Source organism: uncultured Kushneria sp. (assembly GCF_947497025.1).
In the GTDB taxonomy this organism is placed as follows: domain Bacteria; phylum Pseudomonadota; class Gammaproteobacteria; order Pseudomonadales; family Halomonadaceae; genus Kushneria.
Genome location: NZ_CANMFC010000007.1, coordinates 112,781 through 168,047, shown reverse-complemented (window position 1 = coordinate 168,047; position 55,267 = coordinate 112,781). Strand labels below are relative to the sequence as shown.

At 59.8% G+C, this 55,267-nt stretch carries 58 protein-coding genes, 4 tRNA genes and 1 pseudogene (1 of these 63 only partly in view); 40 read left to right on the top strand and 23 right to left on the bottom strand.

What is annotated here, in order from left to right:
• The first annotated feature begins 24 nt into the window (after positions 1-24).
• From Q0931_RS14050 to nth, 3 genes are all read left to right on the top strand, one after another.
• On the top strand, positions 25-1,614 hold the full coding sequence (locus Q0931_RS14050) for a diguanylate cyclase (protein WP_299261338.1): 1,590 nt from the start codon (positions 25-27) through the stop codon (positions 1,612-1,614).
• 109 nt (positions 1,615-1,723) lie between these two features.
• Entirely contained in the window at positions 1,724-2,737 is a 1,014-nt protein-coding gene (gene rsxB, locus Q0931_RS14045) for an electron transport complex subunit RsxB (protein WP_299261336.1), read from the top strand.
• A 41-nt stretch (positions 2,738-2,778) separates the two neighbouring features.
• Positions 2,779-3,417 carry an endonuclease III gene (nth, locus tag Q0931_RS14040; RefSeq protein WP_299261334.1) on the top strand — a complete coding sequence of 213 codons (639 nt, stop codon included), beginning with the start codon at positions 2,779-2,781 and terminating at the stop codon, positions 3,415-3,417.
• A 4-nt stretch (positions 3,418-3,421) separates the two neighbouring features.
• Here nth and Q0931_RS14035 read toward each other — a convergent pair whose 3' ends face one another.
• The 4 genes from Q0931_RS14035 to Q0931_RS14020 form a co-directional block, all read right to left on the bottom strand.
• The gene (locus Q0931_RS14035) at positions 3,422-4,486 is read right to left on the bottom strand and encodes a DUF3524 domain-containing protein (protein ID WP_299261332.1); all 1,065 of its coding nucleotides are present in this window, start codon (positions 4,484-4,486) and stop codon (positions 3,422-3,424) included.
• 138 nt (positions 4,487-4,624) lie between these two features.
• The gene (locus tag Q0931_RS14030; protein WP_299261330.1) at positions 4,625-6,346 is read right to left on the bottom strand and encodes a SulP family inorganic anion transporter; all 1,722 of its coding nucleotides are present in this window, start codon (positions 6,344-6,346) and stop codon (positions 4,625-4,627) included.
• Between the two features lie 47 nt (positions 6,347-6,393).
• The gene (locus Q0931_RS14025) at positions 6,394-6,714 is read right to left on the bottom strand and encodes an HlyU family transcriptional regulator (RefSeq protein ID WP_299261328.1); all 321 of its coding nucleotides are present in this window, start codon (positions 6,712-6,714) and stop codon (positions 6,394-6,396) included.
• Between the two features lie 113 nt (positions 6,715-6,827).
• Positions 6,828-8,048, bottom strand: a complete 1,221-nt coding sequence (locus Q0931_RS14020) for an argininosuccinate synthase (protein WP_299261326.1) — start codon at positions 8,046-8,048, stop codon at positions 6,828-6,830.
• Positions 8,049-8,303: 255 nt separating this feature from the next.
• Between Q0931_RS14020 and rnt the strand changes: the two genes are divergently transcribed.
• Positions 8,304-8,966, top strand: a complete 663-nt coding sequence (gene rnt, locus Q0931_RS14015) for a ribonuclease T (protein ID WP_299261324.1) — start codon at positions 8,304-8,306, stop codon at positions 8,964-8,966.
• A 120-nt stretch (positions 8,967-9,086) separates the two neighbouring features.
• Here the strand turns inward: rnt and grxD are convergent, their stop codons facing one another.
• Positions 9,087-9,431, bottom strand: coding sequence for a Grx4 family monothiol glutaredoxin (gene grxD / locus Q0931_RS14010; RefSeq protein ID WP_299261322.1), 345 nt, complete (start codon positions 9,429-9,431; stop codon positions 9,087-9,089).
• A gap of 348 nt (positions 9,432-9,779) precedes the next feature.
• On the opposite strand from grxD, the gene argF reads away from it, so the two are divergent.
• Positions 9,780-10,697 carry an ornithine carbamoyltransferase gene (argF, locus tag Q0931_RS14005; RefSeq protein WP_299261320.1) on the top strand — a complete coding sequence of 306 codons (918 nt, stop codon included), beginning with the start codon at positions 9,780-9,782 and terminating at the stop codon, positions 10,695-10,697.
• A gap of 143 nt (positions 10,698-10,840) precedes the next feature.
• On the opposite strand, the gene Q0931_RS14000 is transcribed toward argF, so the two are convergent.
• Positions 10,841-11,389: a hypothetical protein gene (locus tag Q0931_RS14000; RefSeq protein ID WP_299261318.1), complete on the bottom strand. Its 549-nt coding sequence runs from the start codon at positions 11,387-11,389 to the stop codon at positions 10,841-10,843.
• Positions 11,390-11,552: 163 nt separating this feature from the next.
• Between Q0931_RS14000 and Q0931_RS13995 the strand changes: the two genes are divergently transcribed.
• The 3 genes from Q0931_RS13995 (at position 11,553) to Q0931_RS13985 (ending at position 12,355) form a co-directional block, all read left to right on the top strand.
• Complete coding sequence (locus Q0931_RS13995) at positions 11,553-11,750, top strand: hypothetical protein (RefSeq protein WP_299261316.1); 198 nt, start codon at positions 11,553-11,555, stop codon at positions 11,748-11,750.
• A gap of 119 nt (positions 11,751-11,869) precedes the next feature.
• A complete protein-coding gene (locus Q0931_RS13990; RefSeq protein ID WP_299261314.1) occupies positions 11,870-12,097 on the top strand; it encodes a hypothetical protein in 228 nt (75 codons plus the stop codon).
• Between the two features lie 54 nt (positions 12,098-12,151).
• The gene (locus Q0931_RS13985; RefSeq protein ID WP_299261312.1) at positions 12,152-12,355 is read left to right on the top strand and encodes a putative motility protein; all 204 of its coding nucleotides are present in this window, start codon (positions 12,152-12,154) and stop codon (positions 12,353-12,355) included.
• Positions 12,356-12,455: 100 nt separating this feature from the next.
• On the opposite strand, the gene Q0931_RS13980 is transcribed toward Q0931_RS13985, so the two are convergent.
• Complete coding sequence (locus tag Q0931_RS13980) at positions 12,456-12,899, bottom strand: CBS domain-containing protein (protein WP_299261310.1); 444 nt, start codon at positions 12,897-12,899, stop codon at positions 12,456-12,458.
• A 316-nt stretch (positions 12,900-13,215) separates the two neighbouring features.
• On the opposite strand from Q0931_RS13980, the gene Q0931_RS13975 reads away from it, so the two are divergent.
• The gene (locus tag Q0931_RS13975) at positions 13,216-14,577 is read left to right on the top strand and encodes an IS1380 family transposase (protein WP_040244555.1); all 1,362 of its coding nucleotides are present in this window, start codon (positions 13,216-13,218) and stop codon (positions 14,575-14,577) included.
• A gap of 427 nt (positions 14,578-15,004) precedes the next feature.
• Here Q0931_RS13975 and Q0931_RS13970 read toward each other — a convergent pair.
• A tRNA-Ala gene (locus tag Q0931_RS13970) sits at positions 15,005-15,080 on the bottom strand.
• Positions 15,081-15,253: 173 nt separating this feature from the next.
• Here Q0931_RS13970 and uvrC point away from each other — a divergent pair.
• From uvrC to Q0931_RS13945, 5 genes are all read left to right on the top strand, one after another.
• A complete protein-coding gene (gene uvrC, locus Q0931_RS13965) occupies positions 15,254-17,089 on the top strand; it encodes an excinuclease ABC subunit UvrC (RefSeq protein WP_299261305.1) in 1,836 nt (611 codons plus the stop codon).
• A gap of 72 nt (positions 17,090-17,161) precedes the next feature.
• Positions 17,162-17,710, top strand: coding sequence for a CDP-diacylglycerol--glycerol-3-phosphate 3-phosphatidyltransferase (gene pgsA / locus Q0931_RS13960; RefSeq protein WP_108842711.1), 549 nt, complete (start codon positions 17,162-17,164; stop codon positions 17,708-17,710).
• A gap of 83 nt (positions 17,711-17,793) precedes the next feature.
• Positions 17,794-17,868 (top strand) — tRNA-Gly (locus tag Q0931_RS13955).
• A gap of 63 nt (positions 17,869-17,931) precedes the next feature.
• Positions 17,932-18,005 (top strand) — tRNA-Cys (locus Q0931_RS13950).
• 64 nt (positions 18,006-18,069) lie between these two features.
• Positions 18,070-18,156: transfer RNA gene (locus tag Q0931_RS13945), tRNA-Leu, on the top strand.
• A gap of 79 nt (positions 18,157-18,235) precedes the next feature.
• Here Q0931_RS13945 and Q0931_RS13940 read toward each other — a convergent pair.
• The 5 genes and pseudogenes from Q0931_RS13940 to Q0931_RS13920 all read right to left on the bottom strand — a co-directional run.
• Positions 18,236-19,046, bottom strand: a pseudogene (locus tag Q0931_RS13940) (ISL3 family transposase); the annotation flags it as partial.
• A 128-nt stretch (positions 19,047-19,174) separates the two neighbouring features.
• Positions 19,175-19,696, bottom strand: a complete 522-nt coding sequence (lspA, locus tag Q0931_RS13935; RefSeq protein ID WP_299261302.1) for a signal peptidase II — start codon at positions 19,694-19,696, stop codon at positions 19,175-19,177.
• Positions 19,697-19,749: 53 nt separating this feature from the next.
• Positions 19,750-21,189: an apolipoprotein N-acyltransferase gene (lnt, locus tag Q0931_RS13930; RefSeq protein WP_009686176.1), complete on the bottom strand. Its 1,440-nt coding sequence runs from the start codon at positions 21,187-21,189 to the stop codon at positions 19,750-19,752.
• A 294-nt stretch (positions 21,190-21,483) separates the two neighbouring features.
• Positions 21,484-22,245: a ZIP family metal transporter gene (locus Q0931_RS13925; RefSeq protein WP_009686175.1), complete on the bottom strand. Its 762-nt coding sequence runs from the start codon at positions 22,243-22,245 to the stop codon at positions 21,484-21,486.
• A 142-nt stretch (positions 22,246-22,387) separates the two neighbouring features.
• Complete coding sequence (locus tag Q0931_RS13920) at positions 22,388-23,284, bottom strand: cation transporter (RefSeq protein ID WP_299261299.1); 897 nt, start codon at positions 23,282-23,284, stop codon at positions 22,388-22,390.
• A gap of 98 nt (positions 23,285-23,382) precedes the next feature.
• On the opposite strand from Q0931_RS13920, the gene cadR reads away from it, so the two are divergent.
• On the top strand, positions 23,383-23,817 hold the full coding sequence (cadR, locus tag Q0931_RS13915; RefSeq protein ID WP_152478302.1) for a Cd(II)/Pb(II)-responsive transcriptional regulator: 435 nt from the start codon (positions 23,383-23,385) through the stop codon (positions 23,815-23,817).
• A gap of 157 nt (positions 23,818-23,974) precedes the next feature.
• Here cadR and Q0931_RS13910 read toward each other — a convergent pair whose 3' ends face one another.
• On the bottom strand, positions 23,975-24,697 hold the full coding sequence (locus Q0931_RS13910) for a cytochrome c biogenesis CcdA family protein (protein WP_224420028.1): 723 nt from the start codon (positions 24,695-24,697) through the stop codon (positions 23,975-23,977).
• Between the two features lie 221 nt (positions 24,698-24,918).
• Between Q0931_RS13910 and Q0931_RS13905 the strand changes: the two genes are divergently transcribed.
• The 3 genes from Q0931_RS13905 (at position 24,919) to Q0931_RS13895 (ending at position 27,304) form a co-directional block, all read left to right on the top strand.
• Positions 24,919-25,551 carry a peroxiredoxin gene (locus tag Q0931_RS13905; protein WP_152478303.1) on the top strand — a complete coding sequence of 211 codons (633 nt, stop codon included), beginning with the start codon at positions 24,919-24,921 and terminating at the stop codon, positions 25,549-25,551.
• A gap of 706 nt (positions 25,552-26,257) precedes the next feature.
• Positions 26,258-26,770 (top strand): TlpA disulfide reductase family protein, encoded by a 513-nt coding sequence (locus Q0931_RS13900; RefSeq protein ID WP_299261294.1) that lies wholly within the window; start codon positions 26,258-26,260, stop codon positions 26,768-26,770.
• A 231-nt stretch (positions 26,771-27,001) separates the two neighbouring features.
• Positions 27,002-27,304 carry a hypothetical protein gene (locus tag Q0931_RS13895; protein WP_299261292.1) on the top strand — a complete coding sequence of 101 codons (303 nt, stop codon included), beginning with the start codon at positions 27,002-27,004 and terminating at the stop codon, positions 27,302-27,304.
• 108 nt (positions 27,305-27,412) lie between these two features.
• Here the strand turns inward: Q0931_RS13895 and Q0931_RS13890 are convergent, their stop codons facing one another.
• A complete protein-coding gene (locus Q0931_RS13890) occupies positions 27,413-28,423 on the bottom strand; it encodes a hypothetical protein (protein ID WP_299261291.1) in 1,011 nt (336 codons plus the stop codon).
• Positions 28,424-28,803: 380 nt separating this feature from the next.
• Here Q0931_RS13890 and Q0931_RS13885 point away from each other — a divergent pair, with 380 nt between their 5' ends.
• From Q0931_RS13885 to Q0931_RS13855, 7 genes are all read left to right on the top strand, one after another.
• Positions 28,804-30,399, top strand: a complete 1,596-nt coding sequence (locus Q0931_RS13885; protein WP_299261290.1) for an ABC transporter substrate-binding protein — start codon at positions 28,804-28,806, stop codon at positions 30,397-30,399.
• A gap of 68 nt (positions 30,400-30,467) precedes the next feature.
• Positions 30,468-31,394 (top strand): LD-carboxypeptidase, encoded by a 927-nt coding sequence (locus tag Q0931_RS13880; protein WP_299261289.1) that lies wholly within the window; start codon positions 30,468-30,470, stop codon positions 31,392-31,394.
• Between the two features lie 396 nt (positions 31,395-31,790).
• Positions 31,791-32,801, top strand: coding sequence for an ABC transporter permease subunit (locus tag Q0931_RS13875; protein ID WP_299261288.1), 1,011 nt, complete (start codon positions 31,791-31,793; stop codon positions 32,799-32,801).
• Positions 32,802-32,816: 15 nt separating this feature from the next.
• Positions 32,817-33,755 carry an ABC transporter permease subunit gene (locus tag Q0931_RS13870; RefSeq protein WP_299261287.1) on the top strand — a complete coding sequence of 313 codons (939 nt, stop codon included), beginning with the start codon at positions 32,817-32,819 and terminating at the stop codon, positions 33,753-33,755.
• 71 nt (positions 33,756-33,826) lie between these two features.
• Positions 33,827-34,828, top strand: a complete 1,002-nt coding sequence (locus tag Q0931_RS13865; RefSeq protein WP_299261286.1) for an ABC transporter ATP-binding protein — start codon at positions 33,827-33,829, stop codon at positions 34,826-34,828.
• Positions 34,825-35,835 carry a dipeptide ABC transporter ATP-binding protein gene (locus Q0931_RS13860; protein WP_299261285.1) on the top strand — a complete coding sequence of 337 codons (1,011 nt, stop codon included), beginning with the start codon at positions 34,825-34,827 and terminating at the stop codon, positions 35,833-35,835. Before Q0931_RS13865 ends, Q0931_RS13860 begins: the two co-directional genes overlap by 4 nt.
• A gap of 116 nt (positions 35,836-35,951) precedes the next feature.
• Positions 35,952-37,091, top strand: a complete 1,140-nt coding sequence (locus tag Q0931_RS13855; RefSeq protein WP_299261284.1) for an FUSC family protein — start codon at positions 35,952-35,954, stop codon at positions 37,089-37,091.
• Here Q0931_RS13855 and Q0931_RS16770 read toward each other — a convergent pair.
• Positions 37,082-37,498 (bottom strand): protein YgfX, encoded by a 417-nt coding sequence (locus Q0931_RS16770; RefSeq protein ID WP_366941621.1) that lies wholly within the window; start codon positions 37,496-37,498, stop codon positions 37,082-37,084. The genes Q0931_RS13855 and Q0931_RS16770 overlap by 10 nt on opposite strands.
• Entirely contained in the window at positions 37,458-37,751 is a 294-nt protein-coding gene (locus Q0931_RS13845; RefSeq protein ID WP_299261282.1) for a succinate dehydrogenase assembly factor 2, read from the bottom strand. The genes Q0931_RS16770 and Q0931_RS13845 overlap by 41 nt, the downstream gene beginning before the upstream one ends.
• A 208-nt stretch (positions 37,752-37,959) precedes the next feature.
• Between Q0931_RS13845 and ihfB the strand changes: the two genes are divergently transcribed.
• From ihfB to lapB, 3 genes are all read left to right on the top strand, one after another.
• Complete coding sequence (gene ihfB / locus Q0931_RS13840) at positions 37,960-38,256, top strand: integration host factor subunit beta (protein WP_299261281.1); 297 nt, start codon at positions 37,960-37,962, stop codon at positions 38,254-38,256.
• A gap of 135 nt (positions 38,257-38,391) precedes the next feature.
• Positions 38,392-38,697, top strand: coding sequence for a lipopolysaccharide assembly protein LapA domain-containing protein (locus Q0931_RS13835; protein ID WP_299261280.1), 306 nt, complete (start codon positions 38,392-38,394; stop codon positions 38,695-38,697).
• Positions 38,698-39,888, top strand: coding sequence for a lipopolysaccharide assembly protein LapB (lapB, locus tag Q0931_RS13830; RefSeq protein ID WP_299261278.1), 1,191 nt, complete (start codon positions 38,698-38,700; stop codon positions 39,886-39,888).
• Between the two features lie 8 nt (positions 39,889-39,896).
• On the opposite strand, the gene pyrF is transcribed toward lapB, so the two are convergent.
• On the bottom strand, positions 39,897-40,598 hold the full coding sequence (pyrF, locus tag Q0931_RS13825) for an orotidine-5'-phosphate decarboxylase (protein WP_299261276.1): 702 nt from the start codon (positions 40,596-40,598) through the stop codon (positions 39,897-39,899).
• A gap of 166 nt (positions 40,599-40,764) precedes the next feature.
• Here pyrF and Q0931_RS13820 point away from each other — a divergent pair, with 166 nt between their 5' ends.
• The 6 genes from Q0931_RS13820 (at position 40,765) to Q0931_RS13795 (ending at position 45,305) form a co-directional block, all read left to right on the top strand.
• Positions 40,765-41,031 (top strand): ComEA family DNA-binding protein, encoded by a 267-nt coding sequence (locus Q0931_RS13820; protein ID WP_366941620.1) that lies wholly within the window; start codon positions 40,765-40,767, stop codon positions 41,029-41,031.
• A gap of 253 nt (positions 41,032-41,284) precedes the next feature.
• Positions 41,285-41,770: an FxsA family protein gene (locus Q0931_RS13815; protein WP_299261272.1), complete on the top strand. Its 486-nt coding sequence runs from the start codon at positions 41,285-41,287 to the stop codon at positions 41,768-41,770.
• Positions 41,771-41,935: 165 nt separating this feature from the next.
• Positions 41,936-42,229 carry a co-chaperone GroES gene (locus Q0931_RS13810; protein WP_086899633.1) on the top strand — a complete coding sequence of 98 codons (294 nt, stop codon included), beginning with the start codon at positions 41,936-41,938 and terminating at the stop codon, positions 42,227-42,229.
• Between the two features lie 58 nt (positions 42,230-42,287).
• Positions 42,288-43,928: a chaperonin GroEL gene (groL, locus tag Q0931_RS13805; protein ID WP_299261267.1), complete on the top strand. Its 1,641-nt coding sequence runs from the start codon at positions 42,288-42,290 to the stop codon at positions 43,926-43,928.
• A gap of 119 nt (positions 43,929-44,047) precedes the next feature.
• The gene (locus tag Q0931_RS13800) at positions 44,048-44,545 is read left to right on the top strand and encodes a GNAT family N-acetyltransferase (protein WP_299261265.1); all 498 of its coding nucleotides are present in this window, start codon (positions 44,048-44,050) and stop codon (positions 44,543-44,545) included.
• Positions 44,538-45,305 carry an RNA methyltransferase gene (locus tag Q0931_RS13795; RefSeq protein ID WP_299261263.1) on the top strand — a complete coding sequence of 256 codons (768 nt, stop codon included), beginning with the start codon at positions 44,538-44,540 and terminating at the stop codon, positions 45,303-45,305. The genes Q0931_RS13800 and Q0931_RS13795 overlap by 8 nt, the downstream gene beginning before the upstream one ends.
• 77 nt (positions 45,306-45,382) lie before the next feature.
• On the opposite strand, the gene Q0931_RS13790 is transcribed toward Q0931_RS13795, so the two are convergent.
• Positions 45,383-46,078, bottom strand: a complete 696-nt coding sequence (locus tag Q0931_RS13790) for a glutathione S-transferase N-terminal domain-containing protein (RefSeq protein ID WP_299261261.1) — start codon at positions 46,076-46,078, stop codon at positions 45,383-45,385.
• A 100-nt stretch (positions 46,079-46,178) separates the two neighbouring features.
• Positions 46,179-47,540, bottom strand: a complete 1,362-nt coding sequence (locus Q0931_RS13785) for a Na+/H+ antiporter NhaC family protein (RefSeq protein WP_299261259.1) — start codon at positions 47,538-47,540, stop codon at positions 46,179-46,181.
• 237 nt (positions 47,541-47,777) lie between these two features.
• Between Q0931_RS13785 and Q0931_RS13780 the strand changes: the two genes are divergently transcribed.
• The 3 genes from Q0931_RS13780 (at position 47,778) to Q0931_RS13770 (ending at position 50,634) form a co-directional block, all read left to right on the top strand.
• Positions 47,778-49,340 carry a bifunctional GNAT family N-acetyltransferase/carbon-nitrogen hydrolase family protein gene (locus Q0931_RS13780; RefSeq protein WP_299261257.1) on the top strand — a complete coding sequence of 521 codons (1,563 nt, stop codon included), beginning with the start codon at positions 47,778-47,780 and terminating at the stop codon, positions 49,338-49,340.
• Between the two features lie 105 nt (positions 49,341-49,445).
• Positions 49,446-49,655 (top strand): hypothetical protein, encoded by a 210-nt coding sequence (locus tag Q0931_RS13775; protein WP_108842732.1) that lies wholly within the window; start codon positions 49,446-49,448, stop codon positions 49,653-49,655.
• Between the two features lie 160 nt (positions 49,656-49,815).
• Positions 49,816-50,634, top strand: coding sequence for a zinc-dependent peptidase (locus Q0931_RS13770; protein WP_299261253.1), 819 nt, complete (start codon positions 49,816-49,818; stop codon positions 50,632-50,634).
• Between the two features lie 28 nt (positions 50,635-50,662).
• Here Q0931_RS13770 and Q0931_RS13765 read toward each other — a convergent pair whose 3' ends face one another.
• On the bottom strand, positions 50,663-51,559 hold the full coding sequence (locus tag Q0931_RS13765) for a LysR family transcriptional regulator (protein ID WP_299261251.1): 897 nt from the start codon (positions 51,557-51,559) through the stop codon (positions 50,663-50,665).
• 103 nt (positions 51,560-51,662) lie between these two features.
• Here Q0931_RS13765 and Q0931_RS13760 point away from each other — a divergent pair, with 103 nt between their 5' ends.
• Positions 51,663-52,100, top strand: a complete 438-nt coding sequence (locus tag Q0931_RS13760; RefSeq protein WP_299261249.1) for a DoxX family protein — start codon at positions 51,663-51,665, stop codon at positions 52,098-52,100.
• Between the two features lie 25 nt (positions 52,101-52,125).
• Positions 52,126-52,959 carry a class III extradiol ring-cleavage dioxygenase gene (locus tag Q0931_RS13755; RefSeq protein ID WP_299261247.1) on the top strand — a complete coding sequence of 278 codons (834 nt, stop codon included), beginning with the start codon at positions 52,126-52,128 and terminating at the stop codon, positions 52,957-52,959.
• On the opposite strand, the gene Q0931_RS13750 is transcribed toward Q0931_RS13755, so the two are convergent.
• Positions 52,943-53,854 carry a LysR substrate-binding domain-containing protein gene (locus tag Q0931_RS13750; protein WP_299261245.1) on the bottom strand — a complete coding sequence of 304 codons (912 nt, stop codon included), beginning with the start codon at positions 53,852-53,854 and terminating at the stop codon, positions 52,943-52,945. The two genes, Q0931_RS13755 and Q0931_RS13750, sit on opposite strands and share 17 nt — an antisense overlap.
• A gap of 207 nt (positions 53,855-54,061) precedes the next feature.
• On the opposite strand from Q0931_RS13750, the gene Q0931_RS13745 reads away from it, so the two are divergent.
• Positions 54,062-54,739 carry a VTT domain-containing protein gene (locus Q0931_RS13745; protein WP_299261243.1) on the top strand — a complete coding sequence of 226 codons (678 nt, stop codon included), beginning with the start codon at positions 54,062-54,064 and terminating at the stop codon, positions 54,737-54,739.
• Positions 54,740-54,758: 19 nt separating this feature from the next.
• Here Q0931_RS13745 and Q0931_RS13740 read toward each other — a convergent pair whose 3' ends face one another.
• Positions 54,759-55,267, bottom strand: partial view of a glycosyltransferase gene (locus tag Q0931_RS13740; protein ID WP_299261241.1) — the end only. The gene runs 961 nt beyond the window's last position; the window shows 509 of its 1,470 coding nt (coding positions 962-1,470); its start codon lies beyond the right edge, outside the window; its stop codon occupies positions 54,759-54,761.

Below are 55,267 nucleotides of genomic sequence, written 5' to 3'. Positions count from 1 at the left end.
AGGTAGCCATGGATACCCGACGGCATGCATTCATTAAGATTTCGTTTTTTATTGTCTCTTGTGCTGGTAGCGTGTATCGCCCTGCTGGCGCTGTGGGGCATTGCGCACTTTCTGGTGTATCCCAGGCTGCTCTCGCGTGAAGACGACTATGCGGCCATGGAGATGGGACGGGTCGAAAGTGCCTGGCAAAGTGATCTGAACAAGCTTGGCGCGGAAACTCGCGACTGGGCCAGCTGGGATGATGCCTATGCCTTCATGCAGGGCGACATACCGGGATTTGCCGACAAGAACTTCAGTCAGGAAATGTTTGAAGACATGGACCACCTGATGATGGTCTTTATGCGCATGGACGGCACACCGGTCTGGATGGCCGGCTACAATCCCGCCACGGATGAATACAGCACCTGCCTCTCGGCGACCAGCAGCTGTCACTGGATGTCTCCCATCTTCTCCGTGATACAGGATCACGTGCGTCATCAGGCGCCTGAGCTGGGCAAATGGCTTTTGAGCGTGCCGGCCCCGGCCATGATTGCCACCAGCCCCATTGTTCCGACCAAGCGTGGCAAGGCGCCACCGCTGGGCTGGCTGGCGATCGTGCGTAGCATGGATCGCGCCTGGTTTGAATCCATCCGCCATCAGACCGGTGTCGATGTCTCCATTGAACCGATCCTGCATCCGGATTTGATGGCCAGACCGACCCCCATTATTCGTCTCAGTGACGATCAGCTGTTGGCGACTCGATGGCTGGATGCCGAGCCCAATAATGACGTCCTTTCCCTGCAGGCCATACTGGCGCGGCGAGACTTCATGGCCAATGCCGCCTCATTCAATTTCGCCATGCTCTGGACCATCGGCGTGCTGTTCGCCGTGGTCATCGTCATTCTGGGACTTCTTGAGTTTATCGTTTTGGCCCCCACCCGGCGCCTTGCCCGGTTTACCCGGGAGCAGCGCCGGGAAGATGATTTCTCGGAGATTTTGCCGGTCAGCCTTGTGGCGCGCCGCGACGAACTCGGCAGCCTGGCACGCGAATTTCAGCACCTTTTGATGCATCAAAAACAGCGTACCAACTCACTGGAACAGCTCAGCCAGCGCGATCATCTCACCGGCCTGCTCAATCGGCGCTATCTCGATGAATATCTGGTTCAGGCTCTGATGCAAGCCCACCACGAACGCCGCGGCGTTGGATTGATCATTATCGATATCGATTATTTCAAGGCTTATAACGACCATTATGGCCATCCGGAGGGGGACCACTGTCTGACACGAGTGGCCCGCACCCTGGATCGTCTCGTGGATGACCAGGGCATCGTGGCCCGCGCCGGCGGCGAGGAGTTTATCGCTGTGCTCCCTGACACCAATCGCAAGCGCACCTGGCGGCTGGCCGAACAGCTACGCCTGGCCGTGGCGGCGATGTCGCTGCCGCATGAGCATTCAAGGGTTGCCCCACATGTCACCATCAGTGTTGGCCTGGCCATCAGCCTGCCGGAAGCGCCCTGCCAGCCCGCCGAGCTGATGCGACTGGCCGATGAAAGCCTTTATCGAGCCAAACAGGCCGGCCGCAATCGGGTCGATGCGCAAATTCGAGACCCAAACCCTAAAGTCGGCGCGCTTTAAGCAATTCATACAGGATGGGCCCCGCGGTCAGGTTCGAAGCGCTGCCTGATTACGCGTATAATCGCCTCAATTTCCTTGATCATAACGCCCGGGCCCGCCGACAACCTGCATGAGTGCATCTGCCAGTATTACCGTCACCGATATCGACCGCCTGCTGCCCCAGACCCAGTGTGGCAAGTGCGGACATCCCGGCTGTCGTCCCTATGCCGAGGCCATTGCCGAGGGCGAAGCCATCAATCGCTGTCCGCCCGGCGGTGACGAGACGGTCGCAGAGCTCGCCACCCTGCTGGAACGTCCGGCGCTGCCACTGGAAATGGACGCCGAATCTCCGAAAGCTGCCGTGATTCGTGAAGACGAATGTATCGGCTGCACCAAGTGCATCCAGGCCTGCCCGGTGGATGCGATTCTGGGCGCGGCCAAACAGATGCACACCGTCATCGAGGCAGAATGTACCGGCTGTGAACTCTGCGTGGCGCCCTGCCCGGTCGACTGCATCGATATTGTGCCGCATCCCGGCTGGCAGGCCACCCGCGATGCGCGCGAGCAAAAGGACTGGCTTGCCCGACGTGCCGAACTGGGTCGTCGGCGCTTTGAAAATCGTAACGCTCGCCTGGAGCGCCAGCGTCAGGAGAAGGACGCTCGTCGACGCGCGCGCATGCAGGCTCGCCAGCAGCCTGCCGAGCAGATGGATCAGGCCGCACCTGTGGCAAGCACCAGCACGCCATCGACGCCGGCCCCCACCGGCAACACGCGAGCACGCAAGGCGGCCCTCAGCGCCACCGTTCGACGGCTGGAAAAGCGGCTGACCGCGGCGCCTGATGACGCTGATACTCAGGCCTCTCTCAAGCACGCGCGTCAGCAGCTGGCCGATCTTCAAACACAGGGTGAAGCCTCCGCGGCATCGACCGATGCCCGCGACATTGCCCCGTCGAGCTCTCTCAACTCCCTGCGCATCGCCCGCTCGGCAGCCAAACAGCGCCTGGCGCTTGCCAACCGTCAGCTGGCACACGCCAGACGTCAGGGGGGGCCGGAGGATATCGAGGCCGCACAGGCCCAGATCCAGCGCGCCGAAAAAACCTGGCAGGACGCCTGTCAGGCACTGGACAACGCCGAGCGCCACTGACGGCGCCATCGCACCCTTCTTTCACCTGTCGACCAGCCCCCATGAACAACGAAAAACGTCGCGAGATCTTTCGCCGCCTGCAACAGGCCAATCCCGAGCCCACTACCGAGCTTGCCTGGTCCTCGCCCTTTGAGCTTCTGGTGGCAGTGGCGCTATCCGCCCAGTCCACCGATGTGGGCGTCAACAAGGCCACCGCGCGGCTCTTCCCCGTGGCCAACACCCCTCAGGCCATTGTGAATCTGGGCCTGGAAGGCGTGAAGGAACACATCAGGACGCTGGGGCTTTATAACAACAAGGCCAAAAATCTGGTGGCCATGTGTGAGCAGCTGTTGCGCGATCACGACGGCGAGGTGCCCCGCACCCGCGAAGGGCTCGAGGCCCTGCCCGGCGTGGGGCGCAAGACAGCCAACGTGATTCTCAACACTGCCTTTGGTGAGCCCACCATTGCGGTGGACACCCATATCTTTCGCGTCTCCAATCGAACCAATCTGGCCCCGGGCAAGAACGTCGATCAGGTCGAGCAGAAGCTTTTGAAGGTGGTGCCGCGCGACTACAAGCGTGACGCCCATCACTGGCTGATCCTGCACGGGCGCTATACCTGTGTGGCACGCAAACCGCGCTGCGGCAGCTGCGTAATCGAGGATCTTTGCGAGTACAAGGAGAAGGTCGATCTGACCTAGCCCTTCATCCTCCCGATGGCTGCAGTCGTGACCGGTATTGGTCGGCCATCTGCGGCCACGTCCAGGCACTGATCTCCGGCGGCGTCGGACGCGTCTCCGGTGAGGTCAGCCACTGCTCCAGGCGCTTGATCAGCGCGTCACGGCTGCCATCATAGCGATAGTGACTTGCGTAGTACTCGGGAAAGCACAGCCGCTCCGGTACCAGTGGCACGCAGCCGTGCTGTACCGCTTCCATCACGGCCAGGCCCTGAAACTCGTGCCAGGCGGTGGACACCACAATCCCGCCGCGCCCCAGCTCTTCGAGATAGCGTGCCCGCGTCTGGTGTCCCCAGCAGGTAATGTGTCGGGCCAGACGCAACCGGGCCTGATCGAACACCTCGGGACGGTGTCGAAAGACCTGCCCCATCACCACCAGCTCGAATTCGACGCCTGAATCGGAGAACGTCTCAAGCGCGGCGAAGAAGTCTTCCGGATTCTTGTCGTACTCCCAGCGGTGATTCCAGAGAATACGAGGCGGTGTCTTCCGACCAAACAATGGCGACTTTTCAAGCGGCCATAGCGGCACGGGCAGGATCTCCGAGTGCGTCTTCAAGGCTTCAAGGCGTGCCGGCGCAACCCGCTCGGGCATCCTTTTCAAAAAGCTCGCCACGCCGTCAAAAAAGCTGTCCCGGTTCCACTGACTGTTGAACAGCACCCGATCAGCGGCCAGCGCGCTGTAAAGATTGACCATCAGGGGCTCGAGCCGGCGTGTTTGCTGCTCTCCCAGCGGGTAGGCGAACTGATTTTCGTGAAAGTAGACCACGCGAAAGGCACGCCCCAGATGCGGATAGAGCCCGATCAGCGTGGCCAGATCCACCAGTGAGGTGGCCACGATCAGATCAAAGGACTGCGAGAGCGTCGCGTCATGTTCGCTCATGAAGCTCAGGGGATTGCCGCGCACACGCCACTGAAAGTGACGCGGCGCCAGCTCGATCAGGGTCCAGTCAATGGCTTCGAGATGCGCCATCAGACCGCGCGCCCAGTAGCGATGGCTGTCGGCGGCATAGGCCGAGAGTAACAGGGCTTTCATGACAGAGGCACCGGCAGTAAAACAGACATGACGAAGGGCTCTAAAGTCAAAGGGGCCTTGAGGTCAAAGGGGCCTTGAAACCAAAAGCCCCACTGTAGAGAGTCGCTCGCTCTGCGGGGAGTGCTGACCCCAAATGGTCTAGATGTTGAATTCGATACCGTCATCCGACAGCGCCTGCCAGGCCGCGGCGCAGGTGAAAAAGACCCGCGGGTGATGGTCACTCATAAAGGCCGTGTGACGCAGCTGATCGCGCACCGGACCGCGCAGCTCGGCCAGATGCAGGGCGATGCCCTGTGCCGCCAGGCGCTCGTCGAGCGTTTCCAGCGCGTGCAGCGCCGCGCCATCGATATGGGTCACGCTGCTGAGCACCAGCACCATGTCAGTGACCTGCGCCCGCTCGAAAAGATGCTCGTTGATCCAGCGCTCCAGCGCACCCATGTTGGCAAAGTGCAGGTTGGCATCCGGTCGCACCATCATCAGATGGGGCAAGCGCTCAACGTCAAAACGTTCACAGTTGCGAAAACCGCCGTCGGGCAGCTGGCCGATCTCGGCAATGTGCGGCCGGCTCGAACGCGCCAGCAGCAGCGCCAGTGCGATGCCCACGCCCGCCAGCAGCCCCTGCATGACACCCAGCAGCAGCACGCCGGCAAAGGCGGCCAGCCAAGCCAGACCATCGGCGCGTGAATAGCGCCAGGCACGCCACAGCGGGCTCGGATCAACCAGCGGAATGGCGGCCTGGATGACGATGGCGGCCAGTACGGCCTGCGGCAGCGGCGCAAACAGGGATGTGGCAAACAGCAGCACCACCATGAGTGCCAGCGCGGCAAACAACGACGACAGCGGCGTTTTTGAACCGGCCTGGTCATTGACCACCGCTCGCCCCAGCCCGCTGGTGACCGGAAAGCCACGGGTCAGGGCCGCCAGCAGATTGGCCGCCCCCAGCACCCAGAGTTCACGCTGCGGATAGAGTCGCTCGCGGTGTTTGGCGGCCAGCGTCTGAGCCACCGAAATGGCGCTGACATAGTTGATCAGCGCAATCCCGAGCGCCGGTAGCCACAGCGCATCCATCGCACCAAAGGACAGCGTGGGCAGTGCCGGCATCGGCAAACCGGCCGGGATCTGCCCGACCTGCGCCAGCACCCCGGGCCACAGCGGCACCAGCAAAAGCGCCAGAATCAATACGATCAGCGGGCCGGTCTTGCCCAGCACCGTGGCCGCAGCGTCTGGCAGGCCCAGACGCTTCAAAAGGGGCGAAAGCCCTCGACGCATGGCGAGCAGCAGCACCATGGCACTGCCGCCAAAAAGCGCCGCACCCGGCGTGATCTCATCCAGCGAGCGGGCAAGCGCCAGCAGACGCCCGATGGCATTGCCGGCGGCGCCGCTGACCCCGAGCAAATCACTGGCCTGGGAGAGCACAATCATCAGCGCTGAAGCCGTGGTAAAGCCCTGCATGACGCTGGGACTGACAAAATCAATCAGGCGCCCCAGGCGACAGGCATGAATCAGCAGCAGCCAGCCACCGACCAGTGCCGCCAGCAGCGCTGCATGTCCGGCATAAGAAGATAACGGTATACCTGCATTATGCAGCGTCTCCCCGACCAGCAGGGAGGTCAGCGCCATGGGGCCCATCGCGATCACACGGCTGGTGCCAAAAAGCGCATACAGCACCAGTGGCGCCAGCGCCGTATAGAGCCCTGCCTGCGCCGGCAGCCCGGCAAGCGTGGCATAGGCCATGCCCTGTGGCACCAGCAGCGCTGCGGTGATCAACCCGGCGATCAGGTCGCTGAAGCGATCTCCGGTCGAGAGCTGGCGCCAGCGCGTGATGGCCGGTAGCAGCATGGGACTTCCGGTATCGGACATGCTCATCATGACTCCCCTGAAACCACGATACTGGCGCAGCCCCGCTCTCAGACCGGGCGATGCGTGTCCTCAAAGAGCCGGTCGCCCTGCTCGTCAATATAGCGCTCGGCCTTGGTGCGGGTCATGTCGATACAGCTGTCGCGATCGGGCAGGATATCAGAGCGCTCAAAGCGCAGCTCCAGGGGCTCGCCGTTACCCTGAGCCCTGCGAATCAGGCCGCTGACGCGATACTGGCCGCCGGTCGGTGCCGGGGTAATCACGATCTCACAGCCCTTGTATTCAACGGTATCGGCCACCTCACGGCGTGGCTCGTCAGTGGTCGTGGTACTGCTGGAGCCTTTCAGCGCATCGAACAGTCTTTTCAGCATGACCCACTCCTGATGATGGTGGTTCGGCGCGCCACCCGCGCACGGTGTGTCTTTCAGTCTGACACAAAAGAGGCCGCTGAAAAGCGGCCCCTTCGTGACGCGACATCTGTCATTTAGTCGTCAAGACGACCCTTTTTCGCCGCGATACGCAGACGCAATGCGTTGAGCTTGATAAAGCCCTCGGCATCCTTCTGGTCGTAGGCGCCGGCATCGTCTTCAAAGGTGGCGATCGAGGCGTCGAACAGCGAGTCTTCCGATTCCCGGCCGACCACGATGACGTTGCCCTTGTAGAGCTTGAGGCGCACCACGCCGTTGACGCTGCCCTGGGATTGATCGATCGCGGCCTGCAGCATCTTGCGCTCCGGGCTCCACCAGTAGCCGTTGTAGATCAGCTCGGCGTACCTGGGCATCAGCTCGTCTTTCAGGTGGGCGGATTCGCGATCCAGTGTGATCGATTCGATCGCGCGGTGGGCGCGCAGCATGATGGTGCCGCCGGGGGTTTCATAACAGCCACGGGACTTCATGCCCACGTAGCGGTTTTCGACGATATCCAGACGCCCGATGCCGTTTTCACCGCCGACCCTGTTCAGATACGACAGCACGTCATGCGGCTTCATGGTCTGGCCATCGATCGCCACGATGTCGCCACGCTCGAAGGTCAGATCGATATAGGTAGCCTGATCCGGTGCAGCTTCGGGGCTGACGCTCCAGCGCCACATCTCTTCTTCGGCTTCGGTCCAGGGGTCTTCCAGCACGCCGCCTTCATAGGAGATGTGCAGCAGGTTGGCGTCCATCGAATAGGGTGATTTTTTCTTGTTTTTGGCGTAGTCGACCGGAATGTCGTGCTCTTCGCAGTAGTTCATCAACTTTTCGCGCGAATTAAGATCCCACTCACGCCACGGCGCGATGACCCTGACATTGGGCTTGAGCGCGTAGGCGCCCAGCTCGAAGCGCACCTGATCGTTGCCCTTGCCGGTAGCGCCATGGGAGATGGCATCGGCACCGGTCTCGTTGGCAATCTCGATCAGACGGCGAGCGATCAGCGGGCGCGCAATCGAGGTGCCCAGCAGGTATTCGCCTTCATAGACGGTATTGGCACGAAACATCGGGAAGACGTAGTCACGCACAAAGGTTTCGCGCAGGTCTTCAATGTAAATTTCCTTCACACCCAGCGCCTGTGCCTTGGCACGTGCAGGCTCAACCTCTTCCCCCTGACCCAGGTCAGCCGTGAAGGTCACGACCTCACAGTCGTAGGTTTCCTTGAGCCACTTGACGATCACGGAGGTATCAAGCCCCCCGGAATAGGCCAGGACAACCTTTTTTACATCGGACATACCGGCTCCTTAAGGCGTAGTCATGCTTTGTGTGTATCGTGAGTATATCGTCACCGGCTTGCGGCGAACACCGCGTCGCGTGCGATGGATGGGATTGGCAGTGAGCACAATGCTACACTGCGACCCTGCAAACCGAATCCATCTTCCGACCAGAAGGCTTCCTGTGCCGGTCACCATATCTGCGGGCCCTGCCCGGTTATTCACGCTTCCCATTCCCATGGCGTCTTCTGCTGTCTGCAACAGGAGAACATGCGGATGAACGATATTGTCCCGAAACTCATGTCCGGTCGCTTTCGCGGCTATCTGCCCGTAGTGGTCGATCTGGAAACCGGCGGTTTCAACGCACGCACCGATGCGCTGCTTGAAATTGCAGCCGTCACGCTGACCATGGACGAGCAGGGCAATTTATTGCCCGATGAGACCTTTTCGTTTCATATCGAACCGTTTGAGGGTGCCAACGTCGAGCAGTCCGCGCTTGATTTCACCGGCATCCGGCTGGACAGCCCGCTGCGCCAGAATGCAGCGCTCAAGGAGAAGGAGGCACTGGAGGAGATCTTTCGCCCGATTCGCAAGGCGCTCAAGTCTCATCAGTGCAACCGTGCCATTCTGGTGGGCCACAATGCCGCCTTTGATCACGGTTTTCTCAACGCCGCCGTCGAGCGCGCCGGCATCAAGCGTAACCCCTTCCACCCCTTCTCGAGCTTTGATACCGCAACGCTTTCGGGACTGGTCTATGGGCAGACCGTGCTGGCCCGCGCCTGCCGCGCTGCGGGCATACCGTTTGACAGCCAGGAGGCGCATTCAGCGCGCTATGACACCGAACGCACGGCCGATCTTTTCTGCGCCATCGTCAATCGCTTCAAGGATCTGGGCGGCTGGGATCTGGCGCTGCGTGAACAAGGCATGGACGAAGACTGACCAGCGCCGCCTGCTGGATCAGCATCAAAAAACCCGCCTCCGTAGAGGCGGGTTTTTCACGTTCAGGGCGCATCGTTCAGGCAACAGAGCCTGTCTTACGGACCTGTCATACGGGACGGATCAGGCGTTGTCGCCTTCCTGCGGTGCAGTGCTGGCCGCTTCCTTGATCATCGGGGCCAGCTCGCCGTTTTGGTACATCTCGACGATGATGTCACAGCCACCGACCAGCTCGCCATTGATCCAAAGCTGCGGGAACGTGGGCCAGTTGGCATACTTGGGCAGCTCGGCGCGAATGTCCGGGTTATCCAGAATATTGACGAAGGCAAAGCGCTCGCCACAGCCCATCAGCGCCTGTACGGCCTGAGCGGAAAATCCACACTGCGGCATCTGCGGTGAACCCTTCATGTAAAGCAGGATGGTGTTTTCACTGATCTGCTGCTTGATGGTATCGAGTGTTTCGCTCATGTTCAGTCTCCAGGAGAGGGCATCAAGGGCCCATGAATGTCTGGCCTCAGTGTACGCCGACATGGGGGCTAAATCAGCCCGGATCAAGGCATCGCGGTGACAGGAAGTTGCGCACCCCAAAGGCTCTGGTTAGGATGAACGGGGTCGACGGCGAGCAGCAAGGCCCGTCTCACGCCATCGACCATGGCAATATTTCAAAGCGCCGCAAGCTCTCGTGCGGCGCTTTTTCGTTGGTTTTTCCAACAGGGCGCTGCAGCAGGGCATTCCCGTTTTCGAGGATCATGCCGGGTGTGGCGCTCTGCGACGTTTAATTACCGTAACGTTATGCCCACACAGGAGCATCGAGACATGGCCCTTCGCCACTTTCTTACCCTGATGGATCTGTCCCCTCAGGAACTGGCCTATCTCATCGATCGTTCGATCACCATCAAGCGTGAGCTGGCCGACAACGGCCCGGTCTATACGCCGTTGAAAAATCGAACGCTAGCCATGATTTTCGAAAAGTCCTCCACCCGTACCCGCGTCTCCTTTGAAACCGGCATGACACAGTTTGGTGGTCATGCGCTGTTTCTATCGCCGCGCGACAGTCAGCTGGGTCGCGGCGAGCCGGTGGGCGATACCGCTCGCGTGCTCTCGGAGATGGTCGATGCGGTGATGATCCGGACCTTCTCGCACGAAAGCATCGAGTCCTTTGCCGATGCCAGCTCGATTCCGGTCATCAATGCCCTCTCCGATGACTATCACCCCTGCCAGTTGCTGGCCGACATACAGACCTGGACCGAGTGTCGTGGCCCGGTCAAGGGCAAGACCGCCGTCTGGGTGGGCGATGGCAACAACATGTGCCACTCCTGGATCAATGCCGCCCGTCAGTTCGATTTCCATCTGCGCATTGCCTGCCCTAAAGGGTTCGAGCCCGATCAGGACATTCTTGAAGCCGCCGGTTCGCGCGTCGAGATCTACCGTGACCCGCGCACCGCAGTAGAGGGTGCCCACCTGATCACCACCGATGTCTGGGCTTCCATGGGCCAGGAAGAGGAACAGGCAGCGCGCATGACGTCGTTCAAGGGGTTTCAGGTCAATGAGGCCATGCTGGACGCCGCCGATGATGACGTCATGTTCCTGCATTGTCTGCCAGCCCATCGCGGCGAAGAGGTCAGCGAGACTCTGCTGGACGACCCGCGCGCCTTTGTCTGGCAGGAAGCCGGTAATCGCCTCCACGCCCAGAAGGCGCTACTGGAGTTTCTGATGGTCGGTCGCGTCAACTGATGTACTCATTCGACGTCATCGCCAGGGCGATGACGTCGATGCCGTTCTACTCATTTTGCTCCTCGATAGCCTTGCCTTTGGTGGCCATCTCGCTGGTCATCGACAGCTGCATGCCCTCCCACAGTTTCTGAACACTCTCCCGATCAGTGTTCATGCGCCGTCGAAGCTGTTCGTAGTCCGTCAGCAGTGAAATCAGGTCCTGATTGGTACGGATGTTGTCGATCCCCTCCGGTGCCGGCAGAGGCTGTGTCATATAGCGGGGCATGGGCGGCGGCGGCACCATCACCGGCGTCGTCGGCACCGGCGAGCTGGCGCAGCCATTGATGCACCCCGTCAGGCACAGCGTGATCAGCCCATTTCTTTGATGTCTGGTCATCATTGATTATCCTCTCCAGCTGTTGTCGTTTTCCGGCCAGCGCCTTCTGATTCGCCTCGAGTTGCTGCTCGCGATGGGCTCCCACCTCTGCCAGATGCTCGGCATGGGTTTGCCAGGCACGCGCCACCAGCTGCTGGCGCTGCGCGAGCTCATGGGCACTGCGGGCATCTTCCTGAGCGCTGGAAAGCGCCTGTCGCCACTGGTCCAGCCGTTGGGTAAACCCCCACAGGCCGCCGATCAAAAGCACAATGGCGACCAGTGCAATCAGTACGCGGGCAGGGATTCTGCCGCAGAACCCCCAGAGCACGTTCCACATGAACACCTCCTTTTGAGCCTGTTGGTGCAAGACAACCACGCAGGATAACAATTATCCTATATGGATAATTATTGCGCCAAAAAAAGGGGCAGGCAAGTTAAAAACTGTATACGTATACAGACAAACTGCTCTGCTAAATTCCCATCGACAACGGAATGACGAAATGAACACAGGCGATGAGCTGGTCGTGGCGCTTGAAGAGCTGCCTGACAATGCCGACGTTGGCACGCTGTTTCATCTGCGCCTTGCGCGCGACACCGGAGAACGCGTGACCTGTGCGCTGCTGGTCAGAGAGGTCGGGGCCGTGGAAGCGCTGTGCGAAGTGCTTGCCGTTCAGTCATCCGAGCCGCCAGCGCCATGAGCTGATCTCCCCCTGATGACGTGAATCGAACAGGATTAAAGCGGTGGCGCCCGGTGCCGATAAGAGATCCATACGGGCAGCCTGTGCTGCCTGACCAGGGTGCCGACCAGGAGCGACCTATGCTTGCAACCGGAACAAAGGCATGGATTCCCATCGAATTGCTGCCGCCGGATCTTAAGCCGGGCGATGAATGCCACATGATGTCGAGTGTCGTGGCAGGAAAAACGGACAGCGGTGATGTCCACTATTACTACCGGGTCAAAATCACCGGTCTTGTGCCCGAGGCGGCAGAGTGTGTAGTACTTGAGACGCTGTCACCCGAGGCCGCCGAAGCCATCATTGGCTGAGGCGCCACCCGCTGCCGATACAGCGGTGATCCACTCGATGCAGGAGAAACGCCCATGGACATGAGCGTGAATGGCATGGTCAATGCCTCAATGGCACTGCAGCAGCACCAGCTCACCAGCGACATACAGACCAGCGTTTTGAAAAAGTCGCTGGACGGCCAGGCCGATCAGATGGCACAGCTGATGTCGTCGGTCGACACGATGCCAAAGCTTGCCACCGAAGGCATGGTGGGAACACGCATCAACACCACCGCCTGATGGCAGCGGCGACCGTATCCGGGCCGACACGTAAAGGCGCCTCCTGCAAGGGAGGCGCCTTTCCTTTAATGTTTTGCGTGTCCCGACTGCCTGACCACCCTCAGCTCGACGATGTGTCAAGCAGTGCGACGGCCAGACGAACGAAATCCACTGACGAAAGAATGCCGACAAGGTGGCCTTCGGCGTCCAGAACCGGCAGAGCTCCCTGGCGATGCGCCAGAAACTTTTGTCCGGCTTCAACGAGCGGCGTATCGATGGACAGCGTCAGCACTTCCCTCGAGATCACATCATTCAGGGCAATTCGCCCCAGATGATGGCTAAGGCGCCTTGAGCCGAAGTGATCGGCAATCCGCAGCGCCTCCTTCAGAACCACCTTCTGATCAAGTAATCCCACCAGATGGCCCTGCTCATTCAGCACCGGGAGATGGCGTATACGGTGTTCCCGCATCAGTTCGTTGCCATCGTGGAGCGTCTGCTCAAGACGCAGTGTCACGACATCCCGGCTCATGATGTTGGCAACCGTGGCCTGTTCAGTACTGGTCATGTTCATTTGTCCTGCATCAGGTGTGTGCCCGGGTACAAAAGAGCAAAGGCAACTGCCTCATTGCACCGCCGACAGACGTCAGCACCCCATGCCGGGGCGCTATCGCAGAAGGCGCCGCAGCGCGACAGATGTCATGGCGAGCACCTCCTATCCGGTTGTTATCGGCAGCACGCGGCCAACACAGAAGGGGCATGACAGAATTTCATGCGTGAACATGATTTTTGCCTGAATCCGTGAGACCAGCCCCCAGAAATGCTTCTAACCTACTGAACTGCATGGCAATATAGCGAATATCGCCATTCACCCAGACAGTGCCATGCCCAACGTCAAGTTCCGCGCCAGTCGCCGCACCCTCACCAGCCACGCCGGGCTGTCCATCATCGGGCAATGCTTCGAGATCGCTGGCGTCGACAGCATCGACAGCCGCTTCCCCACCACGCTGGGCATGCGCACCAGTGACGTGATCAAGAGCTACCTGGGCCTGCTGTGTCTGGGCATGAGCGACTATGACGCTGTCGAGAACTTCCGCCGCGACAAGCCCTTCCAACAACTGCTGACCCTGCAGAAGGTGCCGAGCGCGGCGACGCTGCGACAGCGGCTGGAGAAACTTGCCGCCAACGACCTGCAGGCGCGCACCGCCACCTGGTCCACGACCCTGCTGTCACTGATCGAAGCACCGATCACCGCCGAGACGACGCACGTCTGCCTGGACATCGACACCTTCGTCATGGACAACAGCAACTCGAAGAAGGAAGGCGTCTCGCGGACCTACCAGAAGGTCGATGGCTACACCCCGATCGCCGCCTATCTGGGCAACGAAGGGTGGTGCCTGGGTCTGGAACTGCGGCCTGGCAAGCAGCACACCATGAAGGAGAGCAACGCCTTCCTGGAGCGGGTACTGCCTCGCGCCCAAGGCCTGACCAAGCAACCGATCCTGTTACGCGAGGACAGCGGCTTCGACAGCCAGGCGCACCTGGCGCTTCTCGAACAGCAGCGCCAGGTCTTTGCCGACGAGGGGCGCCGGCTCGACTATGTCGTCAAATGGAACCCGCGCGGCTCGGCCACGGCGGATCAGGATACCTGGTTGGCTGTGGCGGCGGACTACTGGGAAGAGCTGCGTCCTGGCAAGCGCCAGGCGCTGTGGACGCAGACCGTCTCGATCCACGACGACAACAAGACCGAATACGTCGTCCAACGCGTGATGCGCCTGGTAGAGCGCACCGCCGATCGCGATGGCCAGTTGCTGCTCGAACCGGACTATGAGTTGGAAGGCTGGTGGACCAGCCTGGACGAGGCGCCGGAGGCGGTGATCAAACGCTACCAGGCGCATGCCACCCACGAGCAATTCCACAGTGAGATCAAGACCGATCTCGACCTGGAGCGGCTGCCGTCGGGCAAGTTCGCCACCAACGATCTGATCCTGCACCTCGCCCAGCTGGCCTACAACATCCTGCGGCTGATGGGGCAGCTGGGCATGACCGGCGAGCTGAGCCCGGTGCGCCATCCCGCCAAGCGGCGCCGGATCCGCACCGTGCTACAAGAGCTGGTGCATCGTGCGGCGCTCGTGATTCACAAGGCGCGGCAGATCATCCTCGACTTCGGGCAGGACATCGGACGCATGACGGTGTTGAACACCTTGCGAAGCCGCCTGCGCTATCCCCGAGGCACGCCATGCTGATCGTCTGTCGGACAAAGGCACCACGCAGAGAGCTGACGGTCATCGGCAGCCAGTATCAGCGTGCCCGGCGGGTAGAAATGCCTGTCAAAATGGGCTGCTCTCGTCGGTCAGCGTCGCCATGGTTGGTCCTCCCCGGTATGCGTTCAGCGGTTGAGACGGAATCGGCGGTCAGAAAATGCTCGCTGGCGGTGATAGGGGAAGTGTCGGCGCTGGCTTCACGGAATCAGGTTTTGGTCAAGGGACGTCGGGAGGACCGACGGATACCGGATAGATAAAGGCGGAAAGGAGAGCCGGGCAAAAGCTCAATCAAGAAATGAACGTACGCGCCTTCCTGTTCCTGCCGGACACTGGCAGAAGAAGGAGGCAAAAAACAGACACAAAAAAGCCGCTTCAGCGAGGCTGTAAGCGGCTTTTTTGATGATGTCGTTGGTGGAGCCTAGCGGGATCGAACCGCTGACCTCAACACTGCCAGTGTTGCGCTCTCCCAGCTGAGCTAAGGCCCCGAACCGGTGCGTAATTTACGACACCTGAACGTTTGCGTCAACTCTCTTTTTATCGTCCCGCGAATATCAACGGGTCATGGGCTGTCATGAGCTTACAGACATGCCGCTGGATAGCCACGGTCTTTTCAGGGATATCTGTTAAAATGAAGGCACTATCACTTGCGGAGGCCATCATGAACGATGAGGTGATCACGGCGTTCGATCCACGCCAGTTTCTCAAAACGGTCACCGAATCACCGGGCGTCTATCGCATGCTCGATGAACACGAGAATGTCCTCTATGTCGGCAAGGCCAAGCGTCTCAAGGCGCGACTATCAAGCTATTTCCGCAACACGGGGCTCAATGCCAAGACTCAGGCCCTGGTCAGCCGCATCCGGGACATTCAGGTGACCGTGACCCGCAGCGAAACCGAGGCGCTGCTGCTGGAGCAGACGCTGATCAAGCAGCAGCGTCCGCCCTATAACATTCTGCTGCGCGATGACAAATCCTATCCATACATCTTTGCCAGCGACCGTCACCCCTACCCTGCACTGGAGCTTCGCCGCGTACGTCAAAAGCGCGGCGACGGCCGCTACTTTGGCCCCTTCACAAGCTCCGGCGCCGTGCGTGAAAGCCTGTCGCTGATGCAGAAGATATTTCGCATCCGAAACTGTGAGGATTCGGTCTTTGCCCATCGCAGTCGTCCCTGCCTGCAGTATCAGATCGACCGCTGCACGGCGCCGTGTGTGGGCTACATCACTCAGGAAGACTATCAGCGCGATCTCAACCATGCGCTGATGTGTATGGAAGGCAAGAGTGATCAGGTCACCCAAAAGCTCTACGCCGACATGGAAGCGGCGGCGAAGGCGCTTCAGTTCGAGCAGGCCGCTTTCCTGCGCGACCAGGTACAGCAACTGCGTCGCCTGCAGAGTCAGCAGTCGGTGGACACTGCCGGCGGTGACGCCGATGTCTTTGCGCTCGCCGAACGCCCGGGCGGGCTCTGCGTTAGCGTGCTGATCATTCGCCAGGGACGAGTGCTCGGCTCGCGCCACCACATGCCCGATAATGGCCTGGACCTGAGCCCCGAGGCGCTGTTGAGCAGCTTTGTCAGCCAATACTACCTGGGTCAGAGCAATGAAATGCCGCCAGAGGTGCTGACCTCCCATGCCGTGGAGGATCATGAGATTTTGCAGGATGCGCTCTCCGAGCATGCCGAGCGCCGAGTGCGCATTGCCCACCAGGTGCGCGGCCACCGTGCCCAGTGGCTGGAGCTTGCCAGCACCAATGCCGACCAGCACCTGGCCACGAAACTGGCCAGCCGTCAGCAGCTCAACGGTCGCTTCAAGGCGCTGGCCCAGGCACTGGATCTGGAAGAGGTCCCGCAACGGCTGGAGTGTTTTGACATCAGCCACAGCAGCGGCGAAGCCACGGTCGCCTCCTGCGTGGTGTTTGACCACAGTGGCCCGATCAAGTCGGACTACCGGCGCTTCAACATCGAGGGTGTGGCGGCCGGCGATGACTACGCCGCCATGCGCCAGGCCCTGACAAGACGCTACAAGCGCATTCAAAGCGGTGAGGTGCCAAGGCCTGACATCCTGATCGTGGATGGTGGCAAGGGCCAGCTCAACATGGCCCGAGAGGTGTTCGAGGAACAGGGCGTTTTTGACATCGTATTGCTGGGCGTGGCCAAGGGCACCACGCGCAAACCGGGCCTTGAAACGCTGTTTATCGACACCGTCGAACGCAGCCTGACGCTGGAAAGTGCTTCTGGTGCCCTGCACCTGATCCAGCACATTCGCGACGAAGCCCACCGCTTTGCCATCACCGGACACCGACAACAGCGTGACAAGGCGCGACGCTCGTCTACCCTTCAGGAGATTCCCGGCATCGGCCCCAAAAGACGCCGGGAACTACTGCGCCATTTCGGTGGCCTGCAGGGCATTCGTAACGCCTCCCGGGATGATCTCGCCCGTGTTCCCGGCATCAATGCACAACTTGCTACACAGATTCATCAGGCACTGCATGGCTGACAGCGCGCTCAGGCGTTAGAATCGACCATTCTTGCAGGTATGTTTCACCCCCCGGTCAGGACCGATAGTGCCATGAGCATCCCCAATATCTTGACGCTGACGAGAATTTTTCTCATACCGCTTTTGGTCATCGTATTCTACCTGACGACCGGCTGGAGCAATCCACTGGCCGCCCTGCTGTTCACCATTGCCTCCGTCACTGACTGGTTCGATGGCTACCTGGCGCGCCGCTGGAACCAGAGCACTCCCTTTGGCGCCTTTCTGGACCCGGTCGCCGACAAGCTGATGGTGGCCGTGGCGCTGGGTGTGCTCATCGAGTTCTACAGTGATGTGATCCTGACGCTGCCGGCGCTGGTGATTATCGGTCGCGAGATCGTGATTTCGGCACTGCGGGAGTGGATGGCGGAACTTGGCAAGCGTGCCAGTGTGTCGGTGTCCAGCATCGGCAAGTACAAGACCGCCTTTCAAATGATCTCGATCATCCTGCTGCTTGGCTTTGCTCCTGGAACGCTTTTGGCGCAGGCAGGCTTTTTGCTGCTGTATCTGGCTGCAATCCTGACGCTTTGGTCGATGTACAAGTATCTGCGCGCTGCCTGGCCGGAACTGACGCGCTCGATGTGAGCGTAACGTGTGACTCAGGTGCGATTTTTACCGGGTTTTGTTTGACAGGTTTCTGTCGCATCGGTATATTTCGCACCCGTTGAGCGGGAATAGCTCAGTGGTAGAGCATCGCCTTGCCAAGGCGAGGGTCGGGAGTTCGAATCTCCTTTCCCGCTCCATCCCTTACGGTATCAACGGACAGGTCAATGAGTAACGCCATCTCGTTTTCCGTACCGTTTTGAGGCTGGATGGCAGAGTGGTTATGCAGCGGACTGCAACTCCGTGTACGCCGGTTCGATTCCGACTCCAGCCTCCATCTCCCTTCTGCCTGACTCCCGGCTACATTAGATGGCCTCAAGCAGATTAGCCGTCGACTCCTCGCCCGGATGGCGGAACAGGTAGACGCAAGGGACTTAAAATCCCTCGACCGCAAGGTCGTGCCGGTTCGATTCCGGCTCCGGGCACCAATCATTTCAGTACGACTTCCCTGCCTTTTTTGGGTATCCGGATTAAGTGGTTGATGGGCCTTCCAGCCCCATCCAACCCTTAGTCCTTCCAGAAGGTTGATAGATCGACACCGAAGTTCTTCTCAGGCTCGGGGAGTCCCATGTTGTAGGTCATGGTGGCTCTGCCCAGAAACGGGGATTCCTTGACTTGTGGCGCCTTCTTCTTGTGCTTGGTGGTATAGAGCATCCGGGCTCGCATTACCTCGAACGAATAGCCCCGGCCATCACGGTTTTTGTCCTTGGCTAGGCGGTTTATCGACTACGTGAAAGCGTTGGTGATCGGGATGTCGGTCTCAAAGTAGGTCAGCATCTCTTCACGCCAGCCACTGACGGCGCTGACGAGATCCTTCCAAACCTCCTTCTGCCCCTGAGGGATGTTGTCAATCCAGGTGGCGAGAGCCTGTTCGGCACCACGCCGATTGGTACAGTCCCAGATATGGTAGAAGCGCTCCTTGTGCTCGTAAGCCGCCAAGAGCTGGGGGGAATGCTCCTGTCCAGGTCTCCATGATGAGCCGTTCGCGGTCTGAAACGTCGTGAGCGCGCTTCAGCAGGATTTTCCGGTCACCTTTGAGGGTCCGGCGCTGATTGGGCTTCAACTCCTTCCTTAGGCCTTTGCGGATCTTCTCTAAGGCCTCGTTGGCCATGCGCACGACGTGGAACTTATCGACCACGATACGGGCCTGTGGCAGCACCGTCTGGAAGGCGCGGCGGTAGGGCTTCCACATGTCCATGCTGACGATCTCGACCTGGTGGCGGTTGGCCATGCTCATGAGGCGTCTTGTCACCCTCTCTTGCTGACGACCGGGTAGCAGGTCCAGCAGGGTGCGCTCTTCCAGATTGGTTAGGATGCAGCAGAGCCCTTGGCAGCAGTCGTGCATCAGGAACGTACAGCTGGCTCATGAAGGCGTGCCGCCTTATCAAGGCCCAGGACGCGCCTATTCCGGAAGTCAAGCATGCGATAGCGAAGACGCTAGGCGATTCAGCGGCGGCGGCTGCCTGGTTGATGTCGTATTTCCGCCCAAATAAAGAGGGCGATACCGAGGAAGATCCATACGTCCGCTAGGTTGAACGATGGCCAGTGCCACTGGGCATAGTGAAAATCGAGAAAATCCTCTACGTAGCCTAACCGCAAGCGATCTGCGACATTGCCCAACGCGCCGCCGAGGATCGCACTGAGGGCGAGCCGATAACTCAGTACGCGTGGTGAACGCCAAAGCCAGTACACCAGTAATATCGAGATAACCAGGGCCAGTCCGATGAAAAGCGGCTGCTGCCAACCGCCGACATCCGCGAGAAAGCTGAAGGCCGCCCCCGTATTGTGGCGGTGGACCCAATTGAAGAAGGGTGCGGCAGGCACGCTTTCACCATGCGCTAGCATGGTGCTGGCAAGGTACTTGCTCGCCTGATCGACAAACAGTAACAGGAGCGAGAGCCACAGCCAGCGCATCGCCTTTCCCGGCTCGTGGGCTTTCTCTGCGAGCCGACTGCCATAAGTAGACATATCCCCTTCCTCCTGACCCAATCTAGAATTTGCTCGCTGCTAAATAACAAGCGTCATGTACCCAACCGATGATGCCGACGAATTCGACGGAGCAGGAGCAGGCCGAGTCCGAGTGCGGTCAGGCCAAGGACAGGCCAATCCCGCCAGCGCACATAAGGGGGCGCGCCAGTTCGCGGTGTCACTTCGGCGCTGAGGGTGGCCACTTCGAACTGCGGAGCACGCTTGAGCACTTTGCCCTCATGATTGATGGCTGCTGTGATACCGGTGTTCGTGGCTCGAAGAAGGTCACGTCCGGTTTCGATGGCACGCATGCGTGCCATCTGGAAATGCTGGAGGGGGCCGAGCGAGCTGCCGAACCAGGCATCGTTGCTGACATTCACCAGTAACTGCGCTTCGGGCAGAAGCTCAGTGACTTCGGCACCAAAGACCGCCTCGTAGCAGATGAGTGCCCCTACGGGCACCCCTGCTGCATTCAGGACGTGCGCTTCCCGTCCCGGTGTGAAGTCGGACATGGGCGCCCCGAGCACGTCGAGGGCCGACCCCAAAAGATCCCGAAACGGAACATATTCACCGAAGGGCACCAGGTGGCGTTTGTAGTAGAAGCCTGAGGGATCGGAGAGGCTTACCACGGCGTTGTAGGTACGGCCCTCCGCCTCGCGTACCGGGACGCCAATCATTAACGATGTGCCTGCCTGATCGGCTAACGCCTCAAGCTCAGCAAGATATGCTTTGGCCTGGTCATGCCACATCGGGATTGCCGCTTCTGGCCAGATCACGATATCGGCTCCGAGATGCTGCGCGGTAAGCGCCTGATAGCGCTCAAGTGTGATGTCCCGGTATCTCGGGTCCCATTTCTTGTCTTGCGCGATGTTTCCTTGCAAGAGGACGACATCGATCGGGTCAGCGGCTGGCTGCGTCCATTCACGATCCAGCAGTTGCAAGCCGGCGAGGGTAGCGACTAACACGGCACCGACTACCGCAGCACGGCGCAGGCTTGGCCCCTGGACAACCCAGGCAAGCCCGCCAGCGAGAAGTGCCACCAGTAAACTCACGCCAAGCACGCCAAAGACGGGAGCGATAGTGGCAAGTGTGGTGTCGGTCTGGCTGTAGCCAATGAAGAGCCAGGGAAAGCCGGTCAAGAACCAGGTGCGCATCCATTCACTCAGCACCCATGCCGCAGGTAGCCCTAGCCAGAGTGCCATTGCATCCATCTCAGGGCGCAGGCAGCGCACGAGGTACGCGACGCCCCATGGAAAGAGGGCGAGCAGCGAGACAAAGGCCGCCGTGACTAACACCGCCACCACGGGGCCATTGCCGTACTGGCTAATGCTGATAAAGACCCAGGAGACACCCACGCCGAAGTAGCCAAGGCCAAAGAGGTAGGCCGACCACAGCGCCTGACGCCTTGAAGACTGCGCGGTCAGGACAAAAAATGTTGCCAGAGCGATCACCGCAAGCCATGCCCAGCCCACAGGGGCAAAGGCAAGCGGCATGGCGCCTCCAGCAAGTAGAGCCATCCCCCCTGTCAGAAGCGGCTTATAGCGCACGCCCGTGTATAGGCTAGAGGGTAGCGCGCACTTATCACCCAATGCTCTCTCGCCTCCGAATCCAGGATCAACCCTGTGGCTCATGCTTTCTTGCTCCGCTTAATCAAGCTGCGTCAATTCATTCGGCCGGCTGGCCAGGGTGGCAAAGTGAATGTTTCTGGACTCGACTAGGTGCGCCGTAAGCTGGGAGCTGCTTCGTATTCGGCCAGCACGACAGTGGCTGTGTTGGGGAGCAGTACGTTAGCTTTGCGATACCACCCCTTCCAAGCCCGCTGATACCAGAACGAACAGGACGAAGCCGCCTATGAAAGCCAGCGGTGAGATGTGCGTATCGTCACCGCTCTCGTGAGCCTCGGAGACCATATCTTCGATGGCAGCGACCGTGAGAAGGCCTGCCGTGAACGTCAGTGCCGCTAGCTTAAATGCCTCCGGCTGGTTCCTGAGTACGAAGTAAGCAAAGACGGCTGCCGAGAGCACAGGAATCGCGAAGGAAGCAGAGAGCAGTATCCGCTTGCTACGAGGGATTCCTTTATCTTTCATGGTGGCGATCGTCGCAAAGCCCTCAGGAACATCGGCGAGAACCTGACCCGCCGCCAGGATTATCGCGACCGACGGTGAGACCGCCGACCCCGCCCCGATCAGGAGGCCATCGCTGAACAGGTCGATGGATACGGCGATATAGATCATCCAGACACTCGTCTGACCGCCTTCTCCCTGCTGGCCTTGTCGCTTCTGGAGACTCTCAACGAGCTTCTCGATACCTACGTAAGCAATGCCGCCCAGCGCGAAAGCGAGGGCGATTACCCAGGCTGAGAGGTTCTCTAGCACGCGCGGCATGATTTCAACCGCCACCACCGCAATGACGAGGCCGGCAGCGCCGTGAAGGGCGTAATTGAGACGGCGCCCGGTAGTTCGGGAGGCCTCCGCAGCGAGCCCACCACTAAAATTGCCTAAGGCGGGCAACAGCGCCAGGCCGAGTACCAGCCAGATACTATCCATCATCTTCCTTCCTTGGTTGATTCCTAGATACGCTACCTTGCTGGCTCCGAGCCTTCGCGCTATATGCTGTCGTTCAGGCCTAGCGCGCTTGTACAGCCACTTCGATCAAGTGTCCCAGGCATCGATAGCTGCGTACCGTGCAGCCTCACCCCTTGAGCGCCAGGATGCGCCGAGCGCCGTTGAGGACGATCAGGCCCACGATGGTACCGATAATCAGGTCAGGGTAGCTGGACCCCGTCCAGGCGACCAAGGCACCGGCGGCGATGACGCCCATGTTGATCACCACATCATTGGCCGAGAATATCCAGCTTGCCTTCATATGCGCGCCGCCTTCGCGGTGCTTGGATATCAACAGCAGGCAACCGGTATTGGCGATCAACGCGACGAAGGCGATCGCCATCATCATCAGCGATTCAGGCTCACTACCGAAAACAAAGCGTCGCACCACCTCGACGAGTACGCCGATAGCCAAAATCAGTTGCAGTACCCCTGCCAGATGCGCGGCACGTACCTGCATTTTCGCACTGTGCCCTACGGCATAGAGAGCCAGGCCATAGACGGCTGCATCGGCAAACATATCCAGGGAATCAGCGATCAGGCCGGTAGACTGGGCGATCAGGCCAGCAGTCATTTCCACCACGAACATGATCGCATTGATACCGAGCAACACGCGCAGAGTGCCTGACTCCTGCGTAGCAGAGACTGCCGAGCTCTCAGCGGCCTTGATCGTCTCTGGGTCGGCAATGACGGTTTCCTGAAGAGAGGCGCCTAGCCCCAAGGTCGCCAGTTTCGCGGTAATGGGCTCAGCCTCGCCGTCATGCACGACCTCCAATCGGCGGTTCGACAAGTCGAAGGACAGCGTTCGAATCTCATCAAAGCCGTTCAGCGCCAAGCGGATCATCCGCTCTTCTGAGGGGCAATCCATCTTCGGCACGGCATACACGCTGACCCACTCCCCTGACGCTTCGGAGGGGACCGGCATATCAGTGTCCGATGCAGGCGTTGCATCGCAGCCACATGGGCCACCACAGGCTTTACTCACGATACGGCTCCAATTGACCGAAAGAGATTGCTAGTATTGAAAACCATATAGCCACCATAAGGTCAATGGGACAGATGATTCGTTGAGGAGAAAGCCTGATGCGCATTGGTCAGTTAGCACAGATAGCGGGTGTCGACCCCCAGACGATCCGCTTCTACGAGCAGCGGGGCCTGTTGCCATTGCCAGACCGGCAGGAGAATGGTTACCGTATCTACACGAAGCGGCATATCGAGCAGCTTGCCTTTATCCGTCGCTGCCGAATCCTGGACCTGTCACTGGCAGAGATTCGCGAGCTACAGAGCTATCAGGACGGCCCTCACCAGCCTTGTACCGCCGTCAACGCCATGCTCGATGACCACATCTCTCATGTGCGGTCGCAGATAACCGCACTGCAGACGCTTGAGAAACAGCTCGTTGCCCTGAGGGCGAGTTGCAATGATGGACGAGAAATCAGTGCCTGCGGCATCCTGGCGGGTATCAGCGAGGAGAGCAAACAACAACTATGTAGGGCTGGCTCAGGCAATAAGCGCTGAGCAGAGACACGCCGGACCTTGCAGCGACATTGTGAATGCATGGTGTGTTGGTCGCGGCGACTCATTGCGCTTCTCGGCATGCGAGCTTGGGTTACTGCTGCAACCGCAGTATCGCCCTGTCAGACGTTTCGCTTCCGCCATGCTTCGCTATTCCCGCTTATCCCAGCGTCGCCAGGGAGGGAAACAGGCCGATCATGAAGCTGGAGAGCCGTGTCATGGTGCCCGAGACGATGGCGATGCCCATGAGAATCAGGATTATACCGGCGACCGGCCGGGTGTAGGCGCTCCACCTGCCAAGCTTTTTGCTATGGCGGCTGAGGCTGTTGACGCAGAGCGTACTCGCCAGAAAGGGCAACGCCAACCCGGCGGAGTACACGCTCAGATAGATCATTCCATGCTGTGCACTGGCGGCATTGGAGGTAGCCATCAGAATCGCACCGAGGATGGGGCCGATACAGGGCGTCCAGCCAATGGCGAACGATACGCCGAAGGCCGTGGCCGACAGCGGCGATCCGCCCTGAAAACGAGGATTGAATTGTAAGGTACGCTGAAAGATCGGGACGTTGAACAGGCCGGTCATGAAGACCCCTAGCAGGATGACCACCGAGCCTGTGATCCAGTTGAGCTCCTGACGGTAGCCTCGCAGGAGCTGACTGAGTGAGCTGGCACCTAGCCCCAGGATGATGAATACCAGTGTGAAGCCAGTCACAAAGAAAACGCTCAGTATCAGCGCCTCGATTTTCTTGTCCCGTTTGTTGACGCTGCCGCCCGTGACGACGGAAAGGTAGCCCGGCAAGAGCGGCAACGTGCAGGGCGAGAAGAAGGAGATCAAGCCACCTGCAAACGCGCCAATCAGACCGATAGAAGAGAGAGATTCCAAGGGCTATCGCTTCCTGAGGTAGTGAGGGCCATGAGTCGGCCGGCTGAGTCCAGCCCTTGATTCTAAAACCCTAATCTGGCCCTAAGGCAAGCACATCGTTTGATTAGCTACACGCCAGACTGCTGGGCTGTAGCCTTTTCAAAAGAGGCTTGACCTTATGGTGGGTATAAGGATTAGCGTTTAAGCTGCATCTTCCAAATATCTAACCTGAGGATAGCGTGATGGCATTGCAACTTGGAGAGACAGCCCCCGATTTCACGGTCGAATCAACGGAAGGCACCGTCAGCTTCCACGAATGGCTTGGTGATAGCTGGGCCGTGCTATTTTCTCACCCGGCCGACTATACGCCTGTCTGCACGACAGAGCTTGGCGCGTTTGCCAAGCGCAAAAGTGAGTTCGACAAGCGTGGCGCCAAGCTGATCGGTGTGTCCGTCGATCCGCTGGATTCGCATACCGGCTGGGCCAAGGATATCGAGACCACCCAGGGTGCGGCGCTGAACTACCCGTTGCTGGCCGACGACGATCAGGTGGTCGCTGAGCTGTACGGGATGATTCATCCCAAAGCCGATCCCAAGGTGACGGTACGCACCGTTTTCATCATCGACCCCAGCAAGAAGATACGCCTGATGCTGACCTATCCGCCGAGTACCGGGCGCAACGTCGACGAGATCCTACGGGTTATCGACTCGCTTCAGCTGACCGACACGCACAAGGTGGCGACCCCCGTGGATTGGCAGAGCGGTGAGGACGTCATTATCTCCCCTTCACTATCGAGTGATGAAGCCAAAGAGCGCTTTCCCGAAGGCTGGGACGAGAAGACACCGTATCTGCGTGTTGTGCGACAGCCTAAATAACTAGCGGAATCCTTTGGCAGCCCGGGTAAGCCGGGCTGCCCGTTGTCTCGCTGAGGTAAGGTTTTGAGGAAGCGCATGGATGGCTAAGTTCCTGACTAGTTAAGGCTAGCCGCTTGCACGACGACAGGATTGAGTATTTTCAGGTGTGAAAACTTACTGGTCGCCTGTCGGGAGGCGGGAGCCTAGCCTGCGCTCATACCAAAATGACGGGACACTTCTACCATATTACGCGGAGTAGTGCCGTCATGAGGTGAAGAGCGCCCGGGTGCGACTGCTGCTCGGCGAGCTGCCGGCGGCCGGGTACTCCAGCCTGACGAATACCAGCAGCGAACCTGTTGTCTTGGTGGGGCGGAGAGAGTCGCTTTCGAGCGAGTAATTATGATGTCTCGCATGCAAGTGCCGTGTTCGCGTTCAACCGCAAGGGGTGAGGTGCGGCTCCTGATTCGCGATAGCGATCCGATAAAAGCGGTGGCCGCGGACCTGCGTCAGCTCTCCGAAACTGGCTAGAGCTCAAACACGCAGGATACGTGGAAAGCACTACGCGATCCGGTTCAGTTTCAACAATTACTACAGCACGTTGGACACCATGATGAACCCAACACCAATGAGGCGTCGTCTATGCCTGCTGGCTGCCCTGCTAGGCATCAGCGTAGCGCTAGCGAGCTGCACAGGAGACGAAAGCTCGCCGACCAGCTCGGCGAGTGTCATGGATAAAGCGGCCGCAGAGCAGCTCGGATTCGCGGTTAAGCCCGAGCCTGTACGCCCCGCCGAGATCAGCTTTACCGATGGTTCAGGCGAACCGATCAGCCTCGACGCCTTCAAGGGCAAGATCGTACTGCTCAATCTTTGGGCGACGTGGTGCCCGCCCTGTCGCGAGGAGATGCCAACGCTCGACGCGCTCCAGGCTGAGCTCGGCGGGGCGGACTTCAAGGTGCTCGCGCTCTCGATCGACCAGGGCGGACCCGACCCTGTCCGGTCCTTCTACGAGGAAATCGGAATTGAGCACCTGAGTATTTACAACGATAAGAGCGCCCAGGCGGGCATGAAGCTCGGCGCACTCGGTGTGCCTATGACGCTGCTGCTCGATCGCAGCGGATATGAGCTGGCACGCCTGACCGGCGCCAAGGACTGGCACAGCCCGGAGATGGTCGAGTTCCTCCGCGATACCATCGCGGTTACCAAGAGACATGAGCAAGATGCAGGAGAAGAACGTGATTGAGGGCTTCCGTATGAGGGCAATGCTCGCGAGCGATTCCACGCTTTTCTTCCTTGCTCGCCGGAGGTCTAGCATGTGATCAGACGCACTACCATTCTCACGATTGGCATTCTTACCGTGTGTCTTGCCGCGGCCGGATGGTTTTATGATCGATTTGCCACGAGGACAAAGGAATGAATAGCCAAGTTCTTTTCTACTATCGTAGTGAGAGCCAAGGTGCAAAAAAGGATGCATATGCAGACTCTACGCCATTCTCCAGGCCTGCCGCACGTTGCCGGATTCTTCGACCCCAGGACCTTCAGCGTACAGTACGTGGTGAGCGATCCGTCCACGAAGCGCTGCGCCATCATCGATCCGGTGCTCGATTTCGATGAGAAGTCTGGGGCCATTGCGACTCATCATGCCGATGAGCTGCTTGGGTACGTTACGGAGCAGGGCTTCAGTCTCGAGTGGATTCTTTATTGCTTCAACATCCTGATGTTTATCAGCGCACTCACTTGGCGCCAAACCTTCTTGTTTGCACCTGATGCATGTTGAAACTTCATTGCCATGCCTGATTTTATTCGATCATATTACAACGATGCTTTCGCTAATTAGTGAGGGCGTGTTTTATACATACCGACCTGACTCGGGTGAAGCAGCCACTTATTCGCCCGGCTTCGACGTTCGCTCCATGCGGCTACGAATCATCTGCTCGAACGCTTGCCTTACTTCGGCTTCTGTTCCGGGAGCAAGGGGCACAAAAGGGTGATCGACCGCGTTAAAGCCAGCACCCTGGTTGAACCCGGCCTGATGGCGCAACACCGAAGCAGGCACGCAAGTCCCGGATTCATTGGAATAAGCCCGCACCTGCCCATCCGAGAACGTTACCGTTCCTGCATAACGTACGTCTCTTGCATGGCCGGCGAGCGACGCATGAGCATTTTGTCCGTTGACAACGTTACCCAGACGAATCTCGCCACTGAGCAGCGTTACAAAGATAAAATGCCCATCGAGCCTATCAAGCGATGATGAGCCATCGGAAGATGTAACTCGCCATACGCCATCTTCGCCATGTTTGGCTAACTGTGGTGGTTGTTTAGGAGGGACCCCAGCGTCGCCGTATCTACTGCGAGTTTTATCAGCCACTTTTAAATTAATCGAGCCAACGCCTCCCGGGAATTGTCCGTTTTCACGACCCGCCAACTTCATGCGAACTCGAGCAGGTTCATCTGCGGGCGCATCGAACTTTTGGGCATCATGAGTCCGCTTGCTGCCTGTGTCCGGAAGAATGGACAGGCCCGGGCGGATGGCGGACGGCACGTTCAAATTTGAAATCTCGAGGCGATCTATTTCACCCCTTTCGTTAACGCCGAACACCACCCGCTCATATCCCTGAAAAGACCGTTCAAGGCCGAATTGCCCGCCTTTTTCATCTTCTTTAACGGGGAGTTTCACTGGAACGCGTCCCTCCAGCGCAGCCATGGCGTGGTCAATCAGCGCTGCAGCCTCCGGGGCAAGCGACTGTTTCTGATGTTCAAGCCATTGCGTTGAGACCGTTCGGTTTGATCCAAAGCGCGGATCTACAGTGCGCAGGTCATTAGCCGATTCTCCACTCTCGACAGGCTTGGGCGTGGTATCAAATGGCGTTCGGAAAGGGCCGGTTCGCGTGATCATCGTGTATCTCTCTCTGCCAGCATATGATGCTCTGTGGCAATAGATGTGTTCCGGTTCCCCGGCACAGTATGTTGATGCGCTCGCAAGGGCGTTCTGGTTTCAAATGATTCGTCTTTTCATATTCCAGCGATTCTTTTACCCAGACGACCGCCCCATCCCGAAACCTTCCTCCCACTGCCACCTGACGCACCAGCGCTATTAGACACAGGTCCAGGACCTGAGCGTGATAGCGGTCATTGACAGCCTGCCCGGCCCCAGCATAGTTTCACTGCGTGACGTTGTGTCATGACGTTACCCCACGGACCCGACTTATCGTCGGTCGCGTGGCGACAGCCGGCCTACCCGGCCGGTCACACCAACAATATACAAAAGACATGCTCATGACCCAGAAAACCTCACGCCGGCTGATGCTGGCAGGTGGCCTGCTGATGGCGGCTACCGGTACTGCCCATGCCAAGACCCTCGTCTACTGCTCGGAAGCGAGTCCCGAAGGCTTCAACCCGCAACACTACACGGCCGGGACCACCTTCGATGCGTCCTCGCGCACCATTTATAATCGACTGGTGGAATTCAAGTCGGGCACAACCGAAATCAAACCGGCGCTGGCCGAGTCGTGGGAGGTCTCCGATGACGGCAAGACCTATACCTTTCACCTGCGCGAAGGCGTGAAGTTCCAGACCACGGACTACTTCACGCCGTCACGCGAATTCAACGCCGATGACGTGCTCTACTCGTTTAACCGCCAGCTGGAAGACGATCACCCCTGGCACGGGGTCGGCAGCGGCTATGAGTACTTCGAAGGCATGGGCATGCCGGATCTGATCGAGCGCGTCGAGAAGGTCGATGACCACACTGTACGCTTTCATCTCAGCCGCGCCTCAGCGCCCTTCCTGTCTGATCTGGCAATGGACTTTGCCTCGATCCTGTCAGGGGAATACGCCGACAAGCTGATGAAGGAAGGCCACCCCGAGCGCATGAACCAGCAACCGCTGGGCACCGGTCCGTTTCAGTTTGCCGGCTTTCAGCGCGATGCCTATATCCGCTATCAGGCCCACCCCGACTACTGGGATGGCAAATCACCGCTGGACCGGCTGGTGTTTTCGATCACGCCCGACGCCTCGGTGCGCTTCCAGAAGCTTCAGGCCAACGAATGTCAGGTCATGGTATTCCCCAACCCGGCCGACCTGGAGGCGATGCGCAATGACCCCAACATCAACCTGGAATCGGCCGAAGGGCTGAACGTGGGCTATCTCTCCTTCCAGACCGAGAAGGCGCCCTTTGATAATCCGAAGGTACGCCGCGCACTCTCGATGGCCGTGGATCGCGATGCGATCATCAAATCGGTGTATCAGGGCGCGGGCGAGAAAGCCAAAAACCCAATTCCGCCGACGCTGTGGGGCTATGACGAGGATGTCGAGGAGATCCCGTACGATCCCGAGCAGGCCAAAAAGCTGCTTGCCGAGGCCGGCGTCGAAAACCTGAAGACCCAGCTATGGGCCATGCCGGTGCAGCGCCCCTATAACCCCAACGCGCGTCGCATGGCGGAAATCATTCAGTCCGACTGGCGCAAGGTGGGCGTCGATGCCGAAATTGTCTCCTACGAGTGGGGCGAATATCTGCGCCGCGCCTCCGAAGGCGAGGCCATGACCGGTCTCTTTGGCTGGACCGGGGACAACGGCGACCCGGACAACTTCCTCAATACGCTGCTGTCGTGCAACGCCGCACGCGATGGCTCCAACTACGCCAAGTGGTGCAATCCGGAGTACGACGACATCATCCGACAGGCAGCCACTGCCACCGACCAGGATGAACGCACAAAACTCTACGTGCAGGCGCAGGAGATTTTCCGCGACCAGATGCCGTGGCTGCCGATCGCCCACTCGATCGTCTACGACCCGGTCCGCAGCAGCGTCACCGGCTATCAGGTACAGCCGACCGGCTCCCACATCTTCTATGGGGTAGATATCAAGGAGTAGCACTCCTGACGTAGGATGGAGCCCCGCTCTGACGAGCGGGGTTTTTCATGTTTTTCGGACAGCCGCCCATGACGCCACCCATCACTGAACCCTCCGCGCTGCGCCCGCTGGGCGATGGCTCACGCACCGTGGCCCTCATTGCCCCGGCCGGCGCCGTATTGCCCGAGCGCATCAAGGCCACCTGCGCCCTGCTGACACGGATGGGCTACCGCCCGCAACTCATGAACAACGCCCGGGCACGGCATCGCTATCTGGCCGGCACCGTCGAGCAGCGCCTTGAGGATTTTCACGCCGCCTTCAATCTGGCAGACGTGACAGCCGTATGGTGTTTGCGCGGCGGCTACGGCTGCGCTCAGCTGGTCGATCACATCGACTGGCAAAACCTGCCCGATGTGCCGCTTTTGGGCTATTCCGATATCAGCGTACTGCTGAGCGCCTTTCATGCACGAGGCCGACGGGCGCTTCATGCGCCAGTGGCCACCGAGCTGGCCCTGCTTGAGCAGGCCGATGGGGCGATACGCGAGGCGCGAGGCGCTTCCATGGCCAGCATCGCGTCGGTGCTTCAGAACGGCGGCGGCCACATGGAAACAACGTATGTGGCCGGCCCCCAAGCGCCTGTCGAGGGCCCGCTCATCGGCGGCAACCTCACCACACTTGCCAGTGTCGCCGGTACCTCTGGCGCACTGCACGTTCCGAACGGCGCCATTTTGATGCTGGAGGATGTGGGCGAGCGGCTCTATCGTCTGGAGCGCAGCTTCTTCCAGCTGCTGGCGAGCCTGGCGCCGAGTCGTTTGAGCGCGGTCTGTCTGGGCAGCTTCATCGACTGTGATACCGGTGACAGCAGTGTCGAGGCGATGGTACAGGCGTGGCTGTCACCTCATGATGTTGCGCTTTATCACCAGTTGCCCTTCGGCCACGGTGCGCATAACCAGGCCTGGCCGGTCGGGCGGATGGCGCGGCTTGCGGCCTCGGGGCTGGACTGGGCGCCCGGCTGACAGGCACCGATCCCTGTCCATGCGCTCTTGTGAGCATGGACAGGGTCAACACAATCCCCTAGGGTCTATCCCTTACTGAAGCCCTGCTTACGAGACAGGTTCGCTACAGCAGCAACAATAACAAGTATGGATACATGACCATGACCAATACCCTCTCGACCCGCCGTCTCTACAAGGCTCGTCTGACCCTTCGCGCCACCTCCGTGGCCGGTCCGTGCCGGTCGGATCCCGGCTAGACCGGATCTCGACTTTCAAGCATGAACCCGGCGCAAAAATCGCACAGCCCGTGTTCATTGCCTGCCCATCCCTGCTGATCATCACGCGCTCTGACCTACAGGTCATGTCGGCGTGCTGTTGGCAGGTACGGATTACACGTTCGCGGTGGCGGAAACCCCTATGTTGAGCTTTGTCTTTCGCAAACTTTTAATGCTGATCCCAACGCTTCTGGGCATCACGCTGGTGACCTTTACGCTGGTGCACCTGATCCCCGGTGACCCCGTCGCCATCATGGCCGGCGAGCGCGGCATCTCTGCCGAACGACACGCCGAGGTGATGGCCGAGCTGGGACTGGACCGCCCGATGTGGGAGCAGTACCTGAGCTTTCTGGGCAATCTGGCCCATGGTGATCTGGGTCATTCGCTGATCAGCAGCAACCCGGTACTCGATGAATTCATGTCACTTTTCCCGGCAACGCTCGAGCTTGGCTTTTGCGCCATGCTACTGGCCGTGTGTCTGGGCATCCCACTGGGCGTCATTGCCGGCATCAAGCGCGGCTCGATCATCGATCACACCGTCATGGGCACCTCGCTGACCGGCTATTCGATGCCGATTTTCTGGTGGGGCCTGCTCCTGATCATTTTCTTTTCGGGAATTCTGGGCTGGACGCCGGTCTCGGGGCGGCTTTCCTCGAGTTACTGGATCGACACCCCTACTGGTTTCATGCTGATTGATACCCTGCTTTCCGGAGAGCCCGGGGCCTTCGCTGATGCCCTGCGCCATCTGATTCTGCCCACGATCGTGCTGGCGACCATTCCGCTGGCCGTGATTGCGCGCATGACCCGATCGTCGATTCTCGAGGTGCTGGGCGAGGACTATATCCGCACCGCGCGGGCCAAGGGGCTTTCTCCCTGGCGCATCATTGCCATTCACGCCCTGCGCAACGCCATGATTCCGGTCACCACGGTTATCGGGCTGCAGATCGGGCTGCTCTTTTCCGGTGCCATTCTCACCGAGACCATCTTCTCCTGGCCCGGTATCGGCAAGTGGCTGATCGATGCCGTCGGACGGCGCGACTACCCCTCGCTTCAGGGCGGCATTCTGCTGATTGCCCTGATCGTGATGATGGTCAATCTGATCGTTGATCTGCTCTATGGGCTGATCAATCCCCGCATTCGCAACAGTCGCTGAGCCCGGAGGCCGCACATGACACAGGTTACCCCTCAGCCACCGGCCGCCGTGCCGGAGATCGACGACGGCGCCACAATCGAACGGACGCCACAGCGCCCGTCACCGCTGCGCGACGCATGGCGCAGCTTTCGCCGCAACCGCGCCGCCCTGATCGGCATGGTCATTATCGCGCTGATCATCGTGATCGCCTGCCTGGCCAACGTGGTGGCGCCCTACTCCCCGGTCGCACAGTTTCGTGACAGCGTGCTCACGCCGCCCTTCTGGCAGGACGGCGGCTCCCTGCGCTTTGTACTGGGCACCGACGATCTGGGCCGCGATATCCTGAGCCGCCTGATTCACGGCGCGCGACTATCGATGACCATTGGCGTCATCGTGGTGTCACTGTCACTGGGTATCGGCGTGCTGCTGGGCCTGCTGGCCGGCTTTCTGCGCGGATGGATCGATACCGTCATCATGCGATTGATGGACATCATGCTGTCGATCCCGAGTCTGCTGCTGGCCGTCGTCGTGGTCGCCGTACTCGGGCCGGGTCTTTTCAACGCCATGCTGGCGATTGCAGTGGTCTATCTGCCCCACTACGTGCGCCTGACGCGCAGCTCGGTGATCACCGAGCGTGAGCGTGAATACGTCATGGCATCAAGGCTGGCCGGCGCCGGTGTGTTCCGGCTGATGTTCATTACCATCCTGCCCAACTGCCTGGCGCCCCTGATCGTTCAGGCCACGCTCAGCTTCTCCAACGCCGTGCTGGATGCCGCCGCGCTGGGCTTTCTGGGACTGGGTGCCCAGCCGCCGACGCCGGAATGGGGCAGCATGCTGGCCGATGCGCGCCAGTATGTGCTGCAGGCCTGGTGGGTGGTGACCTTCCCCGGGCTTGCAGTACTGATCACGGTGCTGGCCTTCAACATCATGGGTGACGGCCTGCGCGATGCGCTCGACCCGCGCCTCAAGCGCTGATGACGACCACCACGGCCGTCAGGACACGACAACAACGACAAACGTCGACCATTTCAAAACAGGAGAGCGCCATGGCGCTTCTGGACATTGAACAACTCAGCGTGTCCTTCGACACGGATGAAGGGACCTTTCCTGCGGTATCGGATCTGAGTCTGACGCTGGAAGAAGGCGAAGTGCTCGGCATCGTCGGGGAATCCGGGTCCGGCAAGAGTGTGACCATGCTGGCGATGATGGGGCTTTTGCCCTTCAACGCCCGGGTCGAGGCCAGCCGGTTTCACTTCGCCGGACAGGACATGCAGACCCTGAGTGACCGCGCCCGGCGTCGCCTGACCGGCAACGACATTGCGATGATCTTTCAGGAACCCAGCACCAGCCTCAACCCGAGCTTTACCATCGGCTTTCAGCTGCTGGAGGCCATCAAGGCCCACGAAGGCGGCAGTCGCCGTCAGCGGCGCGAGCGCGCTATCGAACTGCTGGACCAGGTCGGCATACCGGCCCCTGCCAGGCGCCTGAGCGACTACCCCCATCAACTCTCGGGGGGCATGAATCAGCGGGTGATGATTGCCATGGCGATCGCCTGCAATCCACGGCTTTTGATTGCCGATGAGCCGACCACGGCACTGGATGTGACCATCCAGGCGCAGATTCTGGATCTTTTGCTCAGGCTTCAGGAAGAGCGTGGCATGGGCATGATCCTGATCACCCATGACATGGGCGTGGTGGCCGGTGCCGCAAAGCGCGTGGCTGTCATGTACGCCGGACAGCTGATGGAAACCGGCACCAGTCACGATGTTTTCCGTGCGCCCGCCCATCCCTATACAGGGGCACTGCTCAATGCCCTGCCGGAGCGCCATCCGGGCACGACGCGCCTGCCCACCATTCCCGGCGTGGTGCCGGGCATTAACGACCGCCCGCAGGGCTGTCTTTTTCATCCGCGCTGCGCCCATGCCCAAAAGGACTGCCGCGCCAGCCGACCGGCGCTTGAGACCATCCATGCCGAAACCGGTCTCGGCACGCGTCATGTGCGCTGTTACCACCCGCTGAATGAAGAGGTTCTGGAGATCGCCCCATGAGCAGACCCGATATCCTTGATGCGCCCCTGATGGAAGCGCGCGACCTCGTCCAGACCTATCAGGTGCGCCAGGGGTTTCTGCGCCGCGCCGAACTCCATGCCGTGCGCGGTGTCAGCTTCCCCCTCCACGGCGGAGAAACCCTGGCCGTGGTGGGAGAATCCGGCTGTGGCAAGTCAACGCTTGCCCGCATGCTGACGCTGGTGGAACCGCCGTCATCGGGGGAGCTGTCGGTTGGCGGGCGTGACGCGGCCAATCCGGATCGGCAAACCCTGGCCGCCCTGCGCCGTGACGTGCAGATGGTGTTTCAAAACCCTTATGGCTCGCTCAACCCGCGCAAGCGCATTGGCACCATTCTGGAAGAGCCGCTGGTCATCAACACCTCGACACCCGCCGATGAGCGCCGGCGTTTGGCGCGCGACATGCTTGCCCGCGTCGGGCTGCGCCCGGAGCACTACGATCGCTACCCGCACATGTTTTCCGGCGGCCAGCGTCAGCGCATTGCCGTGGCGCGCGCCCTGATGCTGCGGCCCAGAGTGCTGGTGCTCGACGAGCCCGTTTCGGCGCTGGATGTCTCGGTTCAGGCGCAGGTGCTCAACCTGCTCAACGACCTGCAGGAGGAGTTCGGGCTGGCCTATCTGTTCATCTCGCACGATCTGAGCGTGGTTCGCCACGTGGCCGACAATGTCATGGTGATGTATCTGGGCCGGCCGGTAGAGGTCGGCTCGCGCGAGGCGCTGTTCGAAGCGCCGCGCCATCCCTACACCCAAGCGTTGCTCTCGGCGACACCATCGGTCAATCCCGACGAGCGGCGAGACCGCATCGCGCTGAGCGGCGAGCTGCCCTCGCCGCTGTCACCGCCGCCGGGCTGTGCCTTTCATCGCCGCTGCCCGCATGCACAACCGCGCTGCAGCGCAGAGCGCCCCGAGCTTCGCGAAGTCGAGGGTGCCCGGGTCGCCTGTCACTTTGCCGAAGAACTCATGACGCACCGTGTGAGTGGCGCTGCATGATGCGTATCGGGGCGGCGCAACGCCGCTCCGATCGTTTTTGAAAGAGGATTATTGCTCGAGTTTCTGGATTCTTCGACGATAAGATAGGCACACTCATTCCTTTAGCCCGGCGCTCCATGGCACGCATACGCTTTCGCGACCCCTATTTCAATTATCGTTACCGTCACTATCTCTACACACTACGGGCCACCATCGCGCTCAGCGTGACCTTTTTCATCATTTCACTTTTCAACATTCCCCACAGCATCTGGGCACCGGTCAGCACGCTAATGGTCATGGGCAATCTGCCCCATGTCGGCGGTGTACTCGACAAGGGCGGCCAGCGTCTGATCGGTACCGCGCTGGGCGGGCTTCTGGGCGTCGCTCTGCTGCTGATTCCGTCGGCGCCGCCAGGCACCATTCAGGTACTGACGCTGGCCGCCATTGCCGTGGCACTGCATGCCACCTTTACCTCACGCTATGGCTATAGCGTGCTGATGTTTGGCATTACAATTTTGATGGTGACCGGCGATGGCAACCAGGATCTGACCATTGCCCTGTGGCGTGCCTTTGATGTGCTGCTGGGGACCAGCATCGGGATTTTGATCACGATCATCATACTGCCCCAGAAAGCCACGGACCTTTTCCGTTTCATGCTGGCAGACAATCTCGACCGGCTGGCAAGTCTCTATTACGCCCATACCGTGGCGACCGAAGCCGATCACGATGAAGCTCTGGAAGAGATGAAAAAGACCACCACGCAGCTGATCAAACAGCGCGGTCTGGTGGATGCCGTTCACAAGGAAGGGAGATTGCGCCGCGGCGAGCTCAACAGCCTGCTCTCGCTGGAGCGGCGAATGATTTCAACCGTCGAGCTGCTGCTGGAAACTCACTGGGACACTCGTAACGGCCACGACATCATTGAAAGTCTTGAGGGGCTTCGCGTTGATCAACAGCAGCTGGCACGGTCGCTGTCGATGCTGGCCCATCAGGTACGCACCGGCCAGCAGATCGACATGAATATCGCGGCACTGGATCTGCAGCGCTACGTCAATCGAGCCTTCTCCGGACGCTCCTCTTCAGGACGCGCCCTGTTCAGCCCGAGCGGCTATCTGTGGCTTAACCGCGAACTGGCCCGCCAGGCCCGTGCTCTGGTCGGTTATCTGGGCAATATCCAACGTCTGCCCAGCTCGCGACTAAGAAAACGCGCCAATCGGCATCATCTTGTGGGCGGCAGGCGTCTGAGTGACGAGCGCCCCGACAGTGCTCAGCCCTGAGGCTGCTCGCCCGGAATACCGTCGCCGGTTGCGGACCGGGTCAAAAGTGCCTGACGCAGTCGGCGAAACTGCTCGGGCGGCAGCATGTCATACCAGAGCGCGTAACGGTGGCGCTCAATGCGAACTTCACAAAGCAGTGGCCCCAGCCGTGACACCTCCAGTGCTACGCCCTGCCACTGCCCCTGTCGATATTGTTCCCACTGCCCGTTTTTGGTCGTACGAAGCGGAAGTGGCACATGCCCTGCCTGCTGCCATCCCAGCGCACTCAACACAACAAGGACTACCCCCGCACAGAGTATCGAGAGCCACAGGGCGCAGGCCACAGCGATGGCAGCGCCGACAAGCAGGTAGAGTGCGAACGCGGCCCTAGAGCGGGCGAACGTCACTTGTACGGGTGCTTTCAGCATAATCCACGATTTTGGTAATGATGGGCGTCAGCGCCTGATCGTCGGGAAGTTCGCGGCGCATCAGCCACAGGAAAAGATCCTGATCCTCACAGGCGAGCAGCGTCTGATAGGCATACTGGTCTTCATCACTGAGCCCGTCGAAACAGTTCTCGATAAAGGGCACCAGCATAAGGTCCAGCTCCCACATGCCACGGCGGGAATGCCAGTAAAGACGCTTGCGCGCCGTGGCATCAAAGGCTTGTTGTTCGCTCACATTGATCTCCTGTCAGATGGCGGTTGCCCCTGCCTCATTATACGCAGCCAGCGCGTCACGCCCATGATTGTCTGAAACTTTGAAAGCCACCTCTGACACGAATTTTGAGTGACATGTAGTGCGTTGTTTTATCTCACATTAGCGGCTATGCTGAAACCAAACAAAAAACCTTGTAAAGGCTCCCGACAGGCCGGATGGAGAACCCTCGATGACGAAGTCCGAATTGATCGAACAGATTGCTGCGCAACAGTCAGAATTGTCCGTCAAGGAGGTAGAGTCGGCGGTTCGCCTGATTCTTGACGATATTACCGACACGCTGGCCAATGGCGGTCGGGTCGAAATACGCGGCTTTGGCAGCTTTTCCCTCCACTACCGCGAACCCCGTACCGGGCGCAATCCCAAAACGGGAGATTCCGTCAGCCTCAGCGGAAAGCACGTTCCCCATTTCAAGCCGGGCAAGGAACTGCGCGAGCAGGTCAATGCCAGTCGCGAGCACGGATTTTGATCCCCTCTCGCATCATGCTCACCTCATGACGACGCCTGTTTCATAACGCCTGCGGGCAAGCGCTGTAAACATCGCTGCACGCCACTGCCGGTGTTACACTGCCTCCAATTGGACAAGGAAAATCAGGGATCTGCTATGCGCTGGCTCAAGGGCGTGGTACTTGCTGTTGTCACACTGATCGTTCTGCTTCTGGGAATGCTGTTTGCCGTGCGCAATCAGCAGACCGTACCGTTGGACGTCATCTGGGCGGAGTTGCCGCCTGCATCACTGTCCTTGTGGCTGTTGTCAACGCTGGTGGTTGGCGTACTGCTGGGCATGGTGGCCATGTCCGGACTTTATCTGCGTCTGCGTACCACCCTCATGCGCACTCGCCACGATAATCAGCAACAGCGCAAGGAGCTTGATCGCCTGCGCGTTCAGGAGTTCAAGGAAACCCCCTGAATGCCGGATCCCGGGCTGCTCCTTATACTTATTGCGGCAATCGGCATCGGCTGGTGGCTGGGCCGCATGGAGCGAAAGCACTACCGCTATCGCCACCGGGCGCTGTCCGGCCAGCACCTGTCACGCGACTATTTCGTCGGTTTGAATTTTTTGCTCAACGAGCAGCCTGACCGCGCCATCGAAACCTTCGTCCAGGCACTTGAAGTCAACGGCGATACCATCGATACCCATATCGCGCTGGGCAATCTTTTTCGCATGCGTGGCGAAGCCGACCGTGCCGTGCGCATTCATCAGAACCTGCTGGCACGTCCCGTACTGACCACTGAACAGAGTGAACAGGTGCAGCTCGAGCTGGCACGTGATTTCATGCGCCTTGGCGTTTTTGATCGCGCCGAGCGGCTGCTTGATGGGTTGGTACGCCAGTGTGAAAACGAGCAGACAGCGACTGCCGCCAAGCGACTGATGGTGGATCTCTTCGAGCGGGAAAAGGACTGGCAGGCAGCACTGGACGTGGCACTGCCCCAGCTGGTGCGGCAGGATGAACCGCTCCGGCGCGCCGCGGCGCACTGGCACTGTGAACTTGCCGAGCAGGCCATTGAGGAAGGCAGCCCGGGGCCGGCGCGCAAGCATCTCAAACAGGCGCTGTCCATCGACTCGGCCTGCGTTCGTGCCAACTGGATTTATGCCGATATCGAGCACCGTGCCGGCAGCTACCGCAACGAAATCCGCGCCCTGCGCCGCATTCGCGACCAGGACAGCGACATGGTCCCCATCACCCTGGCCCCCATTCAGCGCGCCTTTGATCTGCTCGATGACGAACAGGGGCTGATCGATTTTCTGTATGACCAGCTCGAAAAAGCGCCCTATGTCTCCTTCGTGTTACTGCTGGCCGAACGGCTGCGCACCCGTGACGGGCTCGAACGCGCCACCCGGCTGGTCAGCGAGCAGCTTCAGCGCCACCCGAGCCTGCGCGGCATCGACTATTTGATGGATCTTTATCTCAAGGAAGTCTCTGAACATGAGCTTGAGCATCTGCGACTGCTCAAGCGTCATACCGAACAGCTCATGGCCCAGCGCGCACGCTACCGCTGCAAGAGCTGCGGTTTTCAGGGCGAACAGCTTTACTGGCACTGCCCCAGCTGTCGCCAGTGGGGCGCCATCAAACCGATCACGGGCCTGGAAGGCGAATAACGCCGTCGTTATTCCCTGGCTGCCGAAAGCTCCTGTTCGATGGCGGCAAGCGCAGCCATCGGATCACTGGCACGCGTGACCGGCCGACCAATGACCAGATGCGTACTGCCGACCTGCATGGCCTCCAGTGGCGTCATGACCCGACTCTGATCATTGCGCTGAGCGAAGGCCGGACGAATGCCTGGTGTCACCCGCAAAAACGCATTGCCACACTGTTTGGCCACATCGCCGGCCTCGCGCGCTGAACACACCACGCCATCCATACCGCTCTCGCGAGCGAGCTCGGCCAGATGCAGTGCCTGCTCGCCGGCCGTACGCGTCACGCCAGTTTCAAAAAGTGCAGTATCATCCATGCTGGTGAGCACCGTCACGGCGATCAAATGCGTGGCGAGTCTGTTTTGAACGAGCACATCCCGTGCCGCCTGCATCATCTGCCGACCGCCCGAGGCGTGGACGTTGACCATCCACACGCCGTGATCGGCGGCGGCATGAACCGCAGCAGCTACTGTATTGGGAATATCGTGAAACTTGAGATCCAGAAAGACGTCAAAGCCGCGCTGGTGCAGTGTTTTTAATGCTTGCGGGCCACTGCGGACAAAAAGCTCCTTGCCCACCTTGAGCCGACAGCGTCGGGGGTCCAGCTGGTCCACCAGCGGCAACGCCGCGTCCAGGCTGGCATGATCGAGGGCGATGATCAAAGGGGAAGACATGCGGGCTCCTGTCCTGTCGTTCGAGCGGCCAGTATAAGGGCTGTACCTCATTAGCGGGATAGTCACCAATCATCAAATACCCCAAAACGATATATAAAAATAAACTAAATAACCCAATCCTTTTGCCGATACCTTGAAGGTAACTTTTCTACAACAAGGAACCGGCATGTCTCGCAAACTGATCGCAATGCTTCTGACCACCGCTGCACTGTCCCTTTCCGCACCGCTGATGGCCGAGCCGCAAAGCGTCAATATCAATACGGCCACGGCGGCCGAACTGACCGCTCTGCCGGGTATCGGAGAAAAAAAGGCCGACGCCATCATTGCTGACCGTGAAGCCCATGGTGCCTATGAAAGTGCTGATGACCTGAGCCGCGTCAGCGGTATCGGCAGCGCCACCGTCGAACAGCTGCGCGATAGCGTCGAACTCTGAGAACCCCACGGGCGGCAGTCCTGCCACTGCCGCCCTGCCTGTTTACCTTTTCATTTCCTCCCTCGACTTTTTGTTTCCGTCCTCGACTGCCCGACTTTTGTCCCCTGTCATCATCCGGGCATATACCTCTCGCGCCTGACATGCCAGTATCCTGTGCTATCGACAGCTGCCGCGTCTGACGCTCCCTGACCAGGAGGCCCGGGCGATCACGGCATCCTTGTGAACACATTGAACGCGAGAGTGCGAAGACATCATGCCCCTGCTGTTACCCATCGGCTTTTTTCTATTGCTGGATCTGATCTCGATTTTTGTACTGGGCAAGCTGATCGGTGCCTGGGTACTGCTGGTCATCGTGCTGGCGGCTGCCTTCGGGATACATCTAATACGCCGTGAAGGCGTGGACTCCTTTCGTCAGGCCCAGCAGAAAATGGCCACCGGCGGTGAGGCAAGCGCCGAACTCAAGCGCGGTGCCGCACTGATCATGGCAGGTGTCCTGCTGGTCATGCCGGGGATTTTGACCGATATCATTGCCGTATTCTGTCTCATGCCGTTTTCCCGCAGTGCGCTGCTGGGACGTTTCATGCGCAGCAACGTCAACGTGCATCGCTACCATCCTGACCGCGATCGCCGCGGTGACACCTATACCCAGCCCGGCCGTGACACCTCGGACGACCAGCCATCGCAACCCCGCGTGATCGAAGGCGAAATTGTCGAGAATGAAAAGGATCGGCGCGATTAAAAAAATTGTCTCGCCCCCTTGAAACCCTTCAATGCGACCTCATTAATCTGCCACGTCGTGATATCGACCCAAATACTCCGGCAACCCCGGAACCAGGGGGTCATCAAGCCACTTGATTGGGCGCCCCCGAGCAGTCCATGTAACCAGTTAGGGAGAACGTGAGAAATGAACATCCGTCCTTTGCACGATCGCGTTGTCGTTCGTCGCGTGGAAGAAGAACAAAAGACTTCCGGTGGTATCGTTCTGCCCGGCAACGCGCAGGAAAAGCCGACCCGCGGTGAGATCCTCGCAGTTGGCAAGGGCCGTATCCTTGAAAGCGGCGAAACACGCCCCCTCGACGTTCAGGTCGGGGACAAGGTGATCTTCAAGGATGGCTTTGGTGTCGAGAAACAGAAGATCAACGGTGAAGAAGTTCTGATCATGAGCGAGTCCGACATCCTCGGCGTGCTCGAAGGCTGATACCTCTTTTACGTCTACGTCATTTTTTACACGAACATAGAATCGAGGAATTACCGTAATGTCCGCCAAGCAGATCAAGTTCTCCGATGATGCCCGCAAGCGCATGGCGCGCGGTGTCAACGTTCTTGCCGATACCGTCAAGACCACACTGGGGCCGAAGGGCCGTAACGTGGTACTGGAAAAATCCTTTGGTGCACCGACCGTCACCAAGGACGGCGTCTCCGTCGCCAAGGAAATCGAACTGAAGGACAAGTTCGAAAACATGGGCGCACAGATGGTCAAGGAAGTGGCTTCCAAGACTTCTGACGTCGCCGGTGATGGCACCACCACGGCGACCGTTCTGGCGCAGGCCATCGTCAACGAAGGCCTCAAGGGCGTGACCGCCGGCATGAATCCTATGGATCTCAAGCGCGGCATCGATATCGCCATCGCCAAGGCCGTCGAAGAAATTCGCAGCATGGCCGTTCCGTGCACCGATTCTCGTGCCATCGCCCAGGTCGGCACCATTTCTGCCAACGGCGACAGCACCATCGGTCAGATCATCGCTGACGCGATGGAAAAGGTTGGCAAGGAGGGCGTCATCACCGTTGACGAAGGTCGCGGCTTTGAAGACGAACTCGAAGTCGTTGAAGGCATGCAGTTTGATCGCGGCTACCTGTCGCCCTACTTCGTGACCAACAACGAGACCATGTCGGTCGAGCTGGAAGACCCCTACATCCTGCTGGTCGACAAGAAGATCTCCAACATCCGCGAACTGCTGCCGGTGCTGGAAAACGTCGCCAAGGCCGGCAAGCCGCTGGTCATTATCGCCGAAGACATCGAAGGCGAAGCGCTGGCGACTCTGGTCGTCAACAACATGCGCGGTATCGTCAAGGTCGCGGCGGCCAAGGCGCCCGGTTTTGGTGATCGTCGCAAGGCCATGCTGCAGGACATCGCGATCCTGACCGGCGGTACCGTGATCTCCGAAGAAGTCGGTCTGAGCCTTGAGCAGACCACTCTGGATCATCTGGGCAGCGCTCGTCGCATCACCATGTCCAAGGAAAACACCACTGTCATCGACGGCAACGGTGTTGAGTCCGACATCGAGTCGCGCGTCAGCCAGATCCGCACGCAGATTGAAGATACCTCCTCCGATTACGATCGCGAGAAGCTTCAGGAGCGTGTCGCCAAACTGGCCGGCGGTGTTGCCGTTATCCGCGTCGGTGCGGCTACCGAAGTGGAAATGAAAGAGAAGAAGGCGCGCGTTGAAGATGCGCTGCACTCGACTCGTGCCGCCGTTGAAGAAGGCGTGGTGCCCGGTGGCGGTACCGCACTGGTCCGTGCCTCGGCTCGCCTGCGCGACATGAAGGGCGCCAACGAAGACCAGACGCACGGCATTCAGCTGACCATCCGTGCCCTGGAAGCGCCGCTGCGCCAGATCGTGACCAACGCTGGCGAAGAAGCCTCCGTGGTGCTCAACCGGGTTCGCGACGGCGAAGGCAACTTCGGCTACAACGCGCAGACCGGCGAGTACGGTGACCTGTTCGAAATGGGTGTTCTTGACCCGGCCAAGGTCTCGCGCTCTGCCCTGCAGTCTGCCGGTTCCGTTGGCGGCCTGATCATCACGACCGAAGCCATGGTCGCCGATGATCCGGAAGAGAAGGAAGCTGCCGGTGGCGGTGACATGGGCGGCATGGGTGGTATGGGCGGCATGATGTAATCATCCCCCGAAGCCCGACCTGCTCAGGGTCTCTTCAAAAGCCCCGCCTTGTACGGGGCTTTTTCATGTCTATGGTATGCTTCATGCCCCATTCATGATTCACAAGCGTGTCTGCCTTCATGTCCCTCACCGTCCGCGCCGCCGTCCCCGAGGATGCCGCCACCATCGTGCGTTTCATCACCGAACTTGCCATCTATGAGCGTGCCGAGCACGAAATGAAGGCAGATGAATCGATGATTCGAGACACTCTGTTCGGCGACCACCCGTACGCCCATGCCCTGATCGCCACGAAAGACGATCAACCGATTGGCCTTGCCGTCTACTTCTTCAACTATTCGACCTGGCTGGGCCATCGCGGCCTCTATGTCGAGGATGTATTCGTCACCTCAAGTGCCAGAGGCCAGGGTGCCGGTCTGGCATTGATGAAGGCGCTGGCTGCGATTGCCGTCGACAACCACTGTCCGCGCTTTGACTGGCAGGTGCTGGACTGGAATCAGCCGGCGATCGATTTCTATGATGCCATCGGCGCCGAGCCTCGCAGGGAGTGGCTCTCCTATCGCCTTGAAGGCGAGGCACTCAGGCAGTTTGCCGGTTCGGGAGCGACGCGCCATGACTGAACCACGCTCAACGCTGGATCACGTTCGCATTGTGCTGGTGCAGACCTGGCATCCGGGCAATATCGGGGCAGCCGCCCGTGCGATGCGCACCATGGGGCTGTCACAGCTGGTGCTGGTCAATCCGCGCCGTTTTCCCGATGAAGAAGCAACGCGCATGGCCGCCGGCGGCGAATCCCTGCTGGTACAGGCGCGCGTGGTGGAAAGCCTTGAAGACGCCGTCGCCGACTGCGGCGCCGTGGTAGGCCTCTCTGCGCGGCTTCGCAATCTGCCCCTGCCGCAGTTTGAAGAAGGCGACGACATGGCGCGCGAACTGATGTCACTGGCTGAGGATATGCCGGTGGCACTGGTATTCGGGCGTGAGCGTTCGGGCCTGACCAACGAGGAAATTGCCTGCTGCACCCATCAATTGAGCCTGCCCGCCAACCCGGATTATCCGATTCTCAACCTCTCCCAGGCCGTTCAGGTCTGCGCCCATGAGCTTTATCGAGCGTGGCGCCACCGCAACGCAGACGACACTGCATCCACCGAAGCGGCAGCTGGCGGACGTGAAAAGGATCTGCCCCCCACACGTGAGCAGATGCAGCATTTTCAGCAGTCACTGGCCACGGCGCTTCAGGACGCCGGTTTTTTAAACCAGCCTCATGCCCAGACACTGGAGCGGCTACAGAACTTCTATCAGCGCTCCTCCCCTACTCGCAAGGAGCTTTCGCTGTTGCAGGGGGCGCTTCGAGCCCTGTCATCAGCCGACGACAGATCATGAAAAAAGGCCCCACCAATGATGGGGCCTTCATGTTCAAACCATCAGAACCGAGGGCGCTATCGTAGCAGCCGTTGCCGTTAATGTGCCCCGACGCGCGGTGCGTTACGCCCCAGCCCGCCAAAGAGATCCAGCATGCGTTCATGCCACTGCGCCACCGGGTCATCGGATTTGAGCAGCGCACCATCGTGAACCACCCAGGCCAGCATGAACATCCCGAACACCAGGTAGTCGGCACCGGCCGGATGATCGCCATCGATGAAGGGTGATCCTTCAAGCTGAGCGCGCAGCGGTGGCAGTGCCTTTTCAAGCATCTCAAGGCCCTGCCCGGTATTTTGAAACTGCTCAAGTGTCGTGCCAAAGCGTGCTTCGCGACTTTCCCGGAAATACGGCTGATCCTTTGGATCAATGATCGAGAACACGTCCAGAATGGCAATCTTCATCAGCGCCGGGGCCAGCTGGGTTTCCGACCAGTGCTTGATAAAGCGTGCCCGCGAGCGCGCCATATTGTCACCAAAAAGGGCAGGCCCCGGATACTTCTGATCCAGCCAGGTCATGATCTCGAAGCTGTCGGTGACCACCTCATCATCTTCATCAACGATGACCGGCACTTTCTCCTGACCGGAGAAGGCAATGTCCTGCTTGTCGCTGAAATGCCATGCCCGGGTCTCGAACGTCAGCCCCTTGTGATGCATGGCCAACGCCGCTCGCCAGCAAAAGGGAGAAAATCGCAGGGCAGTCCCTTCGCCACAAAGGTCATACATGATGCGCGCCATGCTTGCTCCTTCTCAATATGGGATCGACAGTCGTGCTGTCACGATATCCCTCACTATAGCAATCAGAAAACACCGCACAGGGATAACGGCTTCTACCGACTCAGAGAATCATGGCGGCGATCCAGCCAAAGGCCATCAGTGGCAGGTTATAATGAATAAAGGTCGGCACGACCGAGTCGCGGATATGGTCGTGCTGACCGTCGGCAGCAAGGCCCGAGGTTGGCCCCAGTGTGGAGTCGGAAGCAGGAGAGCCTGCATCCCCCAGCGCCGCCGCCGTGCCCACCAGCGCGACGGTGGCCATGGGCGAGAAGTCAAAGCTCAGCGCCAGCGGGACATAGAGTGACGCGATGATCGGGATGGTCGAAAAAGACGACCCGATGCCCATGGTGATGAAAAGCCCCACCAGCAGCATGATCAGCGCGGCCAGTGCCTGGCTGCTGCCAAAGGTGTGTGCACTTTGCACCAGTGCCTCGATGTCGCCGGTGGCCTGCATGACGCTGGCAAAGCCTGCCGCCGTAATCATGATAAAGCCGATGGTCGCCATCAGACGCATGCCTTCGGTAAAGACGCCGTCCTGCTCGCGCCAGCGAAACACACCGCTGACCGAGAGCACCACAAAGCCTGCCAGCGCCCCCAGCACCATGGAATCCAGCCAGAGCTGTACGGTAAGCGTCGCGCCGATCGACACCACCAGCGCGCCCCACTGCCAGGGTTTGAGTCGGGTACGGGGCTCGTCACTGCCCGTCCCTGAGTCGGGAGCAGCGGCATCGGCCCGGGCGGCCACGGCACGATCCTCATAAAGGCGCGGGCGGCGATAGCTGATAAAGACCGCGATCAAAAGCCCCACCAGCATGCCGGAAATGGGCAGCGCCATGGCCATCGGCACCTGTGCGGCCGTGATCTCGAGCCCTGCGGCCTCCCCCGCCGAGTTGATATTGGCCAGCAGAATATCGTTGAGAAAGATCGCGCCAAAGCCGACCGGCAGCAGCATGTAGGGGGCGGTAATCCCGAAGGTAATGACGCAGGCGACCAAGCGCCGGTCGAGCTTCAGGCGGTTAAAGACCGGCAGCAGCGGAATGACCACGATGGGGATAAAGGCGATATGCACCGGCACCAGATTCTGCGAGCAGATGGCGGCGCCCAGCAGGGACACGATCAGTAACGTCTTGAGGGTCTTCGGCTGCGTCCGCTCCCCCTCGAGGGCCCGGATAAAGCGCTGCGCCACCCCCTCGGTAATACCCGAACGGGCCAGCGCCACGGCAAAGGCGCCCAGAGAGGCGTAGGAAAGCGCGATACCGGCACCATCACCAATGCCGTCATTGAAGGCGTCCAGCACCTCATGGATGGAGAGACCGCTATAGAGACCGCCGGACACCGCCGCCACGATCAGGGCCGCCACAACCGGCACACGCGAAAGGCTCAGACCGACCATGACAAGAATGGAGATGACAATGGCATTCATTGGCGCAGCAACCACAGGCAGAGAGTGAAGCCCGACCACGGGACCGGGATGGCATTGCCCCCGTCAGAAGGGCGCGCGCACTCTATCACAAACACCTGCCCGGAGGATCACAAACGCATGCCATAAGGCGGCTCTGGCCTGCATATTGCAGTCATGCACATCGCTTTCAGGTACGCCTGTCGCCCCATGCTAGACTGAGGTCTACCGTGACCGACGTTTTCTGGAGCAAGGATCGCCATGTCGATCGAAGATCTACACCTCAATCTGCGCAATCTTGAAGTCGAGGATTACGCCAAACTCAAGGTGCTGATGGATGTTGTCTATAACGACATTGGCGGGGCCTGGGAAAAGCACACCATCGATCGCCTGATCGCCGAATTCCCGGATGGCCAGATCGTCATCGAGGATGAAGACCGCATTGTGGGCGTCGCGCTGACCGTACTGGTCGACTATGAAACCTTCTCCAATCCGCACAAGTACGATGACCTGATCGGCAACCGCGAGATCATCCTCAATAACGTTCAGGGCGATGCGCTCTACGGCCTCGATGTCCTGATCGATCCGGCCTACCGGGGCTACCGCCTCGGGCGACGCCTGTATGAAGCGCGCAAGGACCTGTGCCGCTCCATGAACCTGCGCGCCATTCTGGCCGGCGGGCGGATTCCCAACTATTTCGAGCACGCCGCAGAGCTTTCGCCGACGCAGTACATCGACCAGGTGTCGCGCAAGGAGATCTACGACCCGATTCTCTCCTTTCAGCTCGCCAACGATTTTCTGGTCAAGCGCCTTTTAAAGAAGTATCTGCCCGAAGATGAGCGCTCGCAGGGCTATGCGACGCTTCTTGAGTGGAACAACATTCTCTATGAACCGGTGGCGCGCGTGCTGGAAACGCGCAAGACCCAGGTACGGGTGGGCGCCGTCCAGTGGCAGATGCGCGAATTCGCCTCGGTCGAGCAGGTGCTTCAACAGGTCGAGTTCTATGTTGACGCCATCGCCGACTACCAGAGCGATTTCGCCGTTTTCCCGGAGCTTTTCAACACCCCGCTGATGGGGCTGACCGACCAGTCCGACCAGATCAAGGCCATTCACTTTCTGGCCGGGTTTACCGAGCGTTTCAAGACCGAAATCTCGCGCATGGCGGTGTCCTACAACATCAATATCATTGCCGGTTCAATGATGGAGGAAGACAGCGAAGGCAAGCTCTACAACGTCTCCTATCTTTGTCATCGCGACGGCAACATCGAGCGCCAGGCCAAGCTGCACATTACTCCGCAGGAGCGACGCGACTGGGTGGTCGAAGGTGGCGACGAGCTGCGCGTTTTCGAGACCGACGCCGGACGGGTCGGCATCCTGATCTGTTATGACGTCGAATTCCCCGAACTGCCGCGACTGCTGGCCGAGCAGGAGATGGACATTCTGTTCGTACCGTTCTGGACCGACACCAAAAACAGCTATCTACGCGTGCGTCACTGCAGCCAGGCCCGGGCAATCGAAAATGAATGCTATGTGGTCGCCTGCGGCAGCGTCGGCAACGTGCCCTCGATCGAGAATCTCGACATTCAGTACGCGCAGTCCTCGGTCTTTTCACCCTCGGACTTTGCCTTCCCGCATGATGCCGTCATGTCGGAGACCACGCCCAACACCGAGATGGTCATGTTCTCGGACCTTGACCTGACGCGCCTGCGCGTGGTCAGAAGCGAGGGGTCGGTGACCAATCTCAAGGATCGCCGCAAGGATCTTTTCGATCTGCGCTGGCGTGACTGGTCGTGGAAGTCGGGCTCCAATCCGGATTCATATTGATACGCACGGTTGTACAACAACCATTGTCTTTACACGTCATTGTTCTAGACTTTTCCAAGGATCGGCGGGCATGCCTGCTGATCCCCCTATCAGCAGGAGGCGATGATGAAAAAAGTTTTGATGACCGGTGCCACCCTGGCCCTGACCACCCTCTGGCTTGGCGGCTGTGCCGGCGGGCCTGACTGGCAAAAGCCGGACGGTACCTCTCAGCAGCTGCATTCCGACCAGGCCGATTGCCAGGTCATGGAAAACAAGGCAGACAACGATCAGACCTATGATGACTGCATGAAGGGCCGAGGCTGGACGCCCAACTAACGCCGGCCTGATGGATACGCTATCGCGTCTCGGGCCTCCCCTGTGGGAGGCCTTTTTCATGGCGCCTTCCTGCCCGTCGCAATACGCTCCGCGGTTGTCATGCCCGGTGGGCGTGCCTCTTCTATCCTTTAAGGATCAATGACCTGTCGACGAGGGGATAATGGGCTGGTGGCAAGAGCAGAAATGGCAGCGATGGCAGGCGCATCACCCGCTGCCCGACGCGGCGTGGCGCAACGTCCCATCGAGCCTGCCCCTGCTGGCCGGTCTGCCAGAGCCGCTGCTGGCCCGGCTGGGTGAGCGCAGCTGGCGGGTGATGTTCGAGCTGCGTCTGTCACTGCCGGCAGGCGTTGAATGGTCGCTTGAAGCGCATCTGCAGATGGCGTCACAGATCGCGCTGATGGGGCTTGGCTGGTCGGATCGGCAGGCACTTGCCGCCCTTGGAGACACCCGCGACATTATCGTGGTGCCCGGTGCCTTTCGCCGTCATGTTCAGGAGATGGATGACTTTGGTGTCATGCATGAATTTGACGATGAGCGGGCCGGAGAAACCTCCTGGGGTGGGCCGGTCGTGCTGTCACTGGAGGATATCGGACGCTCGGGAGAGTGGGATGGCTTCAACGTCATCATTCACGAATTTGCCCACAAGCTCGACATGACCGGCAACATGGCCGTTGATGGCCAGCCCGCCCTGCCGGCCCACATCAGTGCAAAAGAGTGGTACGACACCTTCATGCGGGCCTGGGATGCCCTTCAGAACACCCTTGAGCGCGGCGAAGTACCGGCGATCGATGACTATGCGGCCACGCATCCAGGCGAGTTTTTTGCCGTGTGCTGCGAGTACTTTTTCAGCGCTCCCGATCTGCTTGAAGGCGTCTGGCCCGACCTTTATGCCCTGCTGGTGCGCTATTTCAATCAGGATCCGCTTGAACGCCATCAACGCCTGGACCCTGTCTTCTGCACCCCGAGGCCCGAGCGATAGCCACTCTCCTTCCATGACCGCACGGCGTTCAGGACAGCGGGTAGCGCTCAAACCATTCGCGCAGATGATCCAGCAGACTGCGAAGCCTGGGCGTCACCTGATCCCGATGGGCATACACGCAGTAAAGCCCCAGCACATCATGATCATACTCCGGCAGAACGCGTACCAGCTTTCCACTGGCCAGTGCCTCATTGAGCAGAAAGTCGGGCTGGAGCGTGATGCCCATGCCGGCGATGGCCATGTCGCGCAGTACTTCACCGCTGTTGGCAGTGACTCCGGCCTGGGTCGTGCCGCTGTGGTGGTTGGCGCCGCGCGTAAAATGCCAGCGCTGGCCGTGACGGGCATAGCGATAGTGAAGCCCCTGATGCGATGACAGCTCCCAGGGATGCTGTGGCGTGCCCGCTCGTGCCAGATAGTCGGGAGAAGCACACAGTGTGATGCCGATATCGCCGATGCGACGCGCGATCAGGGTCGAATCTTCCAGCGACCCGATACGAAGTGCCATGTCAAAGCCCTCCTCAACCAGATCCACCTGACGGTCACTGAGGACCAGTTCCAGCGTCACGGAAGGATATGCCTGTCGGTAATCGGCCAGAATGGGCCCCAGATAAAGCGTGCCAAAGGCATGAGGGGCGCTGATGCGAAGCCGGCCATCCAGCAGGACCTGATCATCGTGCAGCGCACCTTCAAGCGTTGCCAGTTCGCGCACAATCGCCTCCCCCCGGGTGAGAACTTCCCGCCCGGCCTCCGTCAGGCTCAAACGCCGTGTGGTGCGATTGATCAACCGCGCCCCGAAGCGCTGTTCCAGAAAGGCAACATGCTTGCTGACCGAGGAGCGTGACATCGACAGCCGTTCGGCGGCACCGATAAAGGCCCCCTGCTGTGCCACCTCCATAAAAACCTTGAGTGCTGCGACGGTATCCATGATTGTTTCCAGATCGAAAACCAATACTCTCTGATTAGCAGGTTTATCCTGAACGAGGAAGTCATCAAACTGCGAGCATTCAAACATCCCGGAAAATGCCTTCATGCAAACAACCTATAATGCCGCCGCTTCTGCCGACACTAACATCGCGGGTCACGATATTGCCGCCCTGCTGCTGCGTCTGGCGCTGGGCACCATGTTCATTGCTCACGGCCTGACCAAGCTGCTGGTCTGGACGCTGGCAGGCACCGGCGCATTTTTCGCCTCGATCGGGCTACCGGCCTGGGTCGCGTGGCCCATTACCGGCCTGGAGCTGGTGGGTGGGGCGTTGTTGATTCTGGGCGTTCGCGTGCGCTGGGTCGCACTGATTCTGGCTGTTGAGCTGGCCGGTGCCAGCATGCCGCATCTCGCCAACGGCTGGATGTTTACTGCCTCCGGCGGCGGCTGGGAATATCCGGCATTTCTCGCCGTCACAGCACTGGCCCTGAGCTTTCTCGACGGTGGCAAACTAACCGTTTTCCGCCTCGTCGGACAGCGCTGACTCTTCGATTACTGGAGTTCATGACATGGCACAGGTTCTGTTCATTTCTCACGGCTCGCCCATGGAAGCTCTGGATCAGAGCAAAAGCGCCAACGCCTGGCAGGCACTGGCCGGCCAGCTCAAGCGTCCGTCACGCATTATGGTAGCCTCGGCACACTGGTCGAGCTTTCCAACCCGCCTGACGGGCAGCCAGACACCGACCACGATGCATGATTTTCATGGTTTCCCGGCGCTCTTGCATGGTCTTCAATACCCCGCCCCGGGCGAGCCCCGACTGGCACGTCATGTCGCCTGTCGGCTGAGCGCTGCCGGCCTGCAGTCCTGGGTCGACCCCAAGCGGGGCCTGGATCACGGCATATGGGTACCGCTGCGCCATCTTTATCCCGAGGCGGACATCCCTGTGGTAGGCATCTCCATCAGCGCCCGCCATGATACTGACTGGCATTACTATCTGGGCCGTCAGCTGGCGCAGGCACTCGATGACGATACGCTTCTGATCTGCTCGGGCAGTATCACCCATAACCTGGGAGATACCCGTGGTGATCGTGATGACGTCTCTGCCTATGTGGATGCCTTCCAAACCTGGGTCGGTCAGCAATTGGCCCTGCGCGATGACGCAGCGCTGCTGAACTATCGCCAACAGGCACCGGAAGCGGTACGTGCGCATCCTACCGATGAGCATCTGCTGCCCCTGTTCGTGGCGCTGGGTGCCGGCGATACCCGCGCGCCGCAGCGCTTCAATGCCGTCGTCTCGCATCAGGCCCTGGCGATGGATGCCTATCTGTTCGAGCGCGCCCCCATCGAGGCTCCCGCTGCCATGCCGCGCCAGACGCGCGCGCTGGTCAGCGTCGGTCGTTAGCCTCCGTTGAGCAGGCGTCATGCTGGCTCTGCTCCTGCCGGGCCAGCCACTGCCATAAAAGTCCGGCGTTTTTGTGCAGCGTGCGCCCCTGCGGACGTACCAGCCAGAACCCCTCCCGAGTGGGCAGGGTAATTTCAAAGGGGATAACCAGGGTAGGGTCATGCCCTTCGAGCAGACGACGATGCGCCAGCGCCACACCGCAGCCACAGGCGGCCAGACGTAACGTCATGATCTGCGTATCACACACCAGTCGACGGGCGTGAGAGGCCAGATGCGCAACGCCTGCGGCCTCAAGCCAGCCGGCCCAGCCTGCGGAAAACCCGGTGGCATGCAACAGGGTCTGCTCTGCCAGGTCCTTCGGTGTGGCAAGCTTTTCTGCCACCTGCGGTGCACAGATTGGCGTCATTACCTCATGTCCCAGCGACTGCATCTGAACATCCTGCCAGTTTCCCTGACCGTATCGGATCTCGATATCGGCATCGCCGGTGCCAAACTGCTGTGACCATACGGCCGTCACCACACGCAGCTCGACATCCGGGTGCTGACGGTGAAAGGCGCCCAGCCGCGGCGCCAGCCAGTACTGCTGAACGCCGGGAGTGGCCCGCAAAATCACGGGCGTATTGCTGGCCGGCCCGAAGACTTCTGCCGTCCCCATGGACAGTTGCGAGAATCCTTCCTGCAGACCGGGCAGCCACGCCCGGGCCGCATCGGTCAGCGAAATACTCTGCGAATGACGTATGAAAAGGGCCTGGCCCAGGCGATCCTCAAGCAGTCGAATACGCTGGCTGATCGCCGATTGCGATACACCAAGCTCTGCACCGGCCGCAGTAAAGCTCAAATGGCGGGCCGAGGCTTCAAAGGCCTGCATCCAGGCCAGCGGAGGTAGACGGGTCACAATGCTCTCCATCAACCGATCAGTATTTCTGATCGTGGTCGCCATCCATGGTAACAGTGCGCTGCTGGCGCCAGCGACTGTGCCGATTGTGCCATTGGGCGGCTGATCCATGACAACGAACTGACATTATGATGACGGCATCGGTTGATGCCCTGGCACGGTCTGACTAGACTCGTGGCCCTTAATCTGGCTGCGGACGGCGTTGTCATGAACAGGCGTGTGTGGCTTGTCATTATTGTGATTGTGCTCATGGTAGCGATGGGCGGTTTCTGGCAGTGGCTCGCCATGGGTGATGCCATTACGCCCGAAAAGCTCGAGCAGTGGCTGGGCGAAACCATGAGTCTGCGCGAGTCCTGGTGGGCGCCGCCAGCGCTGATGCTGACCTATATGATTGGCAGTCTGATCATGTTCCCGCTGACGATTCTGGTCGGGGCTACCGGGTTGATCTTCGGCCCCTGGTGGGGGCTTTTCTATGCGCTATCGGGCACTATGGTCGCTTCCACGGCAACCTGGCTGCTGGGTCGGCTTCTGGGGCGGGAACTGCTGACCCGCTACGGCGGTGATCGTATTCAACGCCTGGCGGACAGCGTCTCGCGCCACGGCATTCGCACCATGATCGTTTTCAACCTGCTGCCACTGGCACCCTTCACCTTCACCAACATGATTGCAGGGGCCTGTCGCATGCCCTATGGAATCTACATGACCGGGTCGGTCATCGGCATCGTACCGGGGCTGGCGGCGGTCACGATCGCCGGCAGTCGACTGGGCGAGCTGATTCGCTCACGCAGCCTCGACGACCTCATCTGGTTGATCGCCGCGGTGGTCGGCGTGATCGTTCTGGGGCTTGTCTTTCGATGGATCTCACGACGCCGACAGCAGACCTGACACTGCCGGCGTTGTGGTGTCAGGACTTCTCGCCGCTGGAGGACGAGACGTTACTTTCAAGATCATCCCGAAGCTGCATCAGGGTCACCTCTCCCGGAGTCACCGAGATGCTGCCACCGGTTTGAGGGTGGTGTCCCTGCACCATCGGCGTCAGACTGCCCTCCACCAGTGGCACTCTTTGTCCGGTGGGCGGTACCGGACGCATGCGCGGCGCCACCCGTTTCGAGCCACCGAAAACGCGGCGTAGCACCGTGCCGCGGTGGCACAGCAGGTTCCATTCTGCTTCCAGTCGCGCCCGCGCCTGGTCCCAGGTCGTCTTGTCACTGCCCGATGACGCCTTTTGAGTCTTATGGGCCGCCAGCAGCCCCTGATAGACCGCCAGGCATTGATCGGCGCACCTGCAGGTATCAAAACTTGTTGCCGTATCAAGTGCGCCCTGGCGCAGGCCTTGACAGCGCTTCGGGTCCGAAAGGCTTCCAAGTGCCCGGGCAAACGCCAGCTCATCCTGCTCCGGCAGCAGCAGGCCGT

Bases quoted from the DNA above. Each gene is read 5' to 3' on its own strand.
- groL (WP_299261267.1), top strand. From the start codon at position 42,288: ATGTCCGCCAAGCAGATCAAGTTCTCCGATGATGCCCGCAAGCGCATG.
- Q0931_RS13780 (WP_299261257.1), top strand. From the start codon at position 47,778: ATGTCGATCGAAGATCTACACCTCAATCTGCGCAATCTTGAAGTCGAG.
- nth (WP_299261334.1), top strand. From the start codon at position 2,779: ATGAACAACGAAAAACGTCGCGAGATCTTTCGCCGCCTGCAACAGGCC.
- Q0931_RS13865 (WP_299261286.1), top strand. From the start codon at position 33,827: ATGGCGCTTCTGGACATTGAACAACTCAGCGTGTCCTTCGACACGGAT.
- Q0931_RS13995 (WP_299261316.1), top strand. From the start codon at position 11,553: ATGAACACAGGCGATGAGCTGGTCGTGGCGCTTGAAGAGCTGCCTGAC.
- Q0931_RS13890 (WP_299261291.1), bottom strand. From the start codon at position 28,423: ATGATCACGCGAACCGGCCCTTTCCGAACGCCATTTGATACCACGCCC.
- Q0931_RS13985 (WP_299261312.1), top strand. From the start codon at position 12,152: ATGGACATGAGCGTGAATGGCATGGTCAATGCCTCAATGGCACTGCAG.
- Q0931_RS14020 (WP_299261326.1), bottom strand. From the start codon at position 8,048: ATGTCCGATGTAAAAAAGGTTGTCCTGGCCTATTCCGGGGGGCTTGAT.
- lspA (WP_299261302.1), bottom strand. From the start codon at position 19,696: ATGTCTACTTATGGCAGTCGGCTCGCAGAGAAAGCCCACGAGCCGGGA.
- Q0931_RS13760 (WP_299261249.1), top strand. From the start codon at position 51,663: ATGCAAACAACCTATAATGCCGCCGCTTCTGCCGACACTAACATCGCG.
- Q0931_RS13790 (WP_299261261.1), bottom strand. From the start codon at position 46,078: ATGGCGCGCATCATGTATGACCTTTGTGGCGAAGGGACTGCCCTGCGA.
- rsxB (WP_299261336.1), top strand. From the start codon at position 1,724: ATGAGTGCATCTGCCAGTATTACCGTCACCGATATCGACCGCCTGCTG.
- Q0931_RS13820 (WP_366941620.1), top strand. From the start codon at position 40,765: ATGTCTCGCAAACTGATCGCAATGCTTCTGACCACCGCTGCACTGTCC.
- Q0931_RS14000 (WP_299261318.1), bottom strand. From the start codon at position 11,389: ATGTGGAACGTGCTCTGGGGGTTCTGCGGCAGAATCCCTGCCCGCGTA.
- ihfB (WP_299261281.1), top strand. From the start codon at position 37,960: ATGACGAAGTCCGAATTGATCGAACAGATTGCTGCGCAACAGTCAGAA.
- Q0931_RS14030 (WP_299261330.1), bottom strand. From the start codon at position 6,346: ATGTCCGATACCGGAAGTCCCATGCTGCTACCGGCCATCACGCGCTGG.
- Q0931_RS13980 (WP_299261310.1), bottom strand. From the start codon at position 12,899: ATGACCAGTACTGAACAGGCCACGGTTGCCAACATCATGAGCCGGGAT.
- Q0931_RS13875 (WP_299261288.1), top strand. From the start codon at position 31,791: ATGTTGAGCTTTGTCTTTCGCAAACTTTTAATGCTGATCCCAACGCTT.
- lapB (WP_299261278.1), top strand. From the start codon at position 38,698: ATGCCGGATCCCGGGCTGCTCCTTATACTTATTGCGGCAATCGGCATC.
- Q0931_RS13880 (WP_299261289.1), top strand. From the start codon at position 30,468: ATGACGCCACCCATCACTGAACCCTCCGCGCTGCGCCCGCTGGGCGAT.
- Q0931_RS13975 (WP_040244555.1), top strand. From the start codon at position 13,216: ATGCCCAACGTCAAGTTCCGCGCCAGTCGCCGCACCCTCACCAGCCAC.
- Q0931_RS13810 (WP_086899633.1), top strand. From the start codon at position 41,936: ATGAACATCCGTCCTTTGCACGATCGCGTTGTCGTTCGTCGCGTGGAA.
- Q0931_RS14035 (WP_299261332.1), bottom strand. From the start codon at position 4,486: ATGAAAGCCCTGTTACTCTCGGCCTATGCCGCCGACAGCCATCGCTAC.
- argF (WP_299261320.1), top strand. From the start codon at position 9,780: ATGGCCCTTCGCCACTTTCTTACCCTGATGGATCTGTCCCCTCAGGAA.
- Q0931_RS13900 (WP_299261294.1), top strand. From the start codon at position 26,258: ATGGATAAAGCGGCCGCAGAGCAGCTCGGATTCGCGGTTAAGCCCGAG.
- Q0931_RS13905 (WP_152478303.1), top strand. From the start codon at position 24,919: ATGGCATTGCAACTTGGAGAGACAGCCCCCGATTTCACGGTCGAATCA.
- Q0931_RS13860 (WP_299261285.1), top strand. From the start codon at position 34,825: ATGAGCAGACCCGATATCCTTGATGCGCCCCTGATGGAAGCGCGCGAC.
- rnt (WP_299261324.1), top strand. From the start codon at position 8,304: ATGAACGATATTGTCCCGAAACTCATGTCCGGTCGCTTTCGCGGCTAT.
- Q0931_RS13815 (WP_299261272.1), top strand. From the start codon at position 41,285: ATGCCCCTGCTGTTACCCATCGGCTTTTTTCTATTGCTGGATCTGATC.
- Q0931_RS13835 (WP_299261280.1), top strand. From the start codon at position 38,392: ATGCGCTGGCTCAAGGGCGTGGTACTTGCTGTTGTCACACTGATCGTT.
- pgsA (WP_108842711.1), top strand. From the start codon at position 17,162: ATGAGCATCCCCAATATCTTGACGCTGACGAGAATTTTTCTCATACCG.
- Q0931_RS13895 (WP_299261292.1), top strand. From the start codon at position 27,002: ATGCAGACTCTACGCCATTCTCCAGGCCTGCCGCACGTTGCCGGATTC.
- cadR (WP_152478302.1), top strand. From the start codon at position 23,383: ATGCGCATTGGTCAGTTAGCACAGATAGCGGGTGTCGACCCCCAGACG.
- Q0931_RS13770 (WP_299261253.1), top strand. From the start codon at position 49,816: ATGGGCTGGTGGCAAGAGCAGAAATGGCAGCGATGGCAGGCGCATCAC.
- Q0931_RS14025 (WP_299261328.1), bottom strand. From the start codon at position 6,714: ATGCTGAAAAGACTGTTCGATGCGCTGAAAGGCTCCAGCAGTACCACG.
- Q0931_RS13795 (WP_299261263.1), top strand. From the start codon at position 44,538: ATGACTGAACCACGCTCAACGCTGGATCACGTTCGCATTGTGCTGGTG.
- pyrF (WP_299261276.1), bottom strand. From the start codon at position 40,598: ATGTCTTCCCCTTTGATCATCGCCCTCGATCATGCCAGCCTGGACGCG.
- Q0931_RS14050 (WP_299261338.1), top strand. From the start codon at position 25: ATGCATTCATTAAGATTTCGTTTTTTATTGTCTCTTGTGCTGGTAGCG.
- Q0931_RS13765 (WP_299261251.1), bottom strand. From the start codon at position 51,559: ATGGATACCGTCGCAGCACTCAAGGTTTTTATGGAGGTGGCACAGCAG.
- Q0931_RS13785 (WP_299261259.1), bottom strand. From the start codon at position 47,540: ATGAATGCCATTGTCATCTCCATTCTTGTCATGGTCGGTCTGAGCCTT.
- Q0931_RS13855 (WP_299261284.1), top strand. From the start codon at position 35,952: ATGGCACGCATACGCTTTCGCGACCCCTATTTCAATTATCGTTACCGT.
- Q0931_RS13885 (WP_299261290.1), top strand. From the start codon at position 28,804: ATGACCCAGAAAACCTCACGCCGGCTGATGCTGGCAGGTGGCCTGCTG.
- grxD (WP_299261322.1), bottom strand. From the start codon at position 9,431: ATGAGCGAAACACTCGATACCATCAAGCAGCAGATCAGTGAAAACACC.
- Q0931_RS16770 (WP_366941621.1), bottom strand. From the start codon at position 37,498: ATGCTGAAAGCACCCGTACAAGTGACGTTCGCCCGCTCTAGGGCCGCG.
- Q0931_RS13775 (WP_108842732.1), top strand. From the start codon at position 49,446: ATGAAAAAAGTTTTGATGACCGGTGCCACCCTGGCCCTGACCACCCTC.
- Q0931_RS13870 (WP_299261287.1), top strand. From the start codon at position 32,817: ATGACACAGGTTACCCCTCAGCCACCGGCCGCCGTGCCGGAGATCGAC.
- Q0931_RS13755 (WP_299261247.1), top strand. From the start codon at position 52,126: ATGGCACAGGTTCTGTTCATTTCTCACGGCTCGCCCATGGAAGCTCTG.
- Q0931_RS13990 (WP_299261314.1), top strand. From the start codon at position 11,870: ATGCTTGCAACCGGAACAAAGGCATGGATTCCCATCGAATTGCTGCCG.
- Q0931_RS13745 (WP_299261243.1), top strand. From the start codon at position 54,062: ATGAACAGGCGTGTGTGGCTTGTCATTATTGTGATTGTGCTCATGGTA.
- Q0931_RS13800 (WP_299261265.1), top strand. From the start codon at position 44,048: ATGTCCCTCACCGTCCGCGCCGCCGTCCCCGAGGATGCCGCCACCATC.
- Q0931_RS13925 (WP_009686175.1), bottom strand. From the start codon at position 22,245: ATGATGGATAGTATCTGGCTGGTACTCGGCCTGGCGCTGTTGCCCGCC.
- uvrC (WP_299261305.1), top strand. From the start codon at position 15,254: ATGAACGATGAGGTGATCACGGCGTTCGATCCACGCCAGTTTCTCAAA.
- lnt (WP_009686176.1), bottom strand. From the start codon at position 21,189: ATGCCGCTTGCCTTTGCCCCTGTGGGCTGGGCATGGCTTGCGGTGATC.